Genomic DNA, 57671 nt, shown 5'->3' on the forward strand with positions numbered 1-57671 from the left:
TTCGTAGCTTTACCGCGCCGCCAGCCTTTGAATATTCATCCTGGGTTTCGCCACTCGAGTTGACCTGGACATTGCCACTGCCAGCATGTCCATTACCGCCGTCGAGTTTAAGCGCAAGATACCCGAAGGCATCTACCCCGAAACCTACCGTTCCCTGGGTGAACCCCGATTCATAATTGGCGAGAAGACCATAGGACCAATCGCGAGGATCACGCTGGTTATGCGCGTTTTCGTGGTGGCCATCGCCTTTGACCTGGCGATTGAAGTACATGCTGCGATTCAGGAGCTGAAGATGGCTGTCTTCGATAAATCCATTGGAATCCGCTTGACCGGCGAAGGCCATTGTACTGCTGCAAGCCATTAACGAGAGGGTTAGCGTGCTCAGTCTGAAGGTCTTCATCAGGGGTGGCTCTCCTTAAAAATGGTGCACCGTAAAAATCGAGAGGTGCAAGATCTCATTGGCAGTCGAGATTCAATTCATTTGTCGTTTGTCTTTATGGTACGCATCGCTTTCCACGGCTCGGCAATTCAGCCAAAAGCCCGGTGCAGACGACGCGTTGCCCGCTCAGTGTGCCATTAAATTGCGTAGCAAACTAACCTTATAGACACACCGGTGCCGGCCGAGATGTGCTGCCTTAGCAGAGCTAAACGGGACAGTTAAAGCCGAACCCGCTGAATGAACGGGTTGAATCCTCCTCACTACGCCCAAACGGTCACATTTTGCAAAAGCGAAACTGATGGGGCACAAACCAGCTGTCGGCCAAGCGATTTTGTAAGCGCCAAGGCTTGCTGAAAGGCGGACCCACGTCCGTCTGGCGTCTCGAGCCAGAGCCTGCCCCTCTTGCTTTTCCAAAATAGTGATGCCAGACACCCATAACTGGAAATGCGCATGCTGACAAGCCTTGCCGTAAGGTGGCAATTACACATATGGTTACAAGTGCGTGACTCAAAAGAGCCTGATATTTGTAACCAGATACGTCAGGGCCGATTATTCCAACATCGAGTGTGTACCCATGGCGAACAACTCCAAAGGCAAAGCCATCTTCCGGGTTGTCAGCGGCAACTTCCTGGAAATGTACGATTTCATGGTGTATGGCTTCTACGCCACCGCCATTGCCAAAACCTTCTTCCCCGGCGACAACCCCCTCGCCTCGCTCATGCTGTCCCTGGCGACCTTCGGAGCGGGCTTTCTGATGCGTCCTCTAGGCGCCATCTTTCTAGGGGCTTATATCGACCGTCATGGCCGTCGCAAGGGATTGGTCATCACATTGGCCCTGATGGCCACCGGAACCTTGCTGATTGCACTGGTGCCCGGCTATGCCACGCTGGGCGTGCTTGCGCCCATCCTCGTCTTGCTGGGCCGTCTTTTGCAGGGTTTCTCGGCGGGTGTCGAACTGGGTGGTGTATCCGTTTATCTGGCCGAGATTGCAACGCCCGGCCGCCGCGGCTTCTTTGTCAGCTGGCAGTCAGCCAGCCAACAGGTAGCAGTGGTCTTTGCCGGCCTGCTGGGCGTCATGCTCAATCGTCTGCTGTCTCCAGAAGACATGGGGGACTGGGGCTGGCGTATTCCCTTCCTGATTGGCTGCTTGATCGTACCCGTGCTGTTCATCATTCGCCGTTCGCTGGAGGAATCGCCCGAGTTCCAGGCGCGCCACCACCGTCCGACTCTGGGCGAAGTAATCCGCTCCATTGGCAGCAACTTCGGTCTGATCATCGCCGGGATGGCCATGGTCTCGATGACCACAGCATCCTTCTACCTGATCACCGCCTATACCCCGACCTTTGGCAAGACCGAACTGCACCTGAGCGACATCGACAGTTTGCTGGTCACCATGTGCGTAGGAGTTTCAAACTTCATCTGGTTACCTGTGATGGGTTCGCTATCGGACCGGATCGGACGTCGCCCCTTGCTGATCGCAGCAACGGTTCTGGCTATCTTTACCGCCTACCCTGCGCTGATCTGGTTAACAAACGAACCCTCGTTCACCCGTCTGCTGCTAGTCGAACTGTGGCTGTCCTTCCTGTATGGCAGCTATAACGGTGCGATGGTCGTTGCCCTGGCTGAGGTCATGCCGGCTGACGTACGGACTACAGGCTTTTCGTTGGCCTACAGTCTGGCCACGGCGACCTTTGGCGGCTTCACCCCGGTCATCTGTACCTGGCTGATCCATACCCTGGATAACCGTGCCGCACCGGGCATCTGGCTGACGTTGGCGGCCGTACTTGGCCTGACGGCTACGCTGGTTCTGTTCCGCCGCAAGGATCTGCAGGGCGCGGGTCAGCAGGCACTGAGCTCGCAGTAAACTTCCCTGGCAGGGCATGAAACGCCATACCGCTTCATGCCCTGCACGCGCTACCCTCCGCTTGTCTGCCGCTGAGATTCTTTGATTCAGTGTGTGCACCATCCCTTGAATCGCGGGTCGAAGGCCACATTAAAAGGCTGATTATTCAGCATCAATGACCCGACGCCACGATTCCATCATGCCAGCCCGCAAAATACTGCATGATGGACACTCAGGTTGAATCTGATGTCCATGAGGTACGCGTCTGGCGACCTCGCTTTTCTTACGAGGATAAGCAATGCCTGCATCTGTTATTGCCGAGCTTTTACAACAGCATGAACGCGAGTTGTTAGAGGAATGGATCACTGCGCAACGCTCAGCAGGTATTCGTACCGATCTGATTGATGAGGAAACGGTCAAGAGCAACTCCAGAGAAATGCTCAAGCTATTGACCGTTGCGGCTGCCGAAGGCCTGGATGATCTTCATCATGACCAATGGACCCCGGTCAAAGCCATGCTGGATCGTCTGTCTCGCAGCCAGAGCCGGCAGGGGTTCACGCCTTCGGAGACGGCAACCTTCGTTTTTTCATTGAAGGAGCCCCTTTTTGCACGGATTCAGGCGCAGTGCGCCAATCCCGTAGAAGTGATATGGATTGCCAGCAAGTTACTGGACAAGCTCGGCCTGTACTGTGTTGAAAGCCATATGGAAAGCCGTGAGGTCATCATTCGCGAGCAGCAGGAGAGTATGCTGGAGCTGTCGACCCCTGTCGTTGAACTCTGGAAAGGCATCCTGGCCATTCCCCTAATCGGCTCGCTCGACAGCAACCGTACCCAGATCGTGATGGAGGCCCTGCTGGAAAAGATCGTCCAGACCGAGTCCGACCTTGCCATTATCGATATTACCGGCGTGCCTACCGTAGACACCATGGTCGCCCAGCATCTGCTCAAGACAGTGACTGCCGCCAAGCTGATGGGCGCCAAGTGCATCATCAGCGGTATTCGCCCGCAAATCGCCGCCACCATCGTCCATCTGGGCGTAGAGCTGGGTGATGTCGTGACCAAAGCCTCGCTGGCCGATGCATTCCAGATGGCTCTGAAAGAGCTCAACGTTCGTCTCGTTTCTGCTACGGCACGCTAAGGAGCCGCCATGGTAGACAAGATCCCTATTCTCAAAATGGGCAAATACCTGCTCTTGTCCATCCAGGTCGACATGCACGACCAACTGGCCTTGGACCTGCAGGAAGATTTGACCAATCAAATCGTCAAGCACCGAGCCAAGGGCGTGCTGATCGATATCTCTTCCCTGGAGATCGTCGATTCGTTCATTGGCCGCATGCTGTCCCACATTGCCAATGTCTCTCGCATCCTTGACGCCAAGGTCATCGTCGTGGGCATGCAACCTGCCGTCGCAATCACGCTCGTCGAATTAGGCCTATCACTCGACGGCATTGCCACGGCACTGAATGTAGAAAAAGGGATGGCCCGTCTGGAACAGATGGTCGCGGATGATGAACTCCTGGAGCTAGAGCGTGGCGAAGAAAGACATACTTCCGCTGAAGCAGGAGACTGATATCGTCCTCATCCGGCAGCGTGTACGGCAATCTGCCGAGACAGCCAAGCTGGGGCTTGTCTCACAGACCAAGATCGTTACGGCCGCAAGCGAGATTGCCCGTAATGCTCTGATTTACGGCGGCGGTGGCGAATGCGTGATCGAGGATACGATGCGTAACGGCCGCAGTGCCGTTCATCTGGTCATCACCGACCAAGGTAAGGGAATCGATGACATCAGCAAGGCCATGGTGGACGGCTATACCTCAGGCAATGGTCTGGGCCTGGGCCTGAGCGGTGCCAAGCGGCTGGTGGATGAATTCGCAATCGAAAGTGCACCCGGGCAGGGTACACGTGTGGAGTTGTGGAAGTGGCGTTGACCCCATTGTATTGCAGCCAGACATTCTCGGTTTCCGATGTTGCTCACGTGGATGCTGCGCGCCGGTCGGTCATCCGTCATGCCCGCGAACTGACCGATGACGAAGAAGTACTGGGCAAGCTGACCCTTGTTGTCCAGGAGCTGGCACGCAATCTGGTCAACCATGCCGGCGAAGGCGAGTTGTACCTGAGCCATAATAACCATGAGCTGGACCTGATCGCGGTCGATAGCGGTCCAGGCATGGTCAACGTGGCGCAGTGCCTGAGCGACAACTATTCCACCAAGGGTACGATGGGGGCCGGACTGGGGGCGATCCGGCGTATGTCTGATCGCTTCGATATCTACTCGCAGCCGGGCAAGGGCACTATTGTGTTTTCCCGAACGCAACTGGTGCCCTCGCTCCCAGGCAAGCGGTTTGAAGACGGTGTGTTGTGCACCCCGCATCCGCGGGAGGAAGTGTGTGGCGACAGCTGGGCCGTGCTTAACAACCGGATTATGGTGTGTGACGGGCTTGGGCATGGCACACAGGCCAGAGAAGCCAGTGCCAAGGCTCGGGATATATTTCTCAACCACCCCACCGGCCTTCCCCTGACCGAGCTGATGGAGCGCATGCACCGTGCCCTGACAAGTACACGTGGTGCAGCCCTGGCCTTTGCTGAAATTCTACCGGAACAAGGCACCGTCAATTTCTGTGGTGTTGGCAATATTGCCGGCACCCTGATGGCAGATCGGCCGCGAAGCATGGTCTCGGCCAACGGTACTGTTGGCTACAAGATAGGCCGCGTACAATCCTTTTCCTATCCCTGGGATGAATCTACCGTGCTGGTCATGAATTCGGATGGTATCAATTCCCGGGTCAACCTTGCAGGGTATACCGGCCTGCTAGGCAAGCATCCCGCCATTATCGCTGCCCTGATTCATCGTGATTTCAAGCGCTCAACGGATGACGCCACGGCGCTGGTAGTACGTCATGTGTAATGACCGCCTGATTTCTAGCCTGCGTATCGAAAGCGAACAGGACATCGTCTGGTGTCGCCAACGTGCCAAGCAGCTTGCCGATTGGATTGGGCTACCCAGGCTCGACCAGATTCGCGTTGCCACCACGGTTTCTGAGTTGGCACGCAATATCTACCAGTACGCCAGGCAGGGTCGATTCAGCTTTTACATGATGAGTTCTAGTGAAGGACGCCTGAACGGCCTGCGCTTTGAAGCGCAGGACAACGGTGCAGGCATCCAGAATCTGGACGATATCCTTAATGGCAGCTACGTCTCTCAGACCGGTATGGGTGTAGGTCTGCGGGGCGCCCAGCGCCTGATGGATGATTTCCAGATTGACACCTCTTCGAGCGGTACCCGCATCCGCGCCGCCAAATACCTGTCCGTACCCAAGCCCTTTCCCAGCGAGGCGGAGCTGAGTCGGCTGCTGCATCAGCTCACCGACAAGAGTGCGCTGGACCCTTACAAGGAAATGCAGCTCCAGAGCGAAGACCTGCTGGTGACCACCTCGGAACTGCGCGCCAAGCAGCAGGAACTGGAGGACACCAACAAGGAACTGGAGGAAACCAACAAAGGGGTTGTGGCCCTGTACTCCGAGCTGGAAAAGACCGCTCAGGAGCTGCAGGATGCCAGCGAAGCCAAGAGTCGCTTTTTCTCCAACATGACCCATGAGTTCCGGACGCCGATCAACATTATCGAAAACATTTCGAAGCTCCTGATCTCCGGTCAGGACGGACCACTGAATGGAGAACAGTACCGTCAGGTCAAATTCATCAGTGATGCTGCAGCCGAACTCTCAACCCTGGTCAATGAGCTACTGGATCTGGCTGAAGTGCAGTCCGGTCGAATGAAAGTCATGGCTGAGCCGTTCAGCCTGAATGAACTTCTGGAGCGAATCGAAGCCTTTGCCGCCGCGCTTTCGTTCCGCTACGAGAATGTCAGCTACCGGCTCGACCGCCTGCCGGAAGACGTCATTCTGAATACGGACCGGGAGCGTCTGTTCCAGATCCTGCGCAACCTGATTTCCAATGCTTTCAAGTACACGCCCAAGGGTAGCGTGACGATTCGCTGTTTCCGTCCGGACGACCAGCAGATCGAATTCATGGTGGCCGATACCGGGATCGGCATTTCCGAAGAAAACCAGAAAAAGGTATTCGACGAGTTCTACCGGATCAAATCACCGGGCCGGAAGAACATTGAAGGGACGGGGCTGGGCTTGTCCCTGGCGCAGAAGGTGGCCACCCTGCTCAAAGGCGAAATTGATCTGACCAGCCAGGAAGGCGTGGGCAGCAAGTTTTACCTGCGCATCCCGATAGCGCTGGAGGAAAACGCCTCCACGCTCGAGCAGAACGCCCTCGCCGGCATGACGATTCTGCTGATCGACGACAGCGAAGCCGATCGCTATATCGTTACCCGCGCCCTGGAAAGCTACGCCCCGATCATGATTGAGGCTGACAGCGCCAAGGCCAGCATGGACAAGCTCAATGCCGTGCGACCGGATATTATCTTCCTTGACCTCGATCTGCCGGATATCAGCGGTGAAGAGCTGCTGGAGAGCATGGACTGGTCCATGCACCGTCGCGTCCTGGTCAACACGGCCAAAGCTCTTAATGATGAAGAGCTGGCCCGTCTCAGACCCTATTGCCATGCCATTCTGCAAAAATCCCAACCTGGGTATCTTGAGCAGTTGCTCTGTCAGGTACAGAGTTTGTCCAGGAGCTTGAGAAATGAGTGACCGTAAGCGCATCGTCATCATTGATGATACGGATGCGAACCGTTATGTGCTGCGGAAGATTCTGCTGTCCCAGCCTGACTTCGATATTCTCGAGGCCGGAAGCGGCAGTGCCGGCCTCGAGCTGATCAACGATCAGACCAGCCTGGTGATCATTGATATCAACCTGCCAGACATGAGCGGCTTCGAACTGATTCAGGCCATTGAAAAGAAGCTGGACCAGGACAAGATGCCGGCCATTATCAATATCTCGGCCACGTTCGTCAGCGGCAAGGACAAGGCCATGGGGCTCAACCAGGGCGCCCAGGCCTACCTGACCCACCCGATCAACCGGGACGAAGTCCTGGCTACCATTTCGTCCCTGCTCAAATCGAGCACTCGTCTGGCGAGCATCGAAAACCAGCGCAACGTCGCCATTGCCCGCAGTGAAAACCTGGAGGCCGAAAAGATCATGCTGGAGCGCTTCATGCGTTCGCTGAACCATGACCTTCGCTCCCCGCTGACTGCCGCGACCATGGTAGCCAGCCTCATGCGTCGCACGCCTGCCCGACGCACCGATGACATGCTGAAGCTGCTCGAGGAAAACCTGCAGCGCATGAATCAGATGATCACGAACGTACTGGATATTTCCCATACCAGTCTGGGTGGCGGCGTTAAGCTACACGGCGAGAGGCTAAATCTGGGTACATTGCTTGGCGAGGCAGTCAGCAACCTGCGTATTCAGATAACGAACGAAATTACGCTAACCCTCAATTCGCCCGAACAAATCGTCTATTGGGACAAACACGCCTTCCTGCGAATCATCGATAATCTAGTCATCAATGCTTCCAAGCATGGCGCTCCAGACACTCGAATTGAAGTCAGTCAGAAAATGTCTGCCGAACGCATTGTCCTATGCGTTCGCAACCAGGGCCGGATGCCTGACGAGGTATTGGTCAACCTGGCAACGCCTTATTTCATTTCCACCCGCAGCGATGATCGCGGCTGGGGACTAGGCCTTCCCATCGTCAAGGCGTTATGTGAAAGCTTTGGCGGCCATGCTGAATTCAAGAATATTGACGACCACGTCGTGGTGGAAGTCCACCTGCCCTCTACGGTGCCATCCACCTGATTGCTGCCCTGCCCACTCAAGGAGCCCCACCGGAGGGCTCCGCAGCATCAGGCGATCACGTCCAAAGCTCGCTCAAGATGCTCATGCAGATAGGGACTGTGCTCGATGCATTTGTCGATAAGAAACTCCGAGCACAGGTCCTGTAGCGACTGCTTGGATGCTGCATATTCTTCCAGCGCCCGCGCGGTACTCCAGTCCTGACCGGCATAGACCAGCGCCAACAGTTCAACCAGTTGTTCGTGGGTCAGGCCGGATATCGCCTCCCGCAAGCGCTGTTCGGCCAGTGTTTCACCAATCAGTGAGCCTGTAGCGGATTCGCCTCCCAATCCCAGGCCTCCCCCCAGCCCGGTACCAAACCCGTCATGGGTAAGTTGGGTACAGGTTGCCAATGCCGCGATAGCTTTTATCTGCTCGCGGCTGAGATATTCGAGTCGCTGCGTCATATCCTTTCTCCTGCTCGATGCACTATTGGACCTCTCCGGATACCCATGGTGCAGCGGCGCTTGAACCCAAAACCTGATCTGAATCAGGTTAGCTACATCACTTGATCCCCAATCGCTTGGCCAGGCGGCTCAGGTTGGCACGGTCAACGGCCAGTTCTCGGGCTACATCCGCCCACCGATGGTGATGCCGCTCGAACGATGCTTCAATCAATTGCTTCTGATAGGTATCTACCGCTTCGCGCAAGGGAAGACTAACAGGCAGGTCGGGCCTTTCAACAGCAGGCGTTATGCCTGCAATGGGTGTTGCAGTGGGCAGATCCAGCGAGCGGCTGTCGATACTCAGGATACGGGGCCGCTCGCCGTGGCTCGACAGCGCCTTGAGTGCGGCGCGACTGATCAGGTGCTCCAGCTCGCGCACATTCCCAGGCCAGTCATAGGTCAATAATGACTTCTGAGCCTCAGGACTCAGGCGCAGGCTACGCAATCCTAATCGCGCCCTGTTCTCCTCAAGAAAGTAGCCGGCCAGCAGCAGTACATCACGTCCACGCTCGCGCAAGGCGGGCACCTTCAGCGGGTACACACTCAAACGATGGTAGAGATCTGCCCTGAAACGGCCAGCTTTTACCTCTTCGGCCAGATCGCGGTTGGTGGCCGCAATGACCCGAACATCGACATGATGCTCACGATCTGAGCCTACCCGCTGTAGCTGACCACTCTGTAGAACCCGGAGCAATTTGGCTTGAGCCGCCAAAGGCATTTCACCCACTTCATCCAGAAACAGCGTCCCGCCATTGGCCAGATCGAACTTGCCGCTGCGCTCGCTGATCGCTCCGGAAAAGGCGCCACGCACATGCCCGAACAACTCGCTTTCGACCAGGGTTTCCGGCAGCGCCGCACAATTGATGCTGATCAAGGGCCGGCGTGCACGGGCAGACTGCGCATGAATGGCTTCGGCCACCAGCTCCTTGCCAACACCGGTCTCTCCCGTCACCAATACGGTCAGGTCGCTATCCCCTACAAGAGCGATCTGCTGCAGGAGCTGCTTGTGTGCAGCACTCTGCCCGATCAGCTCACGGGTTCGAACCTGACCTGCTGCCTGCTTGTAGAGTTCGGCCAACTGGCTTTCATCGGCCACGCGTCGCGTCAAAGCATTGATCCGCTCGGCTGCTGTTACGGTGGCCGAAGCCAGACTGGCAAAGGCTTGCAGCATGTCCAGATCCACAGTGCCGAAACGCGCTTCGTCCAGGGCATCGAGTGTCAGCAATCCCCAGACCTGATCCTGCACATACAGCGGGCAGCCCAGGCAGTCATGGACCTCAAGAGCTTCATGGCCCTCAACCAGACCGTCATAGGGATCGGGCAAGTCGCAGTCTGCTGCAAAGCGGGTCGGCCCTCGATGTTCGATCAGCACCTTGAGCCGCGGGTGCTCACTGATGCGAAAGCGTCGCCCTAACGTATCAGGGCTGAGCCCCTGTACGGCTAGTGGTATCAGTTGATCGCCATCCAGCCTGAGCAAGGCAACGGCATCGCAGGGCAGCAACTCCCGAAGTGCCAGCAATAATTTGCGATAGCGCTCTTGCTCCGGCAGCTCTCGGGACAGGTCGGCGACCAAGGGAATCAGTGCAGACAACAACGGAGCCGTGGTCATTATGACCTCTCATAGAGTCATTTTGACAAACGCATTAAGCAGTCAAAATGACTCGAATCTAGATAACCTATTGATTTTAAAAGCCCTCGCTATTGGCACGCCTCGTGTATTACTAAGATAAAGCCAACGCAGGAGCTAAACCATGTTAACCGCTCAACAACGCACAATCATCAAGTCCACCGTTCCGCTGCTGGAAACCGGAGGTGAGGTGCTGACGACTCACTTCTACAAGATGATGCTCAACGAGTACCCGCAGGTCCGCCCCTTGTTCAACCAGGCGCATCAGGCCAGTGGCGCCCAGCCTCGTGCCCTGGCCAATGGCGTACTCATGTATGCCCGTCATATCGACCAGCTGGAGGCACTCGGCCCGCTGGTGGCTCAGATCGTCAACAAGCATGTCGCCTTGCAGATTCTGCCGGAACATTATCCCATCGTAGGGACCTGCCTGCTGCGGGCTATTCGCGAGGTATTGGGCCAGGAAATCGCTACCGACGAAGTGATCGACGCCTGGGCCGCAGCCTACGGTCAGCTGGCCGATATCCTGATTGGCGCAGAGGAAGATCTGTACGCCACTCATGAAGCAGCCCCCGGCGGCTGGCGTGGCGGTCGCTGGTTTCGTGTTGCCCGCAAGGTGGCAGAGAGTGACGAGATCACGTCCTTTTACCTGGTACCCGAGGACGGCGGAGCCCTGCTGGACTTTCAACCGGGCCAATACATTGGCATGCGCCTGATTCTGGAGGGTGAAGAGGTACGCCGTAATTACTCGTTATCGGCACGCGCCAACGGTCGCGAATACCGCATCAGCGTCAAGCGCGAGGCCGATGGCCGTGTTTCCAATTACCTGCACGATCAGGTAAACGAAGGGGATCGTCTTGAGCTTTTCCCACCGGCAGGCGAGTTTACGCTCAGGCCATCTGACAAGCCCCTGGTCTTCATTACCGCTGGTGTCGGCATCACTCCGGCACTCACTATGTTGGAAGCGGCACTCGAAACCCGTCGTCCCATTACTTTCATCCACTGCGCCCGCGATGCAGGCGTCCAAGCCTTCCGCCCGTGGCTCGAAGCGCAGAAGGCAAAGCATCCTCAGCTACGCTGCTACTTCTGCTACAGCCATCCGCGTCCCGAGGATCGGGGCGATGCAAACGGACTTTTAACACATGCACTACTGGAACAGTGGCTACCCGAGAATCGTGACCTGGATGCCTACTTCCTGGGTCCAAAGCCCTTCATGGCTTTGATCAAGCGTGAGTTGAAAGCACTGGGTGTACCTGAAGCGCAAAGTCACTATGAATTCTTTGGGCCAGCAGCATCGTTGGAAGCCTGAGTAAAGAGGCGGGTCTCAACGGCCCGCCTTTTAATTCACTTTTATTGAATAAAAGGCTCATTATTATTTATTAGATCGATCCCAGGAGGCTCGCTAGGATAAAGAGGCTATTACCTGCGTGCCTATAAAAGCCTCTAATAATCGTGAAAAAAAGACTGCGTTCCTTGCTGCCCTGGTTCAAGCGTTTCAAACCTGTTGCCGTCAAAGCCCCGCCCCGTGAACTGGTCCGTGCCACGCTTGGCGCCTGCCTGGGCATGGTAGCCAGCGTTCTGGCGTGTACTCACTTCTACGGACTCGAGATTGCGCTGCGAATTGCAGCCCCTATCGGTGCATCAGCCCTGCTGCTGTTTGCTGTCTCGTCCAGCCCTCTGGCGCAACCCTGGTCGATTATCGGCGGCAACGTAGTGGCTGCTGGAATTGGTGCGCTGGTTGGCCAGTGGATCGACCATACCCTGCTGGCCGCCGCGGTGGCGATGGCGCTGACCATCGTGACCATGTTCAGCCTGCGTTGCCTCCATCCACCGGGCATCGCAGTTGTCGTGGCAGTCAGCCTGGGCGGACCGGCCTTTCAACAGCTCGGTCTGTACATCATGCTGCCGGTGGCGCTCTGTTCGCTAATCGTCCTGGCAGGTGCCCTGATCTACAACAACCTGACTCGCCTGCCCTACCCGAAAGCTCCGGCGCCAGCCGCCAATCCGCATAACACGCGAGACCCGCTTCCGTCGCAGCGTGCGGGCTTTACGACGGCAGATCTTGAGCTTGCCATGAAGGAGTTTGGTGGCTTTGTCGACATCACTCGAGACGACCTTGAGTCCCTGGTCCGTCAGACCGAGCGCCACGCCTTGAGTCGTAGCATGGGCGCCATCACCGCCGCTCAGATCATGTCGCGGGACCTACAGATCGCCCATCCTGACACGCGGCTACAGGATGCCTGGAATCTGCTGGAATCTCATCACCTGAAAGCGCTGCCGATTCTTGATGAGGCAAAGCATCTGGTGGGCATCGTGACCCTGGCCGACCTGTTCAAGGCCATCGAGCCGGGCTCGCCGAACGCGCAGGGTAATCCAGGCGATATCCCGCTTGAGCGCTTTATGACACGCCATGTGCAATGTGTGCGGGATACCACCCATATCGTGGAGCTGGTGTCACTGCTTTCAGACAAGGGCCTGCATTACCTGCCTGTCCTGGATGAGCCGGGCAACCTGGTCGGCATCATCAGCCAGACCGACCTGATCGCTGCGCTCTACCAACGCTGGTTGAAGAACGTACTGACGCACCGTGAGGCGGCCAATCAGCGCGCCTCCGAGGAAAGCGCCGCCTGATTCAGAGGGCGCATGGTTAAGGCCATGTGTCCTCCCGGCCTTACCCCTCCCAACGCTGGGACCAGTCTGCGTCCTCACCGATCACGTCTCGCAGCAACTGGATCGCATCCTGAAGCACGGGCGTTTCCTTGTCCCGCGAGTACACCAGATACGTGGGATAAGTAAACTCCGGTGCTCGTTCTATCCGCTGCAGAATGCCGTTATCCAGATAGCTCTGGACGACGCGCGTCCTGAAATATCCTGCACCTCCATTCTGTACAAGGTACTGCAAGGCCAGAGGCCCCAGACTGAAAGAAAGCGCTGCTTTCGCCTTTTCGGGCATGGCTGCGTCGTGCTGCTTGCGAAAGGCCTCGCCCCAATCAATGTAGATGTAGGGCTCAGGTTGAGCTACCGAGCAGACCTGAATCAACTTTTCCTCCAGCACCTGCTCGACCTGCATTCCTGGCCAGTATTCCGGCTGATAGACCAGTGCCGCATCCAGCACGCCTTGCTCTACCTGCTGTTGCAGACGACTGCTGTCGGCAATCTCAGCCCGTACCGCGTAGCCAGGCAATGCCTCCCGCAAACGCTTTACCCAATTGAGGATCAATGGATTGCTCAGGCTGACCTCCCCGCCTACCGTGAGCAGATTGCGAAACCCCTCCGGCAGCGGCAGGTCCCGCCGCGCAGCGTCCCACGTCTGTACCAGCTGACTGGCATATCCGGCAAACACCTGACCATCTGCCGTCAGCCTCGCACCCGCCCGGTTACGCACAAACAGCCGGCACTGAAGCTGAGCTTCCAGATTCTGTACCCGCGCCGTGACCGCGGTTTGCGTCACATGCAGCCGTTCCGCCGCAGCCAGAAAGCTTCCAGTCCGGGCAATTTCAAGAAAGGTACGGGCCAGTTCAAGATCCATGGGTATCCGATTATCGATAAGCGAGCCGTCAGTGTAGCCATGAACTCAGGCTGTATGCAGTTCTGCTTCGCGCGAGGAGGACTCCTGGCGGAACACCGAGGGCGACACCCCGGCCAGCCGCTTGAAGAACCGCGTGAAATACGCCGGTTCGGAAAAGCCCAGCAGATCCGCAATCTGGTTAACCGTAAGGCCCGTGTAGATCAGGTTTCGCTTAGCCTCAAGCAACAGCCGTTGATGGATGACGCCCAGTGAGGTCTGTCCGCGCAGCCGCCTGCAAAGCCCATTGAGATAGGCCGGTGTGATACCCAACGCCTTGGCATAGGCCTCGATAGGCCAGTGATTGCTGTAATTCGCCTCTACCAGCTGGGAAAACGCAGTCAGGTAGGACTGACCCCGCTCGGGCCGCTCCTGGGCGTCGCGCACCATCACCTGCCGCCCCAACCATACCGCCAACACCCCAACCAGTGATTGCAGGAGCAGGTCCCGCGCCGGCGCCGAGGAGCTGTACTCATTATTGATCGCGGCAAACAGCGTGTGGATGTAACGCCGCTCTCGTCCGACCTGATAAAGCGCAGGCTGGCTGAAGGTCTGGGTCTGCCCGCCCAGATGCTCCTGCAGCCGGGAAACCAGGGGCATCGCCAGGGTGAGAATAAAACCGTCGATGTCCTCCGAGAACCGAAATCCATGAATGCAAAAGGCAGGCACCACCTGGATGGCGGCATCATCGATCCGGGTCTGCTGCCCATCCACATTAAGCTCGGCCCATCCCTTTCGCACATAGAGCAGTTGCACCAGATCGGCATGCCGGTGCAACTGAATCTCCCAATCGTGCAGGCTGCTGCGCTTGGGGATGGACTCGCAATGCAGCAGGTCCGGTGTAGGCCATTCCAATGGGTCGCCATAGAGCATGAACACCGGAATATTCGGCACGGGCGGTTTCATGGTGGACCTCGTTCTTATGCAAGGGTGTTTATAAAAGTCCAGAACTTCCTACGTAAAGTGCCTTCTCGCCCGGCAATGATCAACCAAAAATACAGGCGACGCAGATAAGAACGCACGCTGGCCACCCCTTCGCCGGACGTGACGACACAATAAGCGAGAGACCATAACAATGAAGACACAAGTCGCCATCATCGGCGCCGGTCCATCCGGCCTTCTCCTGGGTCAGCTGCTGCACAACGCTGGCATCGACACCGTTATCCTCGAACGTCAGAGTCCTGATTACGTGCTGGGCCGCATTCGTGCCGGCGTCCTCGAACAGGGCATGGTCGACCTCCTGCGCGAGGCTGGCGTCAGCGAGCGTATGGATCGGGAAGGCTTGGTCCACGATGGATTCGAGCTGGCGTTCGAAGGTCGCCAAGAGCGCATCGACCTCAAGACGCTTTCCGGTGGCAAGACGGTCATGATCTACGGCCAGACCGAAGTCACCCGAGATCTGATGGAGGCACGTAAGGCCAGTGGTGCGCTTAGTATCTACGAAGCCAGCAACGTACAGCTTCACGAGCTGAAAGGCGAAAAGCCCTATGTGACCTTTGAAAAGAATGGCGAAACCGTACGCCTGGTCTGTGACCATATCGCCGGGTGCGATGGCTATCATGGCATCTCGCGCCAGTCGATTCCGGCAGACGCGCTCAAGACGTTCGAACGGGTGTATCCCTTCGGCTGGCTGGGCGTCCTGGCCGACACCCCACCGGTGAACGAAGAGCTGATCTATGCCAACCATGAGCGCGGCTTTGCCCTATGCAGCATGCGCTCCAAGACGCGTACCCGCTATTACGTGCAGGTTTCCGCTGACGAGAAGGTCGAGGACTGGTCCGACGAACGCTTTTGGGATGAACTCAAACAGCGCCTGCCGGCCGAAACCGCTGCCAGACTTGTTACCGGCCCCTCTATCGAGAAAAGCATCGCGCCTCTGCGCAGTTTTGTGGTCGAGCCCATGCAGTATGGTCATCTCTTCCTTGTCGGCGATGCGGCGCATATCGTTCCACCCACAGGGGCCAAGGGGCTGAACCTGGCGGCCAGCGATGTCTGCACCCTGTATCGGATTTTGACCAAGGTCTATCACGACGGCCGTACGGATCTCCTACAACGCTATTCGGAGGTCTGTTTGCGCCGCGTCTGGAAAGCCGAACGTTTTTCCTGGTGGATGACATCCCTGCTTCATCGCTTTCCTGATACCGATGACTTTGGCCGCCGCATCCAGCAGACCGAGCTGGATTATTTCCTGGGTTCTGAAGCCGGTAGAAAAACCATTGCCGAAAACTATGTGGGTCTGCCTTATGAACCGATCGAGTAAGGCGACGGCAGCCAAGCTCTGGTAATCTGGCCGTCTTGACCCACGCCCGTAAAGCGCATCCACTCGGCTGCGTTTTACGCTGCACGCCAGGACTGTCCATGCCCAGCACCTACCTAGAACAATTATCTCAGGAAATTCAGGCCAACGTCCGCACTGCGCTGGCTGAAGATGTAGGAACCGGCGACATCACCGCCCAGCTCATCCCTGCCGACCGCACCGCCAGGGCCACTGTCATTACCCGCGAAGACGCCACCCTCTGCGGCACCGCCTGGGTCGATGAGGTGTTCCGCCAGATCGATTCCACCGTAAAGGTTGAATGGCAGGTTCGGGACGGGGAACGGGTCATGGCCGACAAGATTCTTTTTACCCTGTCAGGCCCCGCCCGCTCCCTGCTGACGGGCGAGCGAACAGCGCTCAACTTCCTGCAACTGCTGTCAGGCACAGCGACTCGCTGCAGTTACTACGCAGACTTGGTCAGCGGTACTCAGGTCCGCCTGCTGGATACGCGCAAGACCCTACCCGGCCTGCGGCTGGCACAAAAGTATGCCGTTACCTGTGGCGGCTGTCATAATCACCGCATTGGTCTGTACGATGCCTTTCTTATCAAGGAAAACCATATTGCGGCCTGCGGTGGTATTGCTCAGGCGGTCGAGACGGCGCGTCGTATCGCCCCCGGCAAGCCGGTTGAAGTAGAGGTTGAGAACCTCGCTGAGTTGGAGCAGGTCCTGGCCACAGGCGCTGAAATCGTCATGCTCGACAATTTCTCGCTTGAGGATATGCGCGAGGCCGTAAGAGTCAATGCGGGCCGCACCAGGCTGGAGGCGTCGGGCGGTATCAACGACACGACCATTCGCCCAATCGCCGAAACCGGTGTCGACTATATTTCAATAGGCACGCTGACCAAAGACGTCAAGGCACTGGATCTTTCCATGCGCCTGGCGCTTTGATCATATGCCTCCTGTTGTTCACTGCAGGCCGGTTCGCTGGCCCGCAGGCTTTATCAAGGAACCTTTGTGAGCCATCGCTACCTTGTCATCGATAGCAGCGCCTTCACCAGCCCACAGCTGGAAGCCTACCTGTCTGCACGTCCCAAGAACCGTGTCATCATTTCCGACAGCACGGCCGTACAGCTCTTTCAACCCGAGCAATGGGTAACGGCCCGTAACGGATTATTCAAGCAGTACAAAGATCGCATCTTCTTTTCAGATTCCAGCGGGCCAATTCTTCAGGCCGAGCTGGAAGGACGCAAACCCAGCATCCTCGCCGCGCCGTTGACGCGAGCCTTTAACGCGACGATTGCCGCCGAAGGCGAAGAAGAAGCCCGGCAATTGGCATACGTCCACAAGAACCTGCTGGATATCGAAGACGAATACCTGGCCAACCGCAAGGTATTTCTCAACACACTTATTACCCATATGAGCAAGGCGCTGCAGGATAATCCTGCCGTTACTCAGGACCGTGAGGCAGCCATTCACCTGGCAGCCGCTACGGCTCAACGTGGTCTCGCCAAAGGGTTCTCTCCAAGCCTGCTTGACGCGCCCTACAGTGTGTTTCTCAAGGCCTACCCTCTGGCAGCCCGCTATGTTGCCCTGCTTGCCTCGCTGCTGGTCGAGCATATCCAGGCAACCGGTACGGCTGCCAAGGTGAACGCAACGGCCATTATCGAAACCTTTACGCAGCGGGATAACGTGCTGATTGCCAGCCTGTTCGACGGCCTGTTGAGTACGGATGAGAATACTAACGCTGCCTTCGCCGCGCTCAAGCAGACCCTTGCAGTGCTCAGCAAGGTAGGCGCCCAATCCGTGCATTAACGTCTGGAATGCCCTTGGAATCGGTGGCTTCTGCAGCAGCGGCAGAGGCCACTGATAAATTGATCAAGCTCACACTTTAGAACTTTAGCCGTTAACGCTTCAAATCCTCTTCGCTGGTCCGCCTCGCGCTTCCTGTGCGTTTTTCGTCCACGAAAATATCTGTCCCGAACATCATTCATAGCTCTGGTTAATCGTTGACTCATCGTCACTTAGCCGCGCCAATTATTTTTATAAGCGCCTTCGCCATATTTTTGACAGCCCTGAATTAATCATTCCAAATAGCTATTATTGCGACTAATCGCCGCTCTATGACGGCCTTTTCACTGCCATTTTTTTCCTCAAGCCAAACGCTAAGCCGTCGATACGCCAAGCACAACGACAGCATGCGCTGCAGAAATCACCTCGGTGCTTAAACGACTGTCACGGCTTATCCAGCGCAACACAGCAGCTGGTAATTGATTTATTCAATATTGGGGAAACTTTCATGAACCGCTTTGAATCCATCGCACGACTCAGACGCCTCTTTCGTGGTGCAGTACAGGGGCTGCTGCTCTCTGCTTCTGTGGCTACGCTATCCGCTACAGCCCAAGCGGATGATTTAAGCGTCGGTCTGGTTGGCTTGAACATGTCGGGCGCTGGGTTTGCGGCCCATGTTCTACCCGGCCTCAACAACCGCAACTACATTTTCCCTACGGAAACCCATTTCAAGGATTGGAGCGAGAGAGGCGTTCGCCTGATTCGCTTCCCTATTATCTGGGAGCGCCTACAGCCCAAGCTCTACAACATGCTCGATCCAGACTATGTAGGGCTGATCCAGCAGACCATGAACTATGCACAGAAATACAATGTGCGGGTCATTCTGGACCTGCACAACTATGCGCGCTATCGCGGTGAGCTGATTGGTACAAAGAACGTGCCGTATGCGGCCTACCACGACGTGATGTACCGCATCGCCTTTCGTTGGGCCAAGCACCCTGCCCTCTACGCCTACGACATCATGAATGAACCCAACGGTGCGCTCGATTACTGGCCGACCGCAGCACAGCATGGCATCAATGGCGTGCGTACTGTGGACAAGGTCAAACCCATCATTGTCGAAGGCAATGGTTGGGCGGAGGCAACCCGCTGGGCGCAATGGAACGATTCGCTGCTCAATCTGAAAGACCCGTCCGACAATCTGATTTTCTCGGCGCACACCTATTTCGATAACAACTCCGGTGGCACCTACGAGACCGTGGACGTCAGCACACTGGACCCCATGTATGGTGTGGCGCGAGTGAAGCCTTTCGTAGAATGGCTGAAAAAGCATGGCAAGAAGGGTTATATCGGCGAGTTTGGCGTCCCGGACAATGATCCTCGCTGGCTGGTACTGATGGACAACATGTTGGCCTATCTCAGACAGAACTGTATCCCGGCAACCTATTGGGCGGCAGGTCCTGGCTGGGGTAACTACAACCTGGCGGTTGAGCCCGTGAATGGACAGGAACGCCCGCAATGGCCGACGCTCAAGAAATACCTGAGCACACCTAGTCAGTGCATACAAATAGGCCCGAATTGATCGGGCCTATGGAAATGGGGCCTGCTTGAGGCCCCATTGGCTTACTTGGGCATCGTTTTCGAGGTCACGTACTTGCTCAGGACTTCATTGTCATCCAGCGCATGAACGTCGGAGGCGACCCACAATTTACGCTCGATCCCCTGGGCAATCAGATGTGCGACAGCCGCTTCGATAGCCGACAGCACACAAAGCTGAGCCGGCTCGTTGGTGGTATAGCCAGACTCTGCCTCTAGTAGCTTCTTGAACTCGACGAACTTGTAGACATCCGCCGAGCGACCAATCGAGAAGATGGTCTTGGATGTCATCACGTTCGCCAATACCTGTCCGCCACGTACATCGATGGCGCGCAGATTGACCGTCACCTGATCGACCCGGTATTCCTGGGACGCACCGATTCCCAGGTAGCGAGCGCCTTCGCCGCCGCTGCGAATATTGGTGTCGTAGGCAACGATGCCACCCTCCAGCAGGATGTTGGCTGCCTGCAGTGAAGGGAGCGGCTGCTGAATGTTTTGTGGCGTGTTGGGCTTGCTCTGGGTCGCCCGGATGATCTTGCGCTCGGTCAGAATGTTCTGCAAACCCTCACGCTCCAGCACCACGAACCAGCCGCTGGCCTGGAGTGCATCGACCAACATGCTGGCGCCACCCTGGGTGACGGCGGTAGAGAACGAGCTGGCCGGGCTGGGCTTGTACTGGCCGGTCTGGTCACGGAACCCATAGACGGCCGCAACAAGCTTGCCTCGCGGCGCCGGCAGATTCAGCAGATCGTAATAGGTAGAAGCCCGTGGGGTCAGTGTAGGTTGGGCATTTTGTTCGGCGGGCATGGGGTCACGCACAGAACATCCCTGCATCAGCATCGCGCACAGCAACGCTGACGACATCATGAGTCGTTTCATAATGGCTATTCCTGATTTAGCGTGCTGCTTAGTAAGTCGTTCCGGCCAATCCGTTTACGGCAATCTCAGAGACCTCGCCTGTCACCCGATCCGTAATATGGATGACCAGCTGCCCTGTTTCGTCATTGAGAATATTGACGATGAAATCGTCGGTAGTAACGCTGCCTGCCTTGCCGTTACGGGCATTGGTCAATACCTGCGAAAGCAGGCTCGACTGCAACTGACTGGTAAAGCGCTCGATGGCCGACATACTGCTGGAAGACTTGGCATCCGGATCGTCATAGTCATTCTGGGCCTGCGCGTTACCGAGCAGATACGAGCCGTTCAACGGGCTGCCGCCAAAAGCAGGGTTCTTGGGGGTATAGACTAGTTCAGTGGCCTGGAGCGACGAGACGGAACCTAGCAATAGCAGCCCTAGCATCGTTGCCGAATGTACGTTCTTATTCTTCATAGCTCGTCTCTGTCCATGTCGAAGGTGTCATATAAAAGATTTTCCAGTTTTTGTTTAGCGACTGTGTCCTTGACCATGTCCGCCGCTGCATAGGCCGTGCCTTTGAGCTCCGAGACATTAGGTTGGATGAACTGTCGGTAAACCACTCGCTGGTCATGCTCCACCCAGACCAAACTTCCCCAACGCGCAGAAGGCCTCTCGCGTACTACCAAGTTGAAATCCAGTTGGCTGGTATCGACCAACCGATCGCTGAAATAGCGATAAAAGTCGTGACCGAAGCGGGAGATCGTGTTGTCGACGATAAAGCCCTGGATATTCTCCTCATCATCGGCAGCCTGTGCCGACATCAGCATCATCATCCCCAGCAGTCCGACGCCCCAGCGCTTCATTGCGTTAATGTCCTTTACTCTTTTCGTAGAACTTCAGCGCGGCCTCTGCACGATTGGAGGCGCCAATCTTGCGAAGCAGGTTATGAATATGACTCTTGATGGTGTGTGTACTCAGGCAAAGCTGATGGGCAATCTCCGCGTTTGAATACCCCTTGCCAACCAGGCTCAGGATCTCACGCTCGCGCCCGGTCAGGTCCACCGCCTCCTCTTCCAGTGTCTGCATCCGCCGATAGCGCTCGATCAGACGCTCCATGACATCACGTGGCAACCAGTCCCGTCCCATCAGCAGGGCTTGTATGCCATTGAGCAAAAGCTCTCGGGAGGTATGGGTGTAGAAGATTCCCTTGATCTCGGGATGCTTTTCGATGAGCTGCTGCGCCTGCTCATCCGAGGTATTGACCAGCGCAACCGGTGCCTGACCAATCAACTGATCCAGCACAGCCGAGCACTGCTCGAATGCGACACTACCGACATCAAGCAGCCACAGAGATGCCCTGGCCTTTTCCAATCCATTGAAGTCACCCACGCATAACTCGAATTCCGTCTGCTGATTGAGAAAGTGCTGGAACAACTGCCCCAACAACTGATTCTTGGTCAGTAGTTTGACGGTAAGTGGCGGGCGGCCTGTTGCCATAATGGCGTCTGCTGAACTCAACTTTAAGCCTCGGTTATTCTTAATGTCGGTAGGCTATCCAACGATCTTGCGATCACAAACAAAAAAGCCCCTGAAACCATTTCGCCTCAAACAAATGAGAAATTAAACACAGCGATATATTGAGATTCTTTTGGCATCACTCCCTGATGACGGTTGAATATTCAGTAGGCTGGATTGAAACAACAGAATTCTCAAGAACCAACGTGAACACTTTATGAAACAGGACTGTATTCACGTAACGAGATACATCAGGAAAAGACTTCTCTTTCCAACTTAGGTAATAGATCACCTGCTGCACCAATCAACGTCCAGTCATCGGAATGTACTCCTGAAACCAGCTGCGGATTGATATGAACGACCGCGGCATTGGCGTCACGCGCAATCTGAGGCATCTGAGCGGCCGGGTAGACCACACCGGATGTACCGACGGAAAACAGGACATCACACTGGGCTGCCGCATCAAATGCCTGCTGCAAGGCCTGTACCGGTAACGACTCGCCAAACCAGACGACGCCCGGCCTTATAAAACCATTACACCTGGAACAGCGTGGCGGTTCGACACGACGACCTTGATCTGGTTCAACCGGTATTTCACGCTCGAACGAATAGCCGGTGCCGCAGGCAAAACAGCGCGGCTGATGCAGGCTGCCATGCAGGTGCAATACATCGGCACTCCCGGCACGCTCGTGCAGATCATCGACATTCTGGGTAACGACGGTAGCGCGTGGAAAGTGCTGGGCCAGACGGGCAATGGCAAGATGGGCCGGATTGGGCTGAGCATTCAGCACCTTCATACGACGCCATTCGTACCATCCCCAGACGAGGGCCGGATCCGCCTCAAAGGCTTCGGGGGTTGCCAGTTCGGTGGCATCGAACGTTGCCCAGAGTCCGGTCTGCGCATCTCGAAAGGTGGGAATGCCGCTTTCGGCCGATACGCCTGCACCGGTAAAGAACACCACATGCTGTGCATCGCGAATACAGTGTTTCAGCGCTTCATCTATCGCCAGGGGCGTAGAAGATGGGGTTTGGCTCATAACATCTGTTCCAATCTTTCCATGAGTGGGCCGATCCTGCTTTTATAAAGAGGCCTTTCCGGTCTTTTTTCACCAAGAGTCCTATTGGTGAATAAAACGTTCTTGTCTGAATATGAAATGCTTATCCAGTTGTAGCCAATTAATATGAATTTGCCAGTTGAAACGTAACCAGTTTTTGCGGCAGGCGCTACCTTTTTAATGGGAAGTGCATGCCAGAGCACTTGTGTAAATACGCTACACAAGTGCTCAAAGTTCTCATTTTTCTTTTACCAACAGATACCTTATCGTTTTCAAACTCGACCGACGGTGCCGCCACTCATCGCATTTCGACAAGAGTGGGTTCACTCGCTGCGCTACATGCCGATAATCCGGAAGTTCCCTTCGAGCGAGAGTATTTTTCTCTTGCTGACGTTTCGCCTCACCGGAATCGCCATGAAGAAATCCTTTTTTAGTAAGCATCGTTTCACTGTTATTCCCGCGCTGGCCTTGGCAGCAGTAATTGCTGGCAGTATCGGTTATTGGAGCCTGACGTCTGGTCAGGCAACTGTCAGCACAGCAGCCCCCGGCTCGGTTCAAGCGATGCTTGATACGGTCCGCACGGCACCACAACCGTGGACAGACCATCCGCAGGACTTGTCCGTTCTGGTCAACGACATGCGCAGCAACGCCATTGCAGGTGCTGTGATTGGCGAAAAAGCGGTGTATATCACTACCACGGCCAATGCTCACTACACGGTAGCCGATCCGTCTGGCCGGGTCGGCGATCTGGTTCTGCGTGACTACTCGAACCGTGGCGAGACCCTGTTCCCGGTTGCGACCTTTGCCGAATCGGCTGAGCGCAGTCCGGTCATGGAAAGCCTGTTGGCCAACCTGCCCACCTATCTGCTGCTGCTTCTGCTGGCCGTACCGCTGGCGTTCCGCGCTATGAGCCCTTTCAAGATCCAGCGCAAGGGCACGAATGTTTCCTTCGAGGATGTCGTTGGGGCCCATGAAGCCAAGCGTGCACTGGAGGACATCACTACCTGCCTGCGTAACCCTGCCGCCTTCTCGGCACTGGGCGCACGTCCGCCAAAGGGTGTCTTGCTGACTGGTGAGCCGGGCACAGGAAAAACCCAGCTGGCCAAGGCACTGGCTACGGAATGCAACGCGCATTTCATCCAGGTGACGGGCAGTGATTTCTCCTCGATGTTCTTCGGAGTGGGCATTCAGAAAGTGAAGTCCCTGTTCCGTACAGCGCGCAAGAAGGCACCGTGCATCATCTTCATCGACGAGATCGACGGTATTGGCAAGCGTGCCGAGCAGTCCCGCTCAAGCGACGCGGAAGCCAACCGCATCATCAACCAGTTCCTGACCGAGATGGACGGCTTCGATGGTTCCAGCGGCGTGCTTGTCCTGGGTGCGACCAACTTTGCCAACTCGCTGGACCCGGCACTGGTGCGTGAAGGCCGCTTCGACCGGACCATTGCGGTCGGCCTGCCAACCCTGGAGGACCGTATCGAGCTGTTCCGCCTGTACGCCAAGAAAATTCAGGTGCAGGGTGACCTGGACTTCGAGGCCCTTTCCCGTAACACCGTTGGCCTGACACCTGCAGCCATTGCCTACATTGCCAACCATGCGGCACTGCTGGCGGCACGTGAGAACTGCACTCAGGTCAGCATGAGCCACTTTGTGGATGCGATCGAGACCTGCCGTATCGGTGAGCAGCCTACTGCTGTCACGCCGCTGAGCGATACCGAGCGGACCCGTATTGCCGTACACGAAGCCGGCCATGCTCTGGTAGCAGCGGCGCTCAACACTGGGCGTGTCGAGAAGGTGACCATCCTGCCCCGTGGTCAGGCCCTGGGCGTGACACTGGTAACACCGGTGGAAGACAAGCGTCTTCATCTGGAGTCCGAACTCAAGGCTCGTATCCAGATGCTGCTCGCCGGCCGCTGTGCCGAACAGATCTACTTCCATGAAGTATCTTCGGGCGCGGCCCAGGACCTGCAGGAAGCCTCCAAGCTGGCCCTGTCGATGGTGGGTTCATTGGGTATGGGACCGAAAGGCTCGCTGATCAGCATTCAGGCACTGCGTGATGCCGGCATTGAATACGATGCAAATACGTCCATCGAGGCCGCAGATGAGCTCCTGCATCGCCTGAACGATCAATGCATGGCCCTGTTGCAGCGCCTGCGTCCGGCCCTGGACAGCATTACCCAAGGCCTGCTCGAGCACGAGACGATCCCGGGCGAGGATGTCATGCAGGCTCTGGCTGCCCATGGCGGTAGCGAGGCAGTCAAGGCCCTCAATCGCGCCATCAAGGCCGATCCCGAGCGTGCCCAGAACGCAGCCATGAGCGGTTGGACGCTGGACTAATTTCCGCCGCAGCTCTCGCTGATCCCAAAAGCCCGTGGTGAACACCGCGGGCTTTTTTATTGGGAAAAATCTGCAATTTCTTACCGTAGAAAGCAAAACCGTCTGCCTTTCGCCGATAGTCTGAATTGACAAAGTAACAAAGGAACGTTACATAATATTTCCAGTTGTATGACGACGTATGACACAACAATCATAACAAATGGATATGTAGCGCTATGGCCCTCGCAGCGATTACACCTATTCGAAACCGTGTGGCACCGACTACTTATCGCGCAGAGGTAAACCCGCCTGCTAGGGCAGTTGTAAGCCTGTTGACAGGCCTACATCTGTCACGCTTGCTTGGCATCACCCGCAGGTCCGGCGTCAAATCAAAGACGTCATACATCCGCCTCTTGAATCCATCGTGCCTCATGCACGCTTCCTCCGATCCGCATCATTTCGTTATTCGTTGGCCGGGTTTAAGCCCCTTTATGGCGATATCACGCCGAATGCTTCGCGCCCGTTGCTCGCCTTGTGTGTCCTGTTTCGAACGCAGCATTTGATTACGCATTGCGGCGTTTCAACGCTTTAGCCCTGCCCTGCAGCACAGCTCAACCATTAAGAACAATTAAAGGTGTGTCATGAAAATAAAAGGAATCCGCTGGTGGATGGTCGCCCTTGTCACGGGCGGTCTGATCGTCAACTACCTGGCCCGTAATACCTTGTCGGTGGCAGCGCCCACCATGATGAAAGAGCTCGATTTTGGCGCCGAAGAGTATTCTCACATCGTAATCGCCTGGCAGCTCTGCTATGCCTTCATGCAGCCTATTGCAGGCTACTTGCTGGATGCCATTGGTACCAAGTTGGGCTTTGCGATTTTCGCCATTGCCTGGTCGGTGGCGTGCGCAGCAGCAGCCATGGCCAACGGTTGGCAAGGGCTTGCGTTTTTCCGGGGCCTACTGGGGCTGACAGAAGCGGCCGGTATCCCCGCAGGGGTGAAGGCTACCTCCGAGTGGTTCCCAGCCAAGGAACGCTCGGTCGCCATTGGCTGGTTCAACATCGGCTCATCGGTAGGCGCCCTGCTGGCACCGCCGCTGGTGGTCTGGGCCATCCTGCAGAGCGGCTGGGAGCTGGCGTTCCTGATCGTGGGCGTGCTCGGCATTGTATGGAGCGCCCTCTGGCTAGTGTTCTACAAACATCCGCGTCAGCAGCAACTGCTGTCCGACACCGAGCGGGACTACATTCTTTCGGGCCAGGAAGCCCAGCACAAGGATGAGACGCCTGCCAAAGCCAATTGGAAAAAGATTCTGACCAGCCGAAACTTCTTCGCCATTGGAGCGGCGCGCGTTCTGTCCGAGCCGGCCTGGCAGACCTTCAACGCCTGGATTCCGCTGTACATGATGACCGAACGTCACATGAACATTAAGGAAGTGGCTCTGTTTGCCTGGCTTCCCTTCCTGGCAGCAGACATCGGTTGCGTGCTGGGCGGTTACATGAGCCCCTTCTTCCACAAGCACCTCAAGGTCTCGCTGTTCACCTCGCGCAAGATCGTACTAATGCTGGGTGCCTTCTGCATGATCGCACCAGCCTGTACTGGCCTTGTGGCGAGCCCGTATACCGCGATTGCCCTGCTCTGCATCGGAGGCTTTGCCCATCAGACGCTTTCAGGAGCGCTGTACTCGGTGACCGCTGACGCATTCGGCAAGAATGAAGTGGCTACTGCGACCGGCATGGGCGGCATGTTCGGTTACCTGGGCGCCGCGGCGTTCACGTTTGTCTTCGGCGTGCTGGTGACCAAGGTAGGCTACAGCCCACTGTTTATCGTACTGGCCATTTTCGACATCGTGGCGGCGTTGATCGTCTGGAACGTGGCAACCGACCGCTCTCACCTGACCGACACGCAGCCGGTTAATGCGAACGAGGCACTCACTGGCGCCGAACCAGCCAAGAGCTGAGCCTGCTCCTGAATGAAAAAGCGCGGCCTGTGCCGCGCTTTTTTATGCCTCACGTTCCTGAAACACCGACTCTCCCTCAAGGGAAATCAGGTTCAGTTCAAGGTCCGCCCGCTCTGCCCACTGCTCATCGATCTCGGCTTTGACGGACACGCCCAACGCGCGGAAATCGTTGACCTGCTTGACCAGGTTGCCCTGCCCGCTAACGAGCTGCCCGCAGGCCTTGTGATAAGCCTCTTGGGCTTTTTCCAGGCTCTTGCCAATACCGTCCATGCTTCCCAGAAAGGTCCGTAGCTTGTCGTATACCCGGCTGGCGCGGTCGGCCAGTTCGGCGGTGTGCCGGCTCTGGTCTTCGAAGCGCCAGAGCTGCCGGACAATATTGAGGCTGGTCAGCAGGGTGGTCGGGGTTGCGACCAGCACATTCTGTTCGATGGCCCGCTGGAACAAGGTCTCGTCTGCCTTGAGGGCTTCGACAAACGCCGACTCGATGGGTACGAACATGAAAACCATCTCGGGCGCGTTGAGTCCCGGCAGCTTGAAATATTCACGATCCGATAGCTCGCGGATGCGCTCTCCTACCGCGCGCACGTGTTCTGCCAGAGCGATCCGGCGCTCGGCCTCATCTTCACAATTGATGTAGCGGGTATAGGCGTTGAGCGAGACCTTGGCATCAATGATGAGGTGCTTGTTCTGGGGCAGATACACCAGGACGTCCGGCCGACGACGACCTGTCTCGGTGGTAAAGCTGACCTCACGCATGAAATCGGTGCCCTGACGCAAACCGGAGCGCTCCAGCACGTTTTCAAGAATCAGCTCACCCCAGTTGCCCTGAGCTTTCTTCTGGCCTTTCAGGGCGGTCGCCAGCTCATGGGCCTCCTGCGTGATCTGCCGATTAAGCTCTTTTAGATCGAACAGCTGCTGTGCCAGAGCGGCCTGCTGCTGGGTGTCCTTGTGGTGGATATCTTCAACCTTGTGGCGGAACGCTTCGATCTGCTCGCGAAACGGCTTGAGCAATGCATCCAGCGACTGCTGGCTGTGCTGGGAAAAGGTCTGCCCCTTCGCCTCGAAGATCTGGCTGGCCAGTTGCTCGAATTCGGCCTTGAGTTGCTCGCGGCTTTCCTTCAGGAGCTGAGTCTGCTCAAGGAAATGCTGTTCTTTTTGCTCAAGCGTGGTCCGCAAGGTGGCATGTTCTTCCACCAACTGGGCGTACCGTGTCTGTATTTCACGAAGTATCTGCTGCTCGCGGACCTGCTGGGTGCGCTGCTCGGCAAGCTGCTGCTGCAGGCCGTCCAGCTGCGCGCGCGCCGCTTCAGCCGCGGCACGGTGATCCGACATCTCCAGCTGCGCCTGACGTGTCTGAGCTCGCAGCTCCGTCTCGCTTTGCCGAAGCATTTCGATTTGCTCTTTCAACTGCTTTATACGGTCGCGCTCGGCATTCAGCTCAACTGCCTGCCGACTGTTGGCCACTTCCAACCGCTGGGCCTCACTGCGCTCTGCCTCGATCAGTTCCTGGGTTTCCTGAAGGCGCGCCTGCAAACCTTGCTGCTGTCTGACCAGCAACGCTGCCGTGACGCCCCATCCCAACAGCGCCGCCAGCGGCAACACCAAGGAGATCAGGTTCAGCGAATTCATAGCCAGCCTCACAACGGATACATCAAAGCTCGCACCTTATGTGGGCCGGATGAGCCCGTCCAGTGCCTACGGCCCGGTTTTAGCGCGAAAGTATGATTTGAAGAACAGCCTGGTAGCGTTTGTGACACCAGCCGCCACGTCAGCGATGACTCCCAAGCCTGCCCCACCAACCTGCAAGAAATACAGATTGGGTAAGGCGCTCCACGCCGAGGCCAAGGCCGATACGTTTTACATGTGAACGGGCTTACATCAGCATCAACCCACTCAAGCGCCTGACCCGGCGGGACACCGCCTCTTCAAAAACGCCTGTTTTAGATTCGATCAAGCTGAACCAGTCCCGGGCCCGGGTGATACCGGTATAGATCAGCTCCTTGGTCAGCACTGGGCTGATCGTATCCGGCAGGATCAGCGCCGTATGCGCGAACTCGGAGCCCTGGGACTTGTGTACTGTCATGGCAAACACGGTTTCCACGGCAGATAACCGGCTCGGCAGAATGAAGCGCAGACCGCCGCTACCGTCGTTGCGCGGGAATGCGACCCGGATTGCCTTGCCTGATCGATTGGCAGGCTCGGGCATACATAAGGCAATGCCGATATCGCCATTCATGAGGTTCAGGCTATAGTCGTTCTTGGTGACAAGTACCGGGCGGCCCTCGTACCAGCCCTGGTCCTGGCTGATGAGTTCTGCATTAAGCAATGCCTTGGCAATCCGCTGGTTAAGGCCCTCCACTCCCCACGGTCCTTTACGGACCGCGCAGAGTAGCTGGAACTCATCGAACGCATCCAGCACAGCCTTGGCCCAGGCTTCCCAGACAGGATCATCCATAGGCAGGTCGTAACTGGGGCGAAGCGCCTGCATCACGCGCAGATAATGCCGGTAGCCATGAGGTCCTTTGGGTGAATGACCTTCTAGCACCAGCTTCTCCAGCGCCCTGTCTTCGGCATCGCGCAGCCGCAGGCAGAACAGGTCATCGTAGGTCTTTTTGACCAGCAGCTCACGTGCACCGCTGGCCTCCTGAAGATTTACCCGGCGCGCCAGCTGGCCGATACCGCTACTGGAATTGAACCGGCGAGAATGACGTAGCATGACGACCTGCTGTGCCAGGGCATGATGCTCCTCGTGACCGTCTTCCAGCGATTCGTCGCTCAGGCATTCCCCGCAGATTTCCTCCAGCCACGCGCGAGTTTTCGGCGTGTAATAGCCCAGCTCGGCATCACGGCACAGATCGCCCAGAACGGCGCCTGCCTCGACCGAGGCCAGCTGATCCTTATCGCCCAGCAAGATCAGCCGCGCGTGCTGCGGAAGTGCGTCGAGCAGGCAGGCCATCATCTCCAGATCGATCATGGACGCCTCATCCACGACCAGCACATCCAGCGGCAGCGGGTTGCTGACGTGATGGCGGAAATGACGGGTATCCGGGCGGCTGCCAAGCAGCCGGTGCACCGTAGTAACGTCCACGGGAATATGCGGACGCACGGCCTCGCTTACACCCAACGACTGGACCTGTCGTCCAATGGATTCAGTCAGCCGGGCGGCAGCCTTGCCTGTTGGCGCCGCCAGGCGGATACGCATGGGCGTTCCCTTCTCGACAGCCGGAGCCTGAAGCAGCGCAAGAAGCCGGACAACTGTAGTGGTCTTGCCGGTACCCGGACCGCCGGTGATGATGCTGAACGCGCCTCGCGCCGCCAGGGCACAGGCCAGCTTCTGCCAGTCGGTCACGTTCTTGCCATCGATCAATGGACGCTCGGGAAACAGCGCAGCCAAGCGTGTGCAAAGGTCATCCGGCACAGACCCCAGGCCGGAGAGACGCAGCCGCAGGCATTCGCTGACACGGCGCTCATAGCTCCAGTAACGGCGCAAATATAACCGCTGGCCATCGAGCACCAGCGGACAGTCATCCACCTGACCGATGGCCACGATAGGACTGGCCTCCAGCGCACTCAGCCAGTGCGCTACGTTGAGAGCTGTCAGTACCTCGGAAGGCAGCAGCACCGGTTGCCTGTCTTCATCGCCCTCCGGTGGCAGCGATAATGCCATGTCCGGGTTGCCCAAGGTTTCGGCGAGATCCAGACACACATGCCCATGGCCCAGCTGATGGCTGGTCAATGCCGCTGCCAGCATCACGCTCGGGTGGCTCTGCCCGTCGAGCTCATAAAGAAAGGATACAAAGGCGCGGTCCAGCGGCCTAAGCCACCCTCGCTCAACCCAGCGGTCCAGCAGCAAAAACAGATCCGCCATGCATTCAAGCGGCCGGAGGTCCGGTGTATGGGCCGTCAGTGCAGTGGCTATCCTGGCCGACGCAGCGGCTGCAGCATCGGCTGACGCAGGCTCGTCGGCAAAAGCCATATCGAATAAGGAAAGTTGTTCTTGAGTCATGCGTATTCCCCGGTCAGTTGAGGACTTCCCTGAAAGCACAGGTCGAGTTCTTCGATCAGCTCACGTGGTGGCCGAGTAAAGAACACGCCCTTGCTGGCAGCACGACTGCCCCGCAGGAAAAGATAAAGAGCACCGCCCATGTGACGGTCGTAATCATAGTCTGGAAGACGCGCCTTAAGCTGGCGATGCAGCGCCAGCAGATAAATGACGTACTGGAGGTCATAGCGATGCTCTAGCACAGCGCCCGCCATGGCCTCCTGGGTATAAGCGGCATCATCGGCGCCCAACCAGTTGGACTTATAGTCCGCTACGTAATAGCGCCCCTCATGCTCGAACGTCAGGTCAACGAACCCTTTAAACATGCCGTTAAGCAGGCTTCGCCCAACCGAGGGCCGTGGCTTGCCTGGCATGACATAGCGACGAACCCGCTGATCGAGGGCCTCCGCCTCCAGCCGATGGGTGGAGAACCAGAACTCCATTTCGATCTGGTAGTGCGTGAGCTGGGCCAGCGTCACAGACGAGCCCGTTGAGCCGAGCGGTAGACGCCTTGTCAGCAGCTCTTTCAGCCAATCGCTCAGGGTAGCAATCCAGCCTTCCCAGCCGCGCCGGTTGCAACGGCGTGCCACAGTGTCTTCGATCAGCTCGGGCTGTTCGGCTATGTTCGCAAAACCCTCATTACCCGCCCACTCCAGCAGACCGTGCAAAAACGTTCCCGGACCCGGGCCGCGGGGGAACCGATGCAGGTCGACTCCGCTGCTAGCTGTGGCGGGCTGGGCGTCATCGTCCAGGCGGTCATCGTCGAACAGTTTTTGTGCTTCCGGGCTTTCGGGTGACAGGTCGGTATGCAGAACGGCGGTCTCTGCCTCGTCAGTCAGCTCGCCGATGCGCAACGCACTATAAGAGGCAATCCACCAGTGCTCCGCGACTACGCGCCGTGGCTGGCAGGCCTTGAGTTCAGGCCGCACCTCTTCGCGAGGCGCGAAGCGTGCAGTGGTGATTTCCGGCAGCGGCCCCACCGAGATGGCCGGCAGTTTACCTGTCATCTCTTCCAACATGCCCGCCAACACACCCGAGGACGACAGTACCTCTCCTCCGGTCGTGAGATATCCTAGGGCGCAGCGGTGGAAAGCCGACTCCTTGCTCTGCCCGCGCTTAAGGTCAGCCACGCCCATCCAGCAGGCGTGTTGTGCACGCGTCAGGGCAACGTACAGCAGGCGCAGATCCTCGGCCAGACGCTCTTCATCTGCGGCTATGATCACCTCGGCATCCGGCGTCAGGGTCATCTTGGGTGTGCCATCGAGGTCGTGATAACGCACCGGAATACGGCTGCCGTCCACTGGACGGAACGAGCAGATAAAGGGCAGGAAGACCAGTGGATACTCCAAGCCTTTGGACTTGTGAATAGTAACAACCTTGACCAGTGCCTCATCACTTTCAAGGCGCAGGATCTGCTCCTCGGCGGTATGGCCTTCGGTAAGGTGCTCCGCCAGATAACGAATCAGGGCCTGCTCACCATCCAGCTCAGTCGCCACCTGTTGCAGGAGTTCAGCCAGATGCAGGAGGTTGGTCAGTACACGCTCACCGTCAACCCGCGCCATCAGTGTTTGCGGCAACTGAAAGTCATGCAGAAAACGGCGCAACATGGGTAGCACGCCCTGGGTACGCCAGAGGGTCCGGTAGTGGCGGAACTGCATGACCCGTGACTCCCAGGCGCGCTCGTCGTGGTTAAGCCTGTCCAGCTCGGCCAGCGGCAGGTCCAGCGTGATACTGGCCAGCCCGGCACGGAGCACACGATCGACATCCGGCTCGGCGCACGCACGCAGCCAGGAGAGTAGGCAGTGTGCTTCCTGAGAGTTGAAGACCGAGTCTTTGTCCGACAAATAAACGCTACGTACCCCACGGGCCGCCAGCTGACTGCGAATGGCCTGGGCCTCGATACCGTCACGCACCAGCACGGCGATATCTGCCGGACGCAGTCCACGCAGGCCTTTTTCCGGGTGCTCGAAACCGGCCTTGTCCTGCTGCCCCAGATTGAGCAGGCGCACAATCTCGCTGGCCGCCACCTGCGCCAGTTGTGCAAGGTAGGCGGTTTTGGAAACCGGCTCGGTCTCGCTGGGGTGCCAGAGGGTGAGCGCCGGGATGCCCTGCCCCTCGGCCACCAGGCGCTCCTTGCGACCTTGCGCCCTGACGGGATGGAACGGCAATGGATTTTCATCGTCCTTGCGGAACAGGAAGGCACCGCGCCCTTCCTCATGCTGCTCGGCCTGCTCGAATACTTGGTTGACGGCAGCCACCATGGCCTCGCTGGAGCGATAGTTGGTATCCAACGTATGCAGGCGTCCTTCGGTGGAATAGCGTGCCTTCAGGTAGGTGTAGATGTCCGCGCCACGAAAGGCATAAATGGCCTGTTTCGGGTCTCCAATCAGGAACAGCCCGGTATCCTGCCGGTTATCCTGTATCCGGTAGATCGTCTCGAAAATGCGGTACTGCACCGGATCGGTGTCCTGGAATTCGTCGATCAGGGCCACCGGAAACTGCTCGCGGATCAGTTCGGCCAGACGCTCTCCTGCCCCGTCACTTTGCAGGGCAACGTCCAGACGGGCCAGGAGGTCATCGAAGCCCATTTCCGCACGGCGGCGCTTTTCCAGAATGAAGCGCTGCTTGATCCAGTGGGCGGCATGTTGCAGGAGTTCAACGTCCGGTTTGGGCAGGCTGTCCAGCGCGGCCTTGAGCCTGCTCATTTCCGCCAGCGCCGGATGATCGGGCGCAGAAGCCTTGGTCCAGACCTCGGCAAAGCCCTCAGGTGTGAAACGCTCGAAGCCCTTGCCGATATCAAGCAGCTCGGCGGATTCATCCTGCGCCCAGGCTGTGATCTTTTCGCACCAGGGGACATACCACTGCGCCTTGAGCTTGCGGCCATCCACCACCTTGCGGGCACAGGCGTCGTCACACAACAGGCGCAGCTCTTCAGCCCAGGCCGCCCACGGTGCTTTTAGCTCTCGGAGCAGTCCTCGCTTGCGTGTCAGGCACTCATCGATCAGCGTGCCCGGCTCCTGGTCGGCAATACCTTGCGTCTCGCCCACGATCAGCTCGCGTACGGATTCTGCCAACTGGTCAGGGCTGACCCAATGTTCGCGCACCCAGGCCAGTGATTCACCGTTCAGGGTGTAGCAGAACCGTCGCCAGTAATCCCGCACCACTTCAGCCAGAAGTTCGCTGTGATCCGTTTCCAGGGTCTGGTTGAACAGGCTGCCGCTGTCGAACGCATGCTCGCGCAGCATGCGCTGGCACCAGCTGTGAATGGTGGAAACGGCGGATTCGTCCATCCATTGCGCGGCCATCTCCAGCTTGCGTGCGCAGCCAGGCCACTGCTCTTCAGAAAAATCAGCCCGTAGCGCCTTGATCAACGCATCGGTCTTATCGATCTCGCCACGAAAATAGCGGGCGGCCTCGAACAGGCGCGCACGGATTCGGTCACGCAGCTCACGTGTGGCGGCGTCGGTAAAGGTCACGACCAGAATTTGTGGTGGCAGCAGCTCGCGGCCAAAGCCGGTTTCTTCGCCGCCATGCCCAAGAATCAGGCGTACGTACAAGGCGGAAATGGTAAAGGTCTTGCCGGTGCCAGCGCTCGCCTCGATCAGCTGGCTACCGCGCAAGGGAAAGCGCAACGCAAGCGGCCGCTCCTGTTGTGCAGTCATGCGGCGGCTCCTTGTGCTGGCTGCTCACACCAACCTGCCTCGAACATCGGACGATACAAGGCATTGCACCAGCCCTCAAATTCCTCGCTGGCGGTCAGCCTAGCGAAGTCCGGGTATTGACGCATCAAGGCTGGGCTTTCAGCTCGCTCGCCCAGGCTGTTTACACCATCACCTTCATAGGCTTTACGAGCCGCCATTTGCGCCTTGACGGGGTCCTGCTCGGCATTGAGCCAGGCAAACGCCGTTTTTACCGCGACCGGCAGTGGACAACACATGCCACGCTGCCAAGCGATCAAAAGATCACGTAGCGCAGCGGCGGCCTGGGCGGTTTCCAGCGGAGCGAGCATTAGAGTCTCATCGGTGGCCACCAAGGCCGTCGTAAGCGGCACGCCACAGGCAGAGGCCGTCAGGTGCACGATCCACGGTCGGATCAGGCGATACCACTTACGTGTTTTGGCCGAACCGATTTCATTCGGAACAGGTGTAATTGCAATCAGGCTGCCATCCGAGCGGCGACGTAACCGCTCAAGCCAACCCTCCAGGCGTAGACCCTTGTGTTCGAAGCTGAGCGGCTGTGCACCTGCCACCTCTTCCGGCCACGCCACCAGCAGGCCGGTATGGCGTTCAAGCAAGTCAGGCAGTGGCTGGATCAGCTCCTGCTGCATCAGCTCACCAAAGCCTGCTAGTGGCAGCAAACCACTGCGCTGCAACCGCTGCCCCTGGGCACGCAGCGCCTCTTCGGCGCGCTCCGGTGCCTTCAAAGCGGCATCAAGCAGGCTTTCGCTCAAGGCATATCGGGTCAGGCCGTCGAGTACAAAGGGTTCCTTGTCCTGGGTCAGGATGGCAATTTCTTCGAAATGCACCTTGAGCCGCTGGGAGAAGAAATGTCGCACCGGATGGCGCAGAAAATCCTGTAGCTGATTCAGGCTCAGTGGCTCGTCCTGCTCATGGGGCGGAAGTATAGGTTCCTGACCTCGCGGCGGCTGCTTGTCGTGCACGGCAAGCCACTCGCGGGCATAGCTGAAAAAGCCCGGCTCGCCTTGAAAATAACGGATGCTAAAGGGCTGTAGCGGATGCTCCTGAGTCAACGCCTCAAGCAAGCGCTCGCCCTCTTTGCCCTTTTCCTTATCAGGACCCTCATCTATCAACGTCCAACCTGCGGCCAAATGATCACGCAACTGGCCTAGCAGAACGGAGGCCGGTCGCTCACTGTTGTCGCGAATGCTACGGCCAATCCAGCTGATATAGAGCTGATCACGGGCAGACAGCAGTGCTTCCAATAGCAGGTAGCGGTCGTCTTCACGGCGGGAGCGATCGCCGGGGCGATAGTCCTTGCCCATTAGGTCAAAGTCAAACGGCGGCTGGGCGCGTGGATAATCGCCATCGTTCATACCCAGGAGGCACACCACCCGGAATGGAATGGCACGCATGGGCATAAGGGTACAGAAATTCACTGCGCCTGCCAGAAAACGCTGGGACAGCTTGCCCTCATCCAACCCGGCGAGCCATGCCTCACGCACCACCGTAAGCGGCAACGTTTCGTCCAACTGGACCGCCTCGCAGGTGTCCAACCAGTCTTCACGCAGCTGCTCCAGCTGGCCAAGCAAGTACTCGTCACGTTCGCTGGAAGACACGAAGAACGTGCGCAGCACCATTTGCAGACGCTCGCCCCATACTGCAGGAGTGGCAGGCTCGGCCAGCTCGTCATGGGCCTTGTCCAGCGCATCCATCAAGGTAACCAGCGGGCCGACCAGGGCAGCATCCAAGCCACCAATCTCGTCGAACGGCTCGATTTCATCCCGTGCCACGCCCTGCCCCACGGCATACCCCAGCAACATGCGCCGCAGACCGAAACGCCATGTGTTTTGGGTGAGATCATCAGGCAGATCCAGCCGTGCCCGCTGCCGGGCATCCAAACCCCAGCGGATACCGGCACCCTCGATCCAGCGATGCAGAGTCGTCAGGTCGGTGTCATTCAAGCCGAAGCGCTTGCGCAGGGCCGGGACGTCCAGCAGGTCAAGAATCTCGCTCACCGAAAAGCGGCTTTCCGGCAAACGCAGGAGATGTTCCAGTGCAATCAGGAGCGGATCACGGCCACGCTGCCCCTGATCCGCTAACGTGAACGGAATGAAGCGCGGATCATGGCTGTCCAGCTGCCCGAACACGGCGCGAATGTGGGGCGCATAGCTGTCGATATCCGGCACCATGACGATGACGTCCCGCGGACGCAACGTAGGGTCTTCCGAGAAGCGCGCCAGAAGCTGATCGTGGAGAATTTCCACCTCGCGCTGCGGGCTGTGAGCAATGTGGAAACGAATGGATTGATCTTTAGTGGGATTGACGGCCGGCCAACGCTCGCGGGTTTCACTCAAGGGGCGCAAATCGAGAATATCGTCCTGCAATTGCGCCAGCATGTGCTGGGGCTCGACCTCTTCAAACAGGTCGATCCGTCCGCCGTTTACATCATGGAACAGGCGACGGTAGCCGTCCGGCTCATCAAAACTATCCAGCAGGTTAATGTAGTCACGCCCCTGCTTGCCCCAGCTGGCCAGTAGTGGGTGGCCATGTTGATGCAGCTCGTCCGGATCAAGCGCAGTGGGCATGCCGGGCTTGCGCAGCTGCCGCTTGTATTCGTGGCGCAAGAGGTCCTTGTCCGCCACGATGTCACCCCAATGGTGGCGGCACGGGTTGTGAACACAGAGCAATACCTGGCTAAACCGCGCCAGGGCAGCCAAGGCCTCCAAAAGCTGGGCGGGCACCGAGGAAATACCAAATACAACGACCCGCCGCGGCAGGTGCGAAGGCGCTTGTTCCAGCGCTTTCATGGTATTGATGAAACGTTGATGCACCCCCGCCCGGCTTTCCGCCATGCCGTCGTCGCCTACATCGGCCAATAAGGCACGCCACAGCTCCGCCTGCCATTGGCATATCGGCGGCAGCGGTACGGCGCCATCACGTAGCTTGTTCAGTTGATCCTTGCCATTGGCCCAGTCTTCCAGCCAGTCGGCGCGGTACACCTGATACTGATCATAGAGATCGGCCAGACGCTCTGCCAATTGGTAGCGCTTGCGCATGTCGCTGTCTTCATCAAGGAAGCGGCGCAGTGAGGCAAAGCTTGGACGTTCAAGCAGGCTGGGCAGCAGCCGCACCAGGCGCCAGGTCAGCGGCGTACGATCCAGCGGGGAAGATGCTGGAACGGTATCGCGACCCAAGACCTGTCGGTACACCCGCCATAAGAAAGCCGACGGCAGCTGTACATCAATAGCCGCTGCAATACCGCAGCCGCCTTCGCCATCCTCCGTCGGGTCTTCGGCCAGGGCCAACTTGAGCCATTGGGCGATGCCGTTGCTCTGCACGAGCACCTGCTCGTTTTCCAAAGGCGCGAGGGGATGATGGCGCATCCAGGCAACAGTCAGATTGCGCAGGTCCTCCAGACGATTGCCGTGAACGACCATAAAACCGGGCGTCAGATGAGCCGCGTCCTGCATGAATAAGCCTCTGGGTAGATCTGGAACTGCAAAAAAGGCGAAGCGTACGGAGATCACGGCTCAAGAGCCAGACCTGTTCAAAGCCACCGGTAAGGTTTTCGTGCTGAATAGCGCTTTCTTGACCTCTGCAATACCACGGCAGACGGGCGTCTTACCGCTCGTCTGTTGAGCAGGCAGGGCCAGCCGGGCCAGCCCTGCCATCGACTCAAAGACGTATATCAACCCGGACCGGCTGAGGCCCGTACTGAGCGTCTATAAACGCGACCACACGCTCGCCGAGCCGCTGGAAGGTCAGGTCTATTTCCTGCTCGCCCAGGCGTAGCCGTTTCAGCTGAATACGGTCGATGCCAAACGGCAAGCGGGGTTGAGTGATCGTGACGCTTGCGGTGTGCCCATCGATCTCCACGCCCAGGCAAGCCTGTAGCAGCATAAATACCGAGCCGGCGGCCCACGCCTGGGGTAGACAGGCCACCGGATAGGCGATCGGCGCTTCGCCCGGCGCACGTTCGAAACCGCAGAAGAGCTCTGGCAAACGCATACCGAAATGGGCCGCGGCTTCAAACATGTTTCCGAGCAGACGTACCACCCCTTCCCGCTCACCGTAGCGCGCCATACCGGCGGCGCACAGGGCCACATCATGTGGCCAGACCGAGCCATTGTGATAGGACATGGGGTTGAACCGTACAGCGTCTGGCACCAGGGTCCGTACGCCCCATCCGGAATTGAAAGCGCGGGACAAAAGCTGTTGCGACACGGCCTGACCACGCGCCAGTTGAGGCAGCCCCGTAAACAAGAGGTGGCCTGCATTGGAGGCTCGAACCGCACATGCCTCGCCATGGCCATCCAGGGCCAGAGCATAGAACTGCCGACCCTCCAGCCAAAAATGCTTTTCCACCGCTGCCCGCAGATGCTCGGCCCGTGTGCGCCAGTGCGCGGCCTTGTCCTGCTCACCGAGCCATTCCGACAGTTCAGCCATGCTCAGATACGCCTTATAAGCATACCCTTGCACTTCAATCAGTGAGATCGGACCATCCGGTGTACGGCCATCGGCATGGAAAATCGAGTCATGGCTGTCCTTCCATCCCTGGTTGGCCAGACCACTCTCTTCTGCACGGGCATAACTGATGAACCCCTGTGCGTTACGCTCGGCATTACCCTCAACCCAGCGAATAGCCTCTTGCAGTGCGGGCCAGATTTCCTGGATGAATGCCCGGTCGCCCGTACGCCGAGCATAGGCTCCAGCCAGCATGACGAACAGCGGTGTGGTATCCACCCCGCCGTAATAGCGACCGAACGGCAGCTCGTTTAGCGCCGACATTTCGCCCTTGCGCGTCTCATGCATGATCTTGCCAGGCTCGGCATCCCGGAAGCTCGACGTTTCATGAGCCTGATGTTGCGCAAGATAAGACAGCACCCCACGGGCCAGCTCAGGATTCAACCAGAGCACCTGATGCGCCGTGATGATCGCATCACGGCCGAACGGTGTTGAGTACCAGGGTACACCGGCGTAGGGATATGGCCCGCTAGGCAGCTCCGCTGTGAGCAGCGCCAGATCCGCACGGGACTTCTCCAGCCACGCCTGGAACAGACGGCCAGATGCCTTGACCTGAGCACCCCGCCGCTGTCGCCTGCGCATACTGCGCCGCGCTTGTGCAGCGGCCTGCCGATAACGTGCCCGCGAAGGCTGAGCCGGTTCTGGTCCAATGTCGATATACAGCTCCCAGCTTCCACGTCCTTCCAGAGCCACCCTGAACTGCGCGCCCTGCTCGCTTAACTCAACAGGCTGTTCGGAAAAACTGATGGCAGCACGGCGCGGCTGCTCATCGAGCCCAAGATACCGTAGCGTGACACTGCGCTCGGCCATCTGGGTATGCTCCTGCTCGCCCCGATGGCTACGCTGTTGTCCACGCACTTCAAACATGTCTCGGAAGTCCGCGCCAAACTCAAGCTCCAGCGGCACCTCAGTAGACAAGTCACTGTAGTTGGCCAGCAGGATGCGCTCATGCACATACCCCTTCCAGACAAAGCGCTTGCGTTCGATGTGAATCACGCCTTCGGGCGTCGTGCTTTCACCCAGCCGCGGCAACGGCTGGTTGGTCTGATGGGAGGTAAAGTAGACATTATCCTGACTGACCGACGCTGACAGCAGCGAGGGTCGCCTCCCCGCCACGGTCAATCGGTAACAGGACACGATGCGGGTATCGTTATGGAACAAGCCATCGTCCCGCCCACCCATGTCACCATAGGCATCTGCCACGACAAAAGTATCACCCTCCATGAGCACGAACAGGCGTTCGGGATGACGCGCCTGTTCGACCTCGCTTCCTTGCTGTGCTGACTGATCAGACATAAGGATTTCACCCATGGTCGTTACGCCGTTTGCTTGAAGTTGACTTCAGTGTTCCGATTGCCCGGCAGCTGCCGGTACAGTTCCAGATAGTGTCTGGCCATGGCCGTGGCGGAGAAGCGCTGCTCGAATACCTCGCGAACCCGACGTCGATCCAGGGTCAGGACCTGCCGCGCCGCCTCCACGGCCTGCTCTTCACTCGTTACGATATACCCGGTCACGCCCGGTTCCACGACTTCTGGCACTGAGCCACAGTGCCAGGCAATCACCGGCGTCCCGCAGGCCATGGCCTCGATCATCACCAGCCCGAACGGCTCAGGCCAGTCGATGGGAAAGAGCAGCGCCCGCGCGTTACCCAGAAATTCGGATTTTTCACTGTCACCAATTTCGCCAATGAACTCCACCAGCGGATCATCCAGAAGCGGCTTGATCTCCTGTTCGAAGTACTTGCGATCGGCGTTGTCCACCTTGGCCGCCAACTTGATGGGAACACCTGCCTGCCGTGCAATGGCAATCGCCCGGTCAGGCCGTTTCTCTGGAGAAATGCGGCCCAGAAATGCCAAGTACCCTTCACCCATCTGCTCATGGAACCGGTACGTGGACGCATTCAGACCGTGGTGCACCGTGCCGTGCCAGTTGGCAAAAGCCAGTGGCGTGCGTTGATGGTGAGAAATGGACACCAGCGGGAACCGGTGCCAACGCCGGTAGGCTTCCGGCAATCCCTTGAGGTCGAGCCGCCCGTGGAGAGTGGTCAGTGTCCGCTCAGCCAAGGGCTCGAACAAGGGGAAATGCAGCAGATCCACATGAAAATGCAGGGCATCAAACTCATCGGCCCGCTCCCGCAACGTGTGCAGCATACTCAAGTGACTGGCAATATCAGACTTGAGCGGTGCAGGGTCCAGTCGTAGCGCCCGCTCGCAACCGGGCACAAGTTGGGCTGATGTGCGGGAGTCAGCGGATGCAAACAGAGTGACTTCATGACCCAACTCGACCAGCGCATCGGTCAGGTGAGCCACCACTCTTTCCGTTCCGCCGTAGAGACTTGGCGGAACGGCCTCGTACAAGGGGGCAATCTGCGCGATCTTCATCAATTAATCTCCTTGAAAAAAGGATGAACAAGGCCAGAAAGGTGCGAATGTTCGCTGGCAAAAATGCCGCGGAAAAATGTAAGGATCAGACAATAAATTTCAAGCGCTGCCGAGTAGCAAAGGCCGCTCTGCTGACCCATGTCTGGAACCTCCCTGCGTTCAGGCACTCCCTCGTAAACCAGTCGATTCAGGTAACAGCCATGAGCAACATAAAAGGCAAGGTCATTGTCATTACCGGTGCCAGCAGTGGCATTGGCGAGGCCACCGCACGGCTATTGAGCTCAGAGGGCGCGACGGTCGTCCTGGGCGCACGTCGGCTGGATAAACTGAACGCCATTGCGGAGGGGCTGCGAACCGTTGGCGGTCGCGTTGAGGTGGTGCAGATGGATGTGGCCAAGCGGGATGACGTCGAGTCGCTTATCCAGGCAGCCATTACGGCCTTTGGGCGGGTCGATGTGATGATCAATAATGCGGGCATCATGCCCAACTCGCGACTCGATCAGCGTAAGGTCGAAGATTGGGAGCGCATGATCGATATCAATCTCAAGGGCACCCTTTACGGGATTGCGGCGGTCCTGCCGATCATGCAGCAGCAGAAGAGCGGACACATCATCAATGTCTCGTCCCTGTCCGGCCATCGGGTGCGCCCGACCAGTGCCGTGTATTCGGCAACCAAATTCGGCGTACGCGCGATTGCCGAAGGGCTGCGCATGGAGATGACGCCCTACAACATCCGCAGCACGATCATTTCACCCGGCCCGGTCGACACGGAGCTGCCCAATAGCGTGACGGACGAAAACGTTGCCAAAAGCGTGCGGCACATTCATGAGATGGCTATCCCTGCCCTGTCGATCGCCCAGTCCATTGCCTTTGCTATCGGTCAACCGGCAGCGGTCGATATCAATGAAATCCTGCTCAGGCCGACAGCCATGGAATAAAGGCGTTTACTCCGCTTCCTGACCGCGAGAAAAGATCCGAATCACCTCATCCAGGTGCGCCCGCATGGCGGAGCGCGCCTCTTGCGCATTGCGGGCCTGCAATGCCTTCAGTACACGCAGATGCTCGTCCTCAGAGCGATGGGGCATGTCCTCAGGGGTGTAGTGTGCCTGCAAGCGCTGAAACATCGAGCCATAGCGGTGCCCTAGCAGATGCTGGATCATCAGGGCGTAGGCCGGATTACCACTGGCCTGGGCGATGCGGATATGAAACAGGCGATCGCCGGGATGGGTTGTCGAGCCCTCACGGTTGTCCTGCACATTGCGCTCATAGGCCGCGTGAATACCGGCCAACTCCTCTTCGCTGGCATTGATCGCAGCCAGGGCCGCCGCTTCCGGCTCGATCAGCTGCCGCGCCTGAAGCAGCGAGAACGGCGGGATTTCGGCATTGAAATCCACCTGCACATCCAGCTCAGGATCAGGCCCTACCCATTGGCCGCGCGCCGCCAGCTCCATCACCGGCGCATCGTCCGCCGGGCGCTGGGCGCCAGCACAAACCAGTACGCCGTTACCAACCCGCACATCTACAAGGCCAATGACTTCGAGTGCAATGAGCGCTTCACGTACCGAGGCCCGGCTTACACCCATTTGCTTAGCCAGCTCCCGCTCGGCCGGCAGGCGACTCCCAGGAGGAAATTCGCCACTGTCGATCAGGCTGCGCAGCTGATCGGCGATCTGACGATAAAGCCTTGGATTTTCAATTGTTTGTATTGGCATCACGTATCCCACTGGTATACATCGCGTCGCTTGCGCTACAGAAAAAACTTGCGCAGCCGCTGACTCACTGCTAAACCAGAGGACCAATGGCCTGACCATTAGCCGCTCAATATGCCCCAGCATAGCAGCGGTTAACGCAAGCGGGTCATCCATACGAATAATAAAAACAGGAGGCTCTCATGTCCGTTGCTGGAAAACGTGTCCTCGTCACCGCCGCTGCTCAAGGAATTGGCAGGGCTAGCGTCCTGGCCTTTGCCGAAGCGGGCGCTGACGTCATTGCGGTCGATATCAACGCTACCGCCCTCGCCGAGCTTCCCAATGTTCGTACCCATGTTCTCGATGTCACTCAGCCCGATGCTATCCAGGCACTTGCCAGTGAGTTAGGCGCTATTGATGTGCTCTTCAACTGCGCCGGTTACGTGCACAGCGGCACCATTCTCGATTGTGATGAGGATGCCTGGAAATTCTCCTTCGATCTGAACGTTACCGCCATGTACCGGATGATCCGTGCCTTTCTACCGGCCATGATCGAAAACGGCGGCGGCTCGATCATCAACATGTCGTCGGTGGCGTCCAGCGTGAAAGGCGTCCCGAATCGCTTCGCCTACTGCGCCAGCAAGGCCGCTGTTCTCGGCCTGACTAAATCCGTAGCGGCTGATTTCGTCGCCAAGGGTATTCGCTGCAACGCCATTTGCCCCGGCACGGTCGACTCGCCTTCCCTGCGCCAGCGTATTGCGGCGCAAGCCCAGCAGGAAGGCCGAGCCGAAGACGAGGTCTATGCTGCGTTTGTGTCCCGCCAACCCATGGGCCGAATCGGCAAGCCGGAGGAGATCGCCGCATTGGCGCTCTACCTTGGCTCAGAGGCTTCAGGCTTCACAACGGGCACCATCAACGTTATCGATGGCGGATGGGTCGCTTAAGGCCACCGCACACCCTCTTATTGCACAAGGAAACCGCTCATGAAATTGCTGCGTTACGGGGAAAAAGGTCAGGAGAAGCCGGGCCTGCTGGATGCTCAGGGTCAGATTCGTGACCTATCTGGCCATATTGATGACATCGCCGGTCAGGCCATCACTGCTGAAGGACTCGCCACGCTCAGGAACATTGATCCGAGTAGCCTGCCCGTTGTGAACGGTTCCCCTCGCCTCGGCCCATGCGTCGGCCGTGTCGGCAAGTTTATCTGTATCGGTCTTAACTACGCCGACCATGCGGCCGAGTCCGGTCTTGACGTCCCCAAGGAGCCGGTGGTCTTCAACAAGTGGACCAGCGCCATCTGTGGCCCGAACGACGACGTAGAGATCCCGCGTGGCTCCACCAAGACCGATTGGGAAGTTGAGCTGGGCGTGGTGATTGGCAAGGCCGGACGCTACATCGACGAAGCCAATGCCATGGATTATGTAGCGGGCTATTGCGTAATCAATGATGTATCCGAGCGTGAGTGGCAGATCGAGCGTGGCGGCACCTGGGACAAGGGCAAGGGGTTCGATACCTTCGGCCCGCTCGGCCCCTGGCTGGTTACCAAGGACGAAATCGCTGATCCACACACGCTCGACCTCTGGCTGGAAGTGGATGGCAAGCGTTACCAGAACGGCAATACCCGCACCATGGTGTTCAAGGTGCCGGAGCTGATCGCCTACCTGAGCCGCTGCATGAGCCTGCAACCGGGGGATGTCATTTCCACGGGTACCCCGCCTGGAGTAGGTCTGGGCATCAAGCCCGAACCAGTCTACTTGAAGCCCGGCCAGGAAATGCGCCTGGGCATCGCGGGCCTGGGCGAGCAGAAGCAGCGCACGGTTCAGGCTGACTGAAACCATGCCCCTCGGGTGATTGGGACGCTTAACCGCGTCGCACACCCGGAGAAGCGCCCGCTCAACATGCGCTCTCATATGAAGAGCTTTTGAGCGGGCCTCCAACACAGCGTTGACAAGCCCGGCATCAAGGGCTTCCGGAGAACCGATATGACAATAACAATCACCGGTCTTCGCGTAGAGGACATTCGTTTTCCTACGTCCCAGGCATTGGACGGGTCGGACGCCATGAACCCCGATCCCGATTACTCTGCCGCCTATGTGATTCTTGAAACCGACCAGCCTGGGCTCGAAGGCCACGGCATGACCTTTACCATTGGCCGGGGCAACGAGATCTGCTGTGCGGCCATTCAGGCACTGGAAGGTCAGATCAAAGGGCTTGATCTGGAATGGATCACGGCGGACATGGGCCGCTTCTGGCGCCACATGACCAGCGACAGCCAACTGCGCTGGATCGGTCCGGACAAGGGCGCCATCCACTTGGCGACCGGTGCCGTCGTGAATGCGGCCTGGGACCTGTGGGCCAAGCAGGTTGGCAAGCCGGTCTGGCAGCTGGTCGCCGACATGTCGCCGGAAGAATTCGTACGGTGCGTCGACTTTCGCTACATCACCGACTGCATCACACCGCAAGAAGCGATACAACTGCTCACGGAGCGCGCCAAAGGCAAGGAAGAACGCATCGGCCTGCTCAAGGCCCATGGCTACCCCTGCTACACCACCTCTGCCGGCTGGCTTGGCTATCCGGATGACAAACTCCGCCGCCTCTGTCAGGAGGCCATTGATGCAGGCTTCTCTCATGTAAAGCTCAAGGTCGGCCGTGACCTTGAGGACGATATCCGCCGCGTCACCATTGCCCGTGAAGTGATAGGCCCTAACCGACACTTGATGATCGATGCCAACCAGGTTTGGGAAGTCAACGAGGCCATCGATTGGGTAAACACGCTGTCGTTTGCCAAGCCCTGGTTCATCGAGGAACCCACCAGCCCGGACGACGTAGAAGGTCATCGCGCGATCAAAGAGGGTATTACCCCGGTCAAGGTGGCTACCGGCGAGATGTGCCAGAACCGTATTCTGTTCAAGCAATTCATCATGCGTGGCGCCATCGACGTGGTACAGCTCGATGCCTGCCGCCTGGGTGGTTTGAACGAAGTGCTTGCTGTGCTGCTCATGGCTGCCAAGTACGAGCTACCTGTCTGCCCCCATGCCGGCGGCGTTGGGCTGTGCGAATACGTGCAACATATCTCGATGATCGATTACCTATGCGTGGCAGGCACGCATGAAGGGCGCGTTGTGGAGTATGTCGATCATCTTCATGAGCATTTCGAAGACCCCTGCGTCATGAAGGGGCCCGCCTACCTGCCGCCCCAGGCACCAGGATTTTCGATCACCATGAAACCGGCCTCGCGCCAGCAGTATCGGTTTCCCCGTAACACTTAGCGGCAGGTTGAGTAGAGGGCCTACCCTTTTACTCAACGAGCATATCGGAGGGACCAACCTCACCGATCCCGCCGCCCACTGCTTTCAGGAGACAATAAAAATGACACGCCCTGAAGTACCCCGAATCGACGCACATCAACACTTCTGGCATTACGAGCCGGAACAGTACCACTGGATCGACAACAGCATGTCAGTGTTAAAGCGCGACTATCTGCCCTCGGATCTCGAGCCGCTTCTTAAAGAACACCAGATGGCGGGATGCATTGCCGTTCAGGCCCGGCAATGCGAGGAGGAGACTGACGCGCTGCTGGCGCTGGCTGCGAAACATCCGTGGATTGCCGGCGTTATTGGTTGGGTGGATCTACAAGCGCCCAACCTGCTTGAGTCGCTCGATCGCTGGCAAGGCCAGCTGCGCCTGCGTGGCTTTCGCCACCAGATCCAGGACGAAGCGGACCCGGACGCCTTTCTCGCCGACACCGCATTTAATAAGGGTGTAGCCATTATTCAGGCCCGCGGCTACCTCTATGAAATCCTTATCAAGTCCCCCTCGCTCAAGGCCGCGTACGCCTTTGCCCGAAGGCATGACCGCCAGCCTTTGGTGCTCGATCATCTGGGCAAACCCGATATCGCCCACGGCAACTTGCAAACCTGGGCCGAGCAGCTCGCGCCACTGGCCGCCCTGCCCCATGTGTACTGCAAATTGTCCGGCCTGATTACGGAGGCTGGCTGGACAACCTGGCGACCGGACTATCTGGTCGCCTATATGAACCAGGCGCTAGAGCTGTTCGGCCCGGAGCGCGTGCTGTTCGGATCGGACTGGCCGGTGTGCCGGCTGGCGGGCGAGTACGACCATGTCCATGCCCTGGCTCAGCTGGCCATCGCGCCCCTCTCATCCGCCGAGCAGTCCGCCATCATGGGCGGCAATGCAATTCGCCTGTATGGCCTTACGGTCAATGCACAGGAGCACGCCGCATGAACCTGCATCTGGATGGAAAAGTTTTTATCGTAACCGGCGGCGGCTCAGGGATCGGCGGCGCCATTTCCCTCGGTCTGGCTGACGAAGGCGCTATCCCAGTGATTGTCAGCCGCACGCCGCTGGAAGATGACTTCGCCGCCAAGCTGGACGCGCTTCAGCCACAGACACTCTTTATCCAGACCGAACTGTGCGATGAAATCTCTTGCCGCGCAGCCGTCGAGCAAACCTTGACCCGATTCGGCCGCCTGGACGGACTGGTCAACAACGCCGGGGTCAACGACGGGGTCAGTCTTGAGGCTGGACGCGAGGCGTTTATCCAGTCGTTGGAAAAGAACCTCATCCATTATTACGTCATGACCCATCTCTGCCTCGACGCCCTTCGGGATAGCCAGGGCAGCATCGTCAATATCAGCTCCAAGACCGCGCTCACCGGCCAGGGCAACACCAGTGGTTACACCGCCGCCAAAGGCGCACAACTGTCCCTTACTCGAGAATGGGCCGCCTCGCTGCTGGCTGATGGCATCCGCGTGAATGCAGTCATCCCGGCCGAGGTCATGACGCCTTTGTACGAGAACTGGCTGAACACCTTTGACGATCCTAAAGACAAACTGGACAAGATCGTCAGCAAGATTCCGCTGGGCAAGCGCATGACCACTCCCGAGGAGATTGCCGACACGGTCGTCTTCCTTCTATCACCTCGCGCTGCCCATACCACCGGGCAATGGCTCACGGTCGATGGCGGCTATATGCATCTGGACAGGGCACTCACATGAGCACTCGCTACTGCATGGCGCTGGACCTCAAGGATGACCCTGCGCTCATTGCCGAATACGAGCAGCTGCACGCGCGTATCTGGCCCGAGATCACCACCCATTTGCGCAACGCCGGTGTGCAGGACATGCAGATCTACCGCCTCGGCACGCGCCTGTTCATGATCATGGATGTCGGTGCTGACTTCAGTGTAGATGCCTTCGAAGCCGCCGCCGCGGCCAATCCCAAGGTGCAGGAGTGGGAAGCGCTGATGTGGCGATACCAGACACCGACACCCTGGACGCCGCAGGGCAGCAAGTGGATTCCGCTGCAGAAGATCTTTGCACTGGCCGAGCAACCTGCCTCAGCGTAGACAGTGCATGCCTGATGTATGAGCACTCTGGAAAACAACAATAACTGGAGTCATTCATGTCTACGCTTACCGCCCCGCTCGACAGTGCCCTGACCAAGAGCCGTCGCCGAATTATTCCATTCGTGGCCCTGATGTTTGCCATGGCCATTATCGACCGTTCTAACGTTGGGTATGCCAAGCTCGCATTGCAGGCCGACACAGGGATCGGCGATGCGGCCTTTGCTCTCGGCGCGGGAATTTTCTTTATCGGCTACGCGCTTTTCGAAGTTCCCAGCAACCTTATCCTCCACCGTATCGGTGCACGGATCTGGTTGAGCCGAATCATGGTGACCTGGGGCCTCGTTTCGGCTGCCATGATGTTCGCTCAGAGCGAAATGTCCTTCTATATCCTCCGCTTTCTGCTGGGCGTGGCCGAGGCAGGCCTGTCGCCAGGGGTCGTGCTGTATCTCACTTACTGGTTCCCTCATCGCCACCGCGGTGCCGCGTATGGGCTCTATTACTTCGGAGTGCCGGCCTCGCTGCTACTGGGCGGCCCCGTATCCGGCTGGCTGCTGGAAATGCACGGCGTATTCGGCCTGCGCAACTGGCAATGGATGTTCGTGGTGGAAGGACTGCTTGCCTCGGTCATTGGCGTGATTGCGTTTTTCTACCTGCCGAACCGCCCGCGGGATGCACGGTGGCTGACCCGGGACGAGAAAACGGCACTGCACAAGGCTATCGAACAGGAAGAGACAGACAAGAAGGAACATAGCCCTTCCTCCTGGAAGGCAGCCCTCGTCAACCCAAAGGTCATGTACTTCGTACTGATCTATTTCACTATCCAGGTAAGCGTTTACGGCGTCCTGTTTTATCTTCCGGCGCGCATCGCTCAGCTGCTCGGCACCAAGATCGGCTTTGAGGTTGGCATGCTGACGGCCATTCCCTGGCTATTCACCCTGGGTGCACTGTTCATGGTGACTCGCTATGCAGACCGCACCGGCAAGCATCGCCAACTGGCAGTGGCCATGCTGCTGCTCGCCGCAGTGGGCATAGCAGGATCGACGGTTATCGAAAGCATCGTGCCCGTGCTGTTTGCCTTCTGCCTCGCGGCTGCTGGCTTTATCACGGTTCAGCCCCTCTTCTGGACATTACCCACCCGCTACCTGGGCGGTGTCGCAGCAGCCAGCGCGATTGCCCTGATCGGTGCGCTGGGCAACCTGGGCGGCTTTCTTGCGCCCACCCTTAAAACCTATATGGAACAGACGTTCGCCAATCCCCACGCCGGCATGTACACCCTGGCAACTGTCGCCCTGCTTGGCGCAGGCCTGCTGGCCCTCGGGGGAACGACCGTTCAACGACAGGACGCCGGTTTTGCTGTACCACCAAATGACCTCAACGCTGCACAACGATAAGAACCACGGAGAGCTGTCATGTTAGTCAACCAAACCAGAACGGCCACACCCGTTGCCAGCCAGGAACGCTCGGGCTACCAATGGGCATTCATCCTTGTCACCAGCCTGTTCTTCATGTGGGGCCTGTCGTATGGCCTGCTGGACGTACTCAACAAACACTTCCAGGAAACGCTGCACGTCACCAAGGCGCAGTCCGGCCTGCTTCAGGCGGCGTACTTCGGCGCCTATTTTATCGTTGCCCTGCCCGCCGGGATCTTCATGGGCAAGCGCGGCTACAAGGCCGGCATCCTGGTCGGGTTGTGCCTGTATGCCCTAGGTGCCTTGTTGTTCGTTCCGGCAGCGTCTTCAGCCAGCTTTGCCATGTTTCTTTTTGCCCTGTTCGTAATCGCCTGCGGTCTGGGCTGCCTGGAAACGGCAGCCAATCCCTATGCCACGGTTCTGGGCGATCCGAACGGAGCCGAGCGCCGCCTCAATTTCGCCCAGTCTTTCAACGGCCTCGGTCAGTTCACCGGCCCAATCCTGGGCGGCACCCTGTTCTTTTCGGCCACCAACAGTGCTGGTACCGCCTCCTCCGACAGCCTGGGTTCGGTCAGCATGATCTACGTAGGTATCGCCGCTCTGGTCCTGATGATCGCCGTGCTCTTTGCCAAAACCACTCTCCCTGACCTTCGCAATCAGGAGGAAGCCGTTGCCCGTCAGGACAGCCGCACACTCTGGCAGCACAAGCATTTCGTCGGCGGTGTCATCACCCAATTTTTCTACGTGGCGGCGCAGGTAGGTGTGGGTGCCTTCTTTATCAACTACGTGACTGAACACTGGTCCGACACTTCCAGCCAGTCCGCGTCGTTCATGCTGTCCATTGCCATGCTGTGCTTCATGCTGGGCCGTTTCTTCAGCACCTGGCTGATGGGATTCATCGCGCCGGCTCGTCTGATGATGATCTATGGCGTGATCAACTTTTTCCTGTGCGGTCTGGTGGTGGCCGGATTCGACGGCATCGCCGTAGTAGGTCTGATCGCCGTGTTCTTCTTCATGTCGATCATGTTTCCCACCATCTTTGCGCTGGGTGTGAAGAACCTCGGCCCACACACCAAGCGCGCCAGCTCCTTCATGATCATGGCTATCGTGGGTGGCGCGATCATGCCCTACTTCATGGGCCTCATTGCCGATATGAGCAGCACTGCCTATTCGTACTCGCTGCCCATGCTTTGCTTTGCCCTGGTGATCTGGTACGGCGCCTCGCAGCAGCGCAGCGCCTGACCACCGAGCGGACCAGGTACGCCTGGTCCGCTTCATCGCCTCCTTACTGCCTTTTATCTCTGCTCAATCGGTTGAACGGCTCAAGCACGGTCCGCCTGCTGGATTTATCCGCCTGGTCTGGATACCCTTATGTAACGTGAAATTCATCACGTATCTTCAACGTCAGTACCGTCGTTTCGAGTCCTGCAAGGAAGCATCATGGGCGCACACGACCGCGGTCAACAGCAAGACGATGGGCACAAGCCCATGCTTATGCATGAACCAAATCCTGTCACCCGACCACTCAAGCGCCGCCGTACATTAACCCTGGCTCAACTTCTGTGGCTGGCGTTGCTGCTGTTTGCCAGCCTGCTGGCCTGGAATGCGCTGGAGGACATTGAACAGCTGCAAGCCCCTGTCACGCTGCTTGAGCCCGCTGACGGTATCGATACTCCCCCTTCGGCCCAGGGTCTTGTCGATCTTTCGCTGGATCAGACCGAAATTGCTTCTTCTGCTGACCTTACCTGTATGCGAGGCGACGGCGAGACCGATGACTCGATCATTCGCTGTCATCTGGGAAAGCCACCGTACCCTCATCAAGGGGCGGTCCCCAGAGCCTACCGCGCCCACCACGATCACCTGCCACGGGCGCTCGTCTATCCGACCGACCCGGTACGGGAAAGCGAGCAGCACTGGGTTGAGGCATGGGGCAGCAGTGAAAGCTATCTGGCGGCCTGGGAAATTGTTAACAACCGCATCGACGACACCAGCGTATGCGGCAACTACCGCAAGGATTCGGTCGGCTATAGCGAATGCCGCAAGGGCGCCAAGGAATATTTCAGACAAAAGTGCCAGGACTGGCGCGTCCGCCACGATGAAGATGAGCAGAACAAAAGCAAGTGGATGGAAGAGCGGTATTGCTCGGCCAAAAGCCATTTCGATCCGATGGGCTAACGCTGCCTGAGACTTAAAGCCCGCCTCATAAGCAGAACCCGTTCACCAATTCGGCTGATCCCGCTCGCCACGCTTTCCAATCCCCTATATACGGTGCGCCGGCTGACCTCTGGTTGCAGGTCGGCTCTACTCCATTTGAGCTCATAGGGAGATCTCATGCTCAAGCGTAACCCCGCGGTTGCCCTGTTTTTCACCCTGATATGCGCCTGCCTGCTGTCCGCCTGCTCCAACGAAGAGGCGCAGCGCAAGGCATTCATTGAATTCCTGCAAACCCGCATCATCGATAAGCCCGGCGTACACGTTCCGGTTCTTCGGGACGAAGACAAGAACCTCTTTGGCGAATACAGCGCCCAGTATGCGGCGATGCAGCACTTTCACGAGTCCCTCAACAAGCGAACCGAAGACTCGCTGACCACGGCGATGAAGCAGATGAACATCAGCTCGATGGGACAGGCTATTCAGCGCCGCGAGGATATTCAATCTGCCCAAAAAACACTGAACGAGCTGCCAGCGCTGATCAGCGAAGAACAGGCGAAGGCGGATGAAGCGCGTAAATCCTTCAAGCAGCCGGAAGATCTGAAGGCTGTCTATGACAAGGCCTATGATCGAGTTGTCACCCAGCCGGCCGAAGCCATGAAAAACATGATGCCGGTTGCCAGCGAGACCCTGACGGCAACGCTCGAAGCGCTTGATTACATCAATGCCCATCAGGACGTGATCAAGGTCAACGGTGCCATGATCGAAGTATCCGACCCCGCTATCCAGAAAGAGCTGAACACCCGTCTCCAGGCCCTGAACACCAAGGCCCAGGCGACCATGCAGGCTCAACGCAAGATGGTAGCGGTCGTTTACGGTCGCGGATAGGAAAGTCGGTGAAAAAAGGCTGGACAGCGGTTTTCTGCCCAGCCTTCTCATGGATCAACTGGGGACAAGCGGAGTATCCGGATCAATCACGTCAGGGTTATCGGTCACGTCATCCGGGTGATCAATGATCCCATCAGGCCCTACTGGCTCATCGGGCCAGGGCGACTCCTGGCCACCGCCTGGGTTGATCGGGCTTGGATCCATCGCGTGAATGGACGCCAGCAGTTCATCACTCATAATGCACCTCGCGTTCTTATCTGTTAATGAATATTACTCTGTTGGATAGCCGTTCACGGCAAATGTTCGAGCCAGACGCCTGTCACAAAAAATTCATTAATTTATCAAGCCGATAGAATATTTATCGCATTAAGTTTTTTGCTATTTCAACGACACAGTGACGAGTACCTCCCTCTCTCGAGACACTGTGATGCTTAACCGTTCCCTGCGTGCTCAAGTTCTTGCCTTGCTCTGCGGCAGTCTCTTGCTGCTCATGGCTATTTCAATCGTTTCCTTCAAATTTCTTTCCGGGAGCGTTCAACGCTATCAAGGCCTTCTGTCCAATGAGATTCGTAGTGTTTTGCTGATCGACGAAGCCAACCTGAACTTTAAAACCCAAGTTCAGGAATGGAAAAACGCCCTCTTGCGTGGCAAGGATGACGCCAAGCGCGAAAAACACTGGAATGCCTTCCAGGCAGAAGAGCAAAAGGTTCAAGCATTCCTGTCTGACCTGAGCAAGCAACCGTGGTCAGACAGCTCTATCGCACAAGCCATTCAAAGCCTGCAGACCGAGCACAAGACGCTGGGTACAGCCTATCGCACAGGTTTCGAGCGCTTCAGGGCTGCCGGTTTTGACCCGGAGGCAGGCGACAAGGCTGTTGAAGGTATCGACCGTAGCGCCACCGCCCAGATGGCCGATCTTGTCACCAAACTGCACAAGCACAGTGACGAATTGTCTGCCCAAATTAGCGCGCAGGCTGACACCACCTTCCTGACAGGCCTGATCGCCTTGATTGGGGGCGGTATCGCCATCCTCGTTATCAGTCTGTGGCTGGTCAATCGCCGCCTGGTCGTACCGATCAGTGAGCTCATCGGCCATATCAATCAGCTCAGTCATGGCAACTTCAGCGTAAATATCCAATCCAGCCGCCAGGATGAACTCGGTCGACTGGCGGGAGCCGCCAGCATTCTGCGTAACTTCCTGTCCGATACATTCACGCGCCTCAAGCAGAGCACCCAGGACCTGGACTCTGCCAACCGTGACCTGAACGCCATTGCCAACCAGATGGCTCAGGGCAGCAACGAGCAGTTCTCCCGTACCGATCAGGTGGCGACCGCCATGCATGAAATGTCGGCTACTGCCCAAGAAGTCGCACGTCACGCAAGCGAAGCCTCCCTTGCCGCTACCGAGACCGATCAGGCTGTTCAGCGCGGAAGCGTCGTCATGCAGGGCACCATCAAGACTATTGTCGACATGAGCGACGAGATTGCCGGTACGGCCTCTGTCATCAATCAGCTCGAAGAAGACAGCGTGCGTATCGGCAAGGTAATGGAAGTCATCCACGGCATTGCTGAACAGACCAACCTTCTGGCGCTTAACGCGGCCATCGAAGCCGCCCGCGCCGGTGAGGCCGGTCGCGGATTTGCGGTTGTGGCCGATGAGGTCCGTAACCTGGCGCGTCGCACAGCCGACTCGACCAACGAGATCAACCAGATCATTGCCAACGTTCAGACCGGCACTGCCAATGCGGCCAAGGCCATTCAGAATGGTCAGAGCATCAGTGAGCGCAGCGTCACGCAGGTGAAGGAAGCTGGCGCGATTCTGGACACCATCTCGGTCTCGGTCGACTCGATGCGCGCCAAGAACATCCAGATTGCGGCAGCAGCGGAGGAACAGACATCCGTCAGTGAAGACATTGCTCGTAACCTGACTGAAATTACGGCTATTGCCAGCGCCAACCAGGCCCAGGTTGAAAAGACACAAGACGCTGCGGTGCACTTGCAAAACCTGTCCCAGGGACTGGCCGAGCTGACCAAGCGCTTGGGCGCAGCCTGATTGACCTACAGCCATCCGCCCCCTGCAGGCGGATGGCTGGTTTCAGGTAAAAAACAAACGTGCCATTCGTCCCTACCGCGAACGGCTTTCCCGTGGACTACTCTAAATTGTCTTTAGCGGGAGCCCTGGCATGAAAAATCTCCGGCATACCGACAGCGCACACGTTACGCCTAGCAAAACCACGCCTTCATCCTCCCGCCCCGGCCCGCTTGTGTGGGGCTCCCTGGCCGTCGCGGCATCAGCCATGCTGGTCCGCCATTACAGCCGTCAGGCGGAAAAGCAGCACCCACCGGCAGGCACGTTTATCGAGGTGGATGGTATCCGGCTCCATTACGTCGAATATGGCGAGGGACAGCCCCTTGTGCTTCTGCATGGCAACACGACCATGGGTACTGACTTCGAGTTGAGCGAACTGGTTGAACACGCAGCCCGCACCTATCGGGTCATCATCTTTGACCGCCCAGGGTATGGCTACAGCGAGCGCCCGTCGTCTATTGTCTGGGGTCCGCTCGAACAGGCCCACTTGTTCAATCGAGCCTTTGCCGCAATGGGTATCGACCGCCCTATCGTTCTCGGCCATTCCTGGGGCGCATTGGTGGCCATGGCGCTGGGGCTCGACCTCCCGCAGTCTGTCCGAGGCCTTGTGCTGCTGTCCGGCTATTATTACCCGACCGTTCGCCCTGATATTCCCATGGCGGCTTTGCCGGCCATCCCCGGCGTGGGTGACCTCATGTGCCACTCTGTTTCACCGCTGCTGTATCGCAGCATATGGCCACTCATGATGAAGCGGATGTTTGCACCCGCCAAAGTGCCCGCCCGCTTCAAGCGATTTCCGGCCTGGATGGCCTTTCGTCCTGTGCAGCTTCATGCCAGCGCAGCCGAAATAGCCCTGATCATTCCCGCAACGCTACAACTCAAGGAGCGTTACAAGACGCTGACAGTACCTTCCATCATCATGGCGGGACGCGAGGATCGGCTGGTTCATACCCATGTGCACTCGGGCAGGCTGCATACCGAGTTGCCGGAGATGGATTTCCGTGTCATCGAGGGCGCCGGGCATATGCTGCATCATCTGGCACCGCAGGCAGTACTCGACGCTATTCATACCTTGGCCGAACAGACACCGTCGGGTTGAACCTGTCTGGACAGTATTCATGAACAGGCGCCGGGCTCAGGTAATATAGGCGCCTTTTCCTGTAACGCGACGCTCAATGAACTCGATACCAGCCCGCATCATCTTCTCCAGCGCCCTGCTGCTCCTGGCTTATACCGCCTTGAGCCATACCCGCCTGGGCACGCTGCTCATCCCTATTCGTGACGCACAAACGCCCGACAATCAGGTGGTGCTGACCGTTGCTGTTGCGACCTTCGTATTGGTAGTCATGCAGATTGCCGCCTGCGTTCCCCTGGGCTTTCTGAGGGATCGCTTCTGGGCCAGCGCAATGGCGTGTGTCCTGCGAATGCCGTCGTGGCTATTTACTTCTATCAGTGCGGTCATGTGCCTGAGCGAAGCGCTGGCTAATCCTGCTTATTGGGCACCCTGCCTTGCGTACGCCGCCGCAGCGGCCGTGATCCTGTGGCAGGACTACCGGCTGCTCAAAAGCGCCCGTGTCAGCCCTCGCGCCTGAAACCGTCGGGTCCTACCTGCTAGCTATGCTTTTAACGTCAGTCTGAGCGGATGATCACGCAACGTAAGGCTTCACTGATCTTTTGAAACAACTCCGCCTCGCAGGCAGTTGTCAGAACGGGGCACTCTCGCGTTCCATCCCTCGGACAGACCTACACGTGAAGTGTCAGAGATAAACAAGTCATAGGGGATCTCAGACGCAATGACCGCTACCGAAACCCGCCGCGCCCTTCTGCTGATCAATAAACGCGCCCGCCGTGGGAGTGAATCCTACACGCCTATCGTTGAAAAGCTCAGCCAGGGCGGAATAACCGTAGTCGAACCTACCGGAGGGGAAAACCTTTCCATCAGCGAGAAGATCAGACAGGCCAAGGGATGCGACCTGATCATTGTCGGCGGCGGCGACGGCACGTTGAACGCCGCAGCTCCCGCCCTGATTGAGGCTGGCCTGCCCGTCGGCCTCCTGCCGCTCGGCACTGCCAATGACCTAGCCAAGACACTGAATATTCCTCAGGACCCGCTCGAGGCCGTCGACATCATTGTGCGGGGGCAGCTGCGAGCCATCGATGTAGGTGTCGTCAACGATCATGTCTTTCTCAACGTCGCCAGCATTGGCTTCAGTGCCGATCTGGCTGATCAGCTGACCGCGGATATCAAGAAGAAATGGGGCAGTCTCGGCTATGGCCTGACCGCCTTTCGGCTACTGCGCCGCTTTCGCCGTTTCACCCTGTATATCGAACATGACGGACAGGTGGAAAAGGTCCGAACGGTCCAGGCATCCGTGGGCAATGGCCGTCACTA

General features: G+C 57.9%; 48 protein-coding genes and 1 pseudogene (2 of these 49 cut by a window edge). 31 read left to right on the plus strand and 18 right to left on the minus strand.

What is annotated here, in order from left to right:
• Window positions 1-400, minus strand: partial view of an OprD family porin gene (locus JQR86_RS13405; protein WP_219652812.1) — the 5' portion only. 962 nt of this gene lie to the left of the window's left edge; 400 of the gene's 1362 nt are visible here — the first part of the coding sequence; its start codon is at window positions 398-400; its stop codon lies off the left edge, out of view.
• Window positions 401-1013: 613 nt separating this feature from the next.
• Between JQR86_RS13405 and JQR86_RS13410 the strand changes: the two genes are divergently transcribed.
• The 7 genes from JQR86_RS13410 to JQR86_RS13440 all read left to right on the plus strand — a co-directional run bounded on the left by JQR86_RS13410 (window position 1014) and on the right by JQR86_RS13440 (window position 8048).
• Entirely contained in the window at window positions 1014-2303 is a 1290-nt protein-coding gene (locus JQR86_RS13410) for an MFS transporter (RefSeq protein WP_010797540.1), read from the plus strand.
• Window positions 2304-2580: 277 nt separating this feature from the next.
• Window positions 2581-3420: an STAS domain-containing protein gene (locus tag JQR86_RS13415; protein WP_407363033.1), complete on the plus strand. Its 840-nt coding sequence runs from the start codon at window positions 2581-2583 to the stop codon at window positions 3418-3420.
• Between the two features lie 9 nt (window positions 3421-3429).
• On the plus strand, window positions 3430-3852 hold the full coding sequence (locus tag JQR86_RS13420) for an STAS domain-containing protein (protein WP_010797538.1): 423 nt from the start codon (window positions 3430-3432) through the stop codon (window positions 3850-3852).
• Window positions 3812-4210, plus strand: coding sequence for an anti-sigma regulatory factor (locus JQR86_RS13425; protein WP_010797537.1), 399 nt, complete (start codon window positions 3812-3814; stop codon window positions 4208-4210). The genes JQR86_RS13420 and JQR86_RS13425 overlap by 41 nt, the downstream gene beginning before the upstream one ends.
• Window positions 4201-5187: a SpoIIE family protein phosphatase gene (locus tag JQR86_RS13430; protein ID WP_434153713.1), complete on the plus strand. Its 987-nt coding sequence runs from the start codon at window positions 4201-4203 to the stop codon at window positions 5185-5187. Before JQR86_RS13425 ends, JQR86_RS13430 begins: the two co-directional genes overlap by 10 nt.
• Window positions 5180-6940, plus strand: coding sequence for an ATP-binding response regulator (locus tag JQR86_RS13435; RefSeq protein ID WP_407363031.1), 1761 nt, complete (start codon window positions 5180-5182; stop codon window positions 6938-6940). Before JQR86_RS13430 ends, JQR86_RS13435 begins: the two co-directional genes overlap by 8 nt.
• Window positions 6933-8048 (plus strand): hybrid sensor histidine kinase/response regulator, encoded by a 1116-nt coding sequence (locus JQR86_RS13440; RefSeq protein WP_407363030.1) that lies wholly within the window; start codon window positions 6933-6935, stop codon window positions 8046-8048. Before JQR86_RS13435 ends, JQR86_RS13440 begins: the two co-directional genes overlap by 8 nt.
• Window positions 8049-8095: 47 nt before the next feature.
• Here the strand turns inward: JQR86_RS13440 and JQR86_RS13445 are convergent, their stop codons facing one another.
• Window positions 8096-8491: a hypothetical protein gene (locus JQR86_RS13445; RefSeq protein WP_074827693.1), complete on the minus strand. Its 396-nt coding sequence runs from the start codon at window positions 8489-8491 to the stop codon at window positions 8096-8098.
• 97 nt (window positions 8492-8588) lie between these two features.
• Complete coding sequence (gene norR / locus JQR86_RS13450; RefSeq protein ID WP_407363029.1) at window positions 8589-10139, minus strand: nitric oxide reductase transcriptional regulator NorR; 1551 nt, start codon at window positions 10137-10139, stop codon at window positions 8589-8591.
• 142 nt (window positions 10140-10281) lie between these two features.
• Between norR and hmpA the strand changes: the two genes are divergently transcribed.
• Window positions 10282-11463, plus strand: coding sequence for an NO-inducible flavohemoprotein (hmpA, locus tag JQR86_RS13455; protein WP_434153714.1), 1182 nt, complete (start codon window positions 10282-10284; stop codon window positions 11461-11463).
• Window positions 11464-11606: 143 nt separating this feature from the next.
• On the plus strand, window positions 11607-12785 hold the full coding sequence (locus JQR86_RS13460; RefSeq protein WP_434153715.1) for an HPP family protein: 1179 nt from the start codon (window positions 11607-11609) through the stop codon (window positions 12783-12785).
• A gap of 40 nt (window positions 12786-12825) precedes the next feature.
• Here the strand turns inward: JQR86_RS13460 and JQR86_RS13465 are convergent, their stop codons facing one another.
• Entirely contained in the window at window positions 12826-13683 is an 858-nt protein-coding gene (locus tag JQR86_RS13465) for a LysR family transcriptional regulator (protein WP_434153716.1), read from the minus strand.
• A gap of 45 nt (window positions 13684-13728) precedes the next feature.
• Complete coding sequence (locus JQR86_RS13470) at window positions 13729-14625, minus strand: helix-turn-helix domain-containing protein (RefSeq protein ID WP_010797528.1); 897 nt, start codon at window positions 14623-14625, stop codon at window positions 13729-13731.
• 169 nt (window positions 14626-14794) lie between these two features.
• Here JQR86_RS13470 and pobA point away from each other — a divergent pair, with 169 nt between their 5' ends.
• From pobA to JQR86_RS13490, 4 genes are all read left to right on the plus strand, one after another.
• Window positions 14795-15979 carry a 4-hydroxybenzoate 3-monooxygenase gene (pobA, locus tag JQR86_RS13475; RefSeq protein ID WP_434153717.1) on the plus strand — a complete coding sequence of 395 codons (1185 nt, stop codon included), beginning with the start codon at window positions 14795-14797 and terminating at the stop codon, window positions 15977-15979.
• A gap of 98 nt (window positions 15980-16077) precedes the next feature.
• The gene (gene nadC / locus JQR86_RS13480) at window positions 16078-16926 is read left to right on the plus strand and encodes a carboxylating nicotinate-nucleotide diphosphorylase (RefSeq protein ID WP_434153718.1); all 849 of its coding nucleotides are present in this window, start codon (window positions 16078-16080) and stop codon (window positions 16924-16926) included.
• Between the two features lie 66 nt (window positions 16927-16992).
• A complete protein-coding gene (locus tag JQR86_RS13485) occupies window positions 16993-17790 on the plus strand; it encodes a hypothetical protein (RefSeq protein ID WP_434153719.1) in 798 nt (265 codons plus the stop codon).
• 484 nt (window positions 17791-18274) lie between these two features.
• Entirely contained in the window at window positions 18275-19348 is a 1074-nt protein-coding gene (locus tag JQR86_RS13490; RefSeq protein ID WP_010797524.1) for a glycoside hydrolase family 5 protein, read from the plus strand.
• Between the two features lie 41 nt (window positions 19349-19389).
• Here JQR86_RS13490 and JQR86_RS13495 read toward each other — a convergent pair whose 3' ends face one another.
• From JQR86_RS13495 to JQR86_RS13515, 5 genes are all read right to left on the minus strand, one after another.
• On the minus strand, window positions 19390-20241 hold the full coding sequence (locus JQR86_RS13495; protein ID WP_010797523.1) for a CsgG/HfaB family protein: 852 nt from the start codon (window positions 20239-20241) through the stop codon (window positions 19390-19392).
• Between the two features lie 28 nt (window positions 20242-20269).
• Window positions 20270-20692 (minus strand): curli assembly protein CsgF, encoded by a 423-nt coding sequence (locus tag JQR86_RS13500; protein WP_019366623.1) that lies wholly within the window; start codon window positions 20690-20692, stop codon window positions 20270-20272.
• Complete coding sequence (gene csgE, locus JQR86_RS13505) at window positions 20689-21081, minus strand: curli production assembly/transport protein CsgE (protein ID WP_125888758.1); 393 nt, start codon at window positions 21079-21081, stop codon at window positions 20689-20691. Before csgE ends, JQR86_RS13500 begins: the two co-directional genes overlap by 4 nt.
• 4 nt (window positions 21082-21085) lie before the next feature.
• On the minus strand, window positions 21086-21715 hold the full coding sequence (locus tag JQR86_RS13510) for a helix-turn-helix transcriptional regulator (protein WP_019366625.1): 630 nt from the start codon (window positions 21713-21715) through the stop codon (window positions 21086-21088).
• 269 nt (window positions 21716-21984) lie between these two features.
• A complete protein-coding gene (locus JQR86_RS13515) occupies window positions 21985-22770 on the minus strand; it encodes an SIR2 family NAD-dependent protein deacylase (RefSeq protein WP_434153720.1) in 786 nt (261 codons plus the stop codon).
• 432 nt (window positions 22771-23202) lie between these two features.
• Between JQR86_RS13515 and JQR86_RS13520 the strand changes: the two genes are divergently transcribed.
• Window positions 23203-25125, plus strand: coding sequence for an AAA family ATPase (locus JQR86_RS13520; RefSeq protein WP_019366627.1), 1923 nt, complete (start codon window positions 23203-23205; stop codon window positions 25123-25125).
• A 620-nt stretch (window positions 25126-25745) separates the two neighbouring features.
• The gene (locus JQR86_RS13525; protein WP_258019872.1) at window positions 25746-27059 is read left to right on the plus strand and encodes an MFS transporter; all 1314 of its coding nucleotides are present in this window, start codon (window positions 25746-25748) and stop codon (window positions 27057-27059) included.
• 42 nt (window positions 27060-27101) lie between these two features.
• On the opposite strand, the gene rmuC is transcribed toward JQR86_RS13525, so the two are convergent.
• From rmuC to JQR86_RS13555, 6 genes are all read right to left on the minus strand, one after another.
• Window positions 27102-28688: a DNA recombination protein RmuC gene (gene rmuC / locus JQR86_RS13530; protein ID WP_434153721.1), complete on the minus strand. Its 1587-nt coding sequence runs from the start codon at window positions 28686-28688 to the stop codon at window positions 27102-27104.
• A gap of 244 nt (window positions 28689-28932) precedes the next feature.
• Window positions 28933-30927, minus strand: coding sequence for an exodeoxyribonuclease V subunit alpha (gene recD, locus JQR86_RS13535; RefSeq protein WP_434154915.1), 1995 nt, complete (start codon window positions 30925-30927; stop codon window positions 28933-28935).
• 134 nt (window positions 30928-31061) lie between these two features.
• The gene (recB, locus tag JQR86_RS13540) at window positions 31062-34763 is read right to left on the minus strand and encodes an exodeoxyribonuclease V subunit beta (RefSeq protein WP_434153722.1); all 3702 of its coding nucleotides are present in this window, start codon (window positions 34761-34763) and stop codon (window positions 31062-31064) included.
• Window positions 34760-38251 (minus strand): exodeoxyribonuclease V subunit gamma, encoded by a 3492-nt coding sequence (recC, locus tag JQR86_RS13545; RefSeq protein ID WP_434153723.1) that lies wholly within the window; start codon window positions 38249-38251, stop codon window positions 34760-34762. Before recC ends, recB begins: the two co-directional genes overlap by 4 nt.
• Window positions 38252-38456: 205 nt before the next feature.
• Window positions 38457-40601 (minus strand): amylo-alpha-1,6-glucosidase, encoded by a 2145-nt coding sequence (locus JQR86_RS13550; RefSeq protein WP_434153724.1) that lies wholly within the window; start codon window positions 40599-40601, stop codon window positions 38457-38459.
• A gap of 20 nt (window positions 40602-40621) precedes the next feature.
• The gene (locus tag JQR86_RS13555) at window positions 40622-41686 is read right to left on the minus strand and encodes a glycosyltransferase family 4 protein (protein ID WP_219652830.1); all 1065 of its coding nucleotides are present in this window, start codon (window positions 41684-41686) and stop codon (window positions 40622-40624) included.
• Window positions 41687-41886: 200 nt separating this feature from the next.
• On the opposite strand from JQR86_RS13555, the gene JQR86_RS13560 reads away from it, so the two are divergent.
• Window positions 41887-42624: an SDR family oxidoreductase gene (locus JQR86_RS13560; RefSeq protein WP_434153725.1), complete on the plus strand. Its 738-nt coding sequence runs from the start codon at window positions 41887-41889 to the stop codon at window positions 42622-42624.
• A 6-nt stretch (window positions 42625-42630) separates the two neighbouring features.
• Here JQR86_RS13560 and JQR86_RS13565 read toward each other — a convergent pair whose 3' ends face one another.
• Window positions 42631-43398 (minus strand): FadR/GntR family transcriptional regulator, encoded by a 768-nt coding sequence (locus JQR86_RS13565; protein ID WP_434153726.1) that lies wholly within the window; start codon window positions 43396-43398, stop codon window positions 42631-42633.
• Window positions 43399-43577: 179 nt separating this feature from the next.
• Between JQR86_RS13565 and JQR86_RS13570 the strand changes: the two genes are divergently transcribed.
• The 10 genes from JQR86_RS13570 (at window position 43578) to JQR86_RS13615 (ending at window position 53190) form a co-directional block, all read left to right on the plus strand.
• Window positions 43578-44318, plus strand: a complete 741-nt coding sequence (locus JQR86_RS13570) for an SDR family oxidoreductase (RefSeq protein ID WP_312270170.1) — start codon at window positions 43578-43580, stop codon at window positions 44316-44318.
• A gap of 39 nt (window positions 44319-44357) precedes the next feature.
• The gene (locus JQR86_RS13575) at window positions 44358-45206 is read left to right on the plus strand and encodes an ureidoglycolate lyase (protein WP_434153727.1); all 849 of its coding nucleotides are present in this window, start codon (window positions 44358-44360) and stop codon (window positions 45204-45206) included.
• A 150-nt stretch (window positions 45207-45356) separates the two neighbouring features.
• Window positions 45357-46643 (plus strand): L-fuconate dehydratase, encoded by a 1287-nt coding sequence (locus JQR86_RS13580; protein ID WP_125888768.1) that lies wholly within the window; start codon window positions 45357-45359, stop codon window positions 46641-46643.
• A gap of 100 nt (window positions 46644-46743) precedes the next feature.
• A complete protein-coding gene (locus tag JQR86_RS13585) occupies window positions 46744-47619 on the plus strand; it encodes an amidohydrolase family protein (protein WP_125888769.1) in 876 nt (291 codons plus the stop codon).
• Window positions 47616-48392, plus strand: coding sequence for an SDR family oxidoreductase (locus JQR86_RS13590; RefSeq protein WP_010797502.1), 777 nt, complete (start codon window positions 47616-47618; stop codon window positions 48390-48392). The genes JQR86_RS13585 and JQR86_RS13590 overlap by 4 nt, the downstream gene beginning before the upstream one ends.
• Window positions 48389-48742: an L-rhamnose mutarotase gene (locus tag JQR86_RS13595; RefSeq protein ID WP_434153728.1), complete on the plus strand. Its 354-nt coding sequence runs from the start codon at window positions 48389-48391 to the stop codon at window positions 48740-48742. Before JQR86_RS13590 ends, JQR86_RS13595 begins: the two co-directional genes overlap by 4 nt.
• A gap of 56 nt (window positions 48743-48798) precedes the next feature.
• A complete protein-coding gene (locus tag JQR86_RS13600; protein ID WP_286787001.1) occupies window positions 48799-50133 on the plus strand; it encodes an MFS transporter in 1335 nt (444 codons plus the stop codon).
• Window positions 50134-50151: 18 nt separating this feature from the next.
• Window positions 50152-51393, plus strand: a complete 1242-nt coding sequence (gene fucP, locus JQR86_RS13605) for an L-fucose:H+ symporter permease (protein WP_434153729.1) — start codon at window positions 50152-50154, stop codon at window positions 51391-51393.
• A gap of 198 nt (window positions 51394-51591) precedes the next feature.
• Window positions 51592-52326: a hypothetical protein gene (locus JQR86_RS13610; RefSeq protein ID WP_434153731.1), complete on the plus strand. Its 735-nt coding sequence runs from the start codon at window positions 51592-51594 to the stop codon at window positions 52324-52326.
• Window positions 52327-52482: 156 nt separating this feature from the next.
• Window positions 52483-53190: a DUF3053 family protein gene (locus JQR86_RS13615; protein WP_150347831.1), complete on the plus strand. Its 708-nt coding sequence runs from the start codon at window positions 52483-52485 to the stop codon at window positions 53188-53190.
• 54 nt (window positions 53191-53244) lie between these two features.
• Here JQR86_RS13615 and JQR86_RS13620 read toward each other — a convergent pair whose 3' ends face one another.
• Window positions 53245-53427 carry a hypothetical protein gene (locus JQR86_RS13620; RefSeq protein WP_010797496.1) on the minus strand — a complete coding sequence of 61 codons (183 nt, stop codon included), beginning with the start codon at window positions 53425-53427 and terminating at the stop codon, window positions 53245-53247.
• 670 nt (window positions 53428-54097) lie between these two features.
• Here JQR86_RS13620 and JQR86_RS13625 point away from each other — a divergent pair.
• The 5 genes and pseudogenes from JQR86_RS13625 to JQR86_RS13645 all read left to right on the plus strand — a co-directional run.
• Window positions 54098-54307: pseudogene (locus tag JQR86_RS13625) on the plus strand (methyl-accepting chemotaxis protein); the annotation flags it as partial.
• A 228-nt stretch (window positions 54308-54535) separates the two neighbouring features.
• Window positions 54536-55243, plus strand: a complete 708-nt coding sequence (locus JQR86_RS13630) for a methyl-accepting chemotaxis protein (protein WP_434154917.1) — start codon at window positions 54536-54538, stop codon at window positions 55241-55243.
• Between the two features lie 130 nt (window positions 55244-55373).
• A complete protein-coding gene (locus JQR86_RS13635) occupies window positions 55374-56378 on the plus strand; it encodes an alpha/beta fold hydrolase (protein WP_407363009.1) in 1005 nt (334 codons plus the stop codon).
• Window positions 56379-56454: 76 nt separating this feature from the next.
• Window positions 56455-56871 (plus strand): hypothetical protein, encoded by a 417-nt coding sequence (locus tag JQR86_RS13640; RefSeq protein ID WP_434153732.1) that lies wholly within the window; start codon window positions 56455-56457, stop codon window positions 56869-56871.
• A gap of 201 nt (window positions 56872-57072) precedes the next feature.
• Window positions 57073-57671, plus strand: partial view of a lipid kinase gene (locus tag JQR86_RS13645; RefSeq protein ID WP_122043198.1) — the 5' portion only. Its footprint extends 280 nt past the window's final position; only the first 599 of its 879 coding nucleotides appear in the window; its start codon is at window positions 57073-57075; its stop codon lies off the right edge, out of view.

The organism is Pseudomonas sp. JZ134, assembly GCF_051027695.1.
GTDB lineage: Bacteria > Pseudomonadota > Gammaproteobacteria > Pseudomonadales > Pseudomonadaceae > Chryseomonas > Chryseomonas luteola.

Coding starts and splice junctions, on each gene's coding strand:
- JQR86_RS13585 (WP_125888769.1), top strand. CDS start 46,744: ATGACACGCCCTGAAGTACCCCGAATCGACGCACATCAACACTTCTGG.
- nadC (WP_434153718.1), top strand. CDS start 16,078: ATGCCCAGCACCTACCTAGAACAATTATCTCAGGAAATTCAGGCCAAC.
- JQR86_RS13420 (WP_010797538.1), top strand. CDS start 3,430: ATGGTAGACAAGATCCCTATTCTCAAAATGGGCAAATACCTGCTCTTG.
- rmuC (WP_434153721.1), bottom strand. CDS start 28,688: ATGAATTCGCTGAACCTGATCTCCTTGGTGTTGCCGCTGGCGGCGCTG.
- JQR86_RS13415 (WP_407363033.1), top strand. CDS start 2,581: ATGCCTGCATCTGTTATTGCCGAGCTTTTACAACAGCATGAACGCGAG.
- JQR86_RS13595 (WP_434153728.1), top strand. CDS start 48,389: ATGAGCACTCGCTACTGCATGGCGCTGGACCTCAAGGATGACCCTGCG.
- JQR86_RS13465 (WP_434153716.1), bottom strand. CDS start 13,683: ATGGATCTTGAACTGGCCCGTACCTTTCTTGAAATTGCCCGGACTGGA.
- JQR86_RS13590 (WP_010797502.1), top strand. CDS start 47,616: ATGAACCTGCATCTGGATGGAAAAGTTTTTATCGTAACCGGCGGCGGC.
- JQR86_RS13440 (WP_407363030.1), top strand. CDS start 6,933: ATGAGTGACCGTAAGCGCATCGTCATCATTGATGATACGGATGCGAAC.
- pobA (WP_434153717.1), top strand. CDS start 14,795: ATGAAGACACAAGTCGCCATCATCGGCGCCGGTCCATCCGGCCTTCTC.
- fucP (WP_434153729.1), top strand. CDS start 50,152: ATGTTAGTCAACCAAACCAGAACGGCCACACCCGTTGCCAGCCAGGAA.
- JQR86_RS13640 (WP_434153732.1), top strand. CDS start 56,455: ATGAACTCGATACCAGCCCGCATCATCTTCTCCAGCGCCCTGCTGCTC.
- JQR86_RS13565 (WP_434153726.1), bottom strand. CDS start 43,398: ATGCCAATACAAACAATTGAAAATCCAAGGCTTTATCGTCAGATCGCC.
- JQR86_RS13500 (WP_019366623.1), bottom strand. CDS start 20,692: ATGAAGAATAAGAACGTACATTCGGCAACGATGCTAGGGCTGCTATTG.
- JQR86_RS13470 (WP_010797528.1), bottom strand. CDS start 14,625: ATGAAACCGCCCGTGCCGAATATTCCGGTGTTCATGCTCTATGGCGAC.
- JQR86_RS13615 (WP_150347831.1), top strand. CDS start 52,483: ATGCTCAAGCGTAACCCCGCGGTTGCCCTGTTTTTCACCCTGATATGC.
- recC (WP_434153723.1), bottom strand. CDS start 38,251: ATGCAGGACGCGGCTCATCTGACGCCCGGTTTTATGGTCGTTCACGGC.
- hmpA (WP_434153714.1), top strand. CDS start 10,282: ATGTTAACCGCTCAACAACGCACAATCATCAAGTCCACCGTTCCGCTG.
- JQR86_RS13495 (WP_010797523.1), bottom strand. CDS start 20,241: ATGAAACGACTCATGATGTCGTCAGCGTTGCTGTGCGCGATGCTGATG.
- JQR86_RS13620 (WP_010797496.1), bottom strand. CDS start 53,427: ATGAGTGATGAACTGCTGGCGTCCATTCACGCGATGGATCCAAGCCCG.
- norR (WP_407363029.1), bottom strand. CDS start 10,139: ATGACCACGGCTCCGTTGTTGTCTGCACTGATTCCCTTGGTCGCCGAC.
- JQR86_RS13490 (WP_010797524.1), top strand. CDS start 18,275: ATGAACCGCTTTGAATCCATCGCACGACTCAGACGCCTCTTTCGTGGT.
- JQR86_RS13555 (WP_219652830.1), bottom strand. CDS start 41,686: ATGAAGATCGCGCAGATTGCCCCCTTGTACGAGGCCGTTCCGCCAAGT.
- JQR86_RS13515 (WP_434153720.1), bottom strand. CDS start 22,770: ATGAGCCAAACCCCATCTTCTACGCCCCTGGCGATAGATGAAGCGCTG.
- JQR86_RS13600 (WP_286787001.1), top strand. CDS start 48,799: ATGTCTACGCTTACCGCCCCGCTCGACAGTGCCCTGACCAAGAGCCGT.
- JQR86_RS13580 (WP_125888768.1), top strand. CDS start 45,357: ATGACAATAACAATCACCGGTCTTCGCGTAGAGGACATTCGTTTTCCT.
- JQR86_RS13570 (WP_312270170.1), top strand. CDS start 43,578: ATGTCCGTTGCTGGAAAACGTGTCCTCGTCACCGCCGCTGCTCAAGGA.
- JQR86_RS13525 (WP_258019872.1), top strand. CDS start 25,746: ATGAAAATAAAAGGAATCCGCTGGTGGATGGTCGCCCTTGTCACGGGC.
- JQR86_RS13510 (WP_019366625.1), bottom strand. CDS start 21,715: ATGGCAACAGGCCGCCCGCCACTTACCGTCAAACTACTGACCAAGAAT.
- JQR86_RS13550 (WP_434153724.1), bottom strand. CDS start 40,601: ATGTCTGATCAGTCAGCACAGCAAGGAAGCGAGGTCGAACAGGCGCGT.
- recD (WP_434154915.1), bottom strand. CDS start 30,927: ATGGCGGATCTGTTTTTGCTGCTGGACCGCTGGGTTGAGCGAGGGTGG.
- JQR86_RS13630 (WP_434154917.1), top strand. CDS start 54,536: ATGTCGGCTACTGCCCAAGAAGTCGCACGTCACGCAAGCGAAGCCTCC.
- JQR86_RS13635 (WP_407363009.1), top strand. CDS start 55,374: ATGAAAAATCTCCGGCATACCGACAGCGCACACGTTACGCCTAGCAAA.
- JQR86_RS13560 (WP_434153725.1), top strand. CDS start 41,887: ATGAGCAACATAAAAGGCAAGGTCATTGTCATTACCGGTGCCAGCAGT.
- JQR86_RS13445 (WP_074827693.1), bottom strand. CDS start 8,491: ATGACGCAGCGACTCGAATATCTCAGCCGCGAGCAGATAAAAGCTATC.
- JQR86_RS13410 (WP_010797540.1), top strand. CDS start 1,014: ATGGCGAACAACTCCAAAGGCAAAGCCATCTTCCGGGTTGTCAGCGGC.
- JQR86_RS13435 (WP_407363031.1), top strand. CDS start 5,180: ATGTGTAATGACCGCCTGATTTCTAGCCTGCGTATCGAAAGCGAACAG.
- JQR86_RS13575 (WP_434153727.1), top strand. CDS start 44,358: ATGAAATTGCTGCGTTACGGGGAAAAAGGTCAGGAGAAGCCGGGCCTG.
- csgE (WP_125888758.1), bottom strand. CDS start 21,081: ATGAAGCGCTGGGGCGTCGGACTGCTGGGGATGATGATGCTGATGTCG.
- JQR86_RS13520 (WP_019366627.1), top strand. CDS start 23,203: ATGAAGAAATCCTTTTTTAGTAAGCATCGTTTCACTGTTATTCCCGCG.
- JQR86_RS13610 (WP_434153731.1), top strand. CDS start 51,592: ATGGGCGCACACGACCGCGGTCAACAGCAAGACGATGGGCACAAGCCC.
- recB (WP_434153722.1), bottom strand. CDS start 34,763: ATGACTGCACAACAGGAGCGGCCGCTTGCGTTGCGCTTTCCCTTGCGC.